This is a genomic window from Microcoleus sp. B5-D4, assembly GCF_036705145.1.
In the GTDB taxonomy this organism is placed as follows: domain Bacteria; phylum Cyanobacteriota; class Cyanobacteriia; order Cyanobacteriales; family Microcoleaceae; genus Microcoleus.
Genome location: NZ_JAUBTV010000016.1, coordinates 1 through 57,671 on the forward strand (window position 1 = coordinate 1; position 57,671 = coordinate 57,671).

General features: G+C 45.4%; 49 protein-coding genes and 1 pseudogene (1 of these 50 running past the window's edge). 30 read left to right on the forward strand and 20 right to left on the reverse strand.

Annotated elements, in window-relative coordinates:
- Window positions 1-203: 203 nt before the first annotated feature.
- On the reverse strand, window positions 204-3,155 hold the full coding sequence (locus tag QUB10_RS10270) for an AAA family ATPase (RefSeq protein ID WP_333201769.1): 2,952 nt from the start codon (window positions 3,153-3,155) through the stop codon (window positions 204-206).
- Window positions 3,156-3,430: 275 nt separating this feature from the next.
- On the opposite strand from QUB10_RS10270, the gene QUB10_RS10275 reads away from it, so the two are divergent.
- From QUB10_RS10275 to QUB10_RS10285, 3 genes are all read left to right on the forward strand, one after another.
- A complete protein-coding gene (locus QUB10_RS10275) occupies window positions 3,431-4,846 on the forward strand; it encodes an MBOAT family O-acyltransferase (RefSeq protein WP_333201771.1) in 1,416 nt (471 codons plus the stop codon).
- A gap of 5 nt (window positions 4,847-4,851) precedes the next feature.
- Window positions 4,852-5,841, forward strand: coding sequence for a DUF459 domain-containing protein (locus tag QUB10_RS10280; protein ID WP_333201772.1), 990 nt, complete (start codon window positions 4,852-4,854; stop codon window positions 5,839-5,841).
- 276 nt (window positions 5,842-6,117) lie between these two features.
- The gene (locus QUB10_RS10285; protein ID WP_333201774.1) at window positions 6,118-7,896 is read left to right on the forward strand and encodes a hypothetical protein; all 1,779 of its coding nucleotides are present in this window, start codon (window positions 6,118-6,120) and stop codon (window positions 7,894-7,896) included.
- Window positions 7,897-7,975: 79 nt separating this feature from the next.
- Here QUB10_RS10285 and gloA read toward each other — a convergent pair whose 3' ends face one another.
- The 4 genes from gloA to QUB10_RS10305 form a co-directional block, all read right to left on the reverse strand.
- On the reverse strand, window positions 7,976-8,404 hold the full coding sequence (gene gloA / locus QUB10_RS10290; protein ID WP_333155201.1) for a lactoylglutathione lyase: 429 nt from the start codon (window positions 8,402-8,404) through the stop codon (window positions 7,976-7,978).
- Window positions 8,405-8,479: 75 nt separating this feature from the next.
- Complete coding sequence (locus tag QUB10_RS10295) at window positions 8,480-8,716, reverse strand: hypothetical protein (RefSeq protein WP_333201776.1); 237 nt, start codon at window positions 8,714-8,716, stop codon at window positions 8,480-8,482.
- Between the two features lie 99 nt (window positions 8,717-8,815).
- The gene (locus tag QUB10_RS10300; protein ID WP_333201778.1) at window positions 8,816-11,071 is read right to left on the reverse strand and encodes a heavy metal translocating P-type ATPase; all 2,256 of its coding nucleotides are present in this window, start codon (window positions 11,069-11,071) and stop codon (window positions 8,816-8,818) included.
- Window positions 11,072-11,107: 36 nt separating this feature from the next.
- On the reverse strand, window positions 11,108-11,302 hold the full coding sequence (locus tag QUB10_RS10305) for a heavy-metal-associated domain-containing protein (protein WP_333201780.1): 195 nt from the start codon (window positions 11,300-11,302) through the stop codon (window positions 11,108-11,110).
- Between the two features lie 319 nt (window positions 11,303-11,621).
- On the opposite strand from QUB10_RS10305, the gene QUB10_RS10310 reads away from it, so the two are divergent.
- From QUB10_RS10310 to QUB10_RS10335, 6 genes are all read left to right on the forward strand, one after another.
- A complete protein-coding gene (locus tag QUB10_RS10310; protein WP_333201782.1) occupies window positions 11,622-12,341 on the forward strand; it encodes a DUF305 domain-containing protein in 720 nt (239 codons plus the stop codon).
- Window positions 12,342-12,384: 43 nt separating this feature from the next.
- Window positions 12,385-12,522, forward strand: coding sequence for a hypothetical protein (locus QUB10_RS10315; RefSeq protein ID WP_333201784.1), 138 nt, complete (start codon window positions 12,385-12,387; stop codon window positions 12,520-12,522).
- Window positions 12,523-12,701: 179 nt separating this feature from the next.
- On the forward strand, window positions 12,702-12,884 hold the full coding sequence (locus QUB10_RS10320) for a hypothetical protein (RefSeq protein ID WP_333201786.1): 183 nt from the start codon (window positions 12,702-12,704) through the stop codon (window positions 12,882-12,884).
- A 202-nt stretch (window positions 12,885-13,086) separates the two neighbouring features.
- Window positions 13,087-15,036 carry an efflux RND transporter periplasmic adaptor subunit gene (locus QUB10_RS10325; protein WP_333201788.1) on the forward strand — a complete coding sequence of 650 codons (1,950 nt, stop codon included), beginning with the start codon at window positions 13,087-13,089 and terminating at the stop codon, window positions 15,034-15,036.
- Between the two features lie 90 nt (window positions 15,037-15,126).
- A complete protein-coding gene (locus QUB10_RS10330) occupies window positions 15,127-18,240 on the forward strand; it encodes an efflux RND transporter permease subunit (RefSeq protein ID WP_333201790.1) in 3,114 nt (1,037 codons plus the stop codon).
- A 39-nt stretch (window positions 18,241-18,279) separates the two neighbouring features.
- Window positions 18,280-18,759 (forward strand): hypothetical protein, encoded by a 480-nt coding sequence (locus tag QUB10_RS10335; RefSeq protein WP_333201792.1) that lies wholly within the window; start codon window positions 18,280-18,282, stop codon window positions 18,757-18,759.
- 117 nt (window positions 18,760-18,876) lie between these two features.
- Here QUB10_RS10335 and QUB10_RS10340 read toward each other — a convergent pair whose 3' ends face one another.
- From QUB10_RS10340 to QUB10_RS10350, 3 genes are all read right to left on the reverse strand, one after another.
- On the reverse strand, window positions 18,877-19,821 hold the full coding sequence (locus QUB10_RS10340; RefSeq protein ID WP_333201794.1) for an FTR1 family protein: 945 nt from the start codon (window positions 19,819-19,821) through the stop codon (window positions 18,877-18,879).
- Between the two features lie 87 nt (window positions 19,822-19,908).
- On the reverse strand, window positions 19,909-21,129 hold the full coding sequence (locus QUB10_RS10345; RefSeq protein ID WP_333201796.1) for a helix-hairpin-helix domain-containing protein: 1,221 nt from the start codon (window positions 21,127-21,129) through the stop codon (window positions 19,909-19,911).
- Window positions 21,130-21,293: 164 nt separating this feature from the next.
- Complete coding sequence (locus QUB10_RS10350) at window positions 21,294-22,298, reverse strand: multicopper oxidase domain-containing protein (RefSeq protein ID WP_333201798.1); 1,005 nt, start codon at window positions 22,296-22,298, stop codon at window positions 21,294-21,296.
- 207 nt (window positions 22,299-22,505) lie between these two features.
- On the opposite strand from QUB10_RS10350, the gene rppA reads away from it, so the two are divergent.
- The 6 genes from rppA (at window position 22,506) to rpmB (ending at window position 28,419) form a co-directional block, all read left to right on the forward strand.
- Entirely contained in the window at window positions 22,506-23,195 is a 690-nt protein-coding gene (rppA, locus tag QUB10_RS10355) for a two-component system response regulator RppA (protein WP_333201800.1), read from the forward strand.
- An 86-nt stretch (window positions 23,196-23,281) separates the two neighbouring features.
- Window positions 23,282-23,512: a hypothetical protein gene (locus QUB10_RS10360; protein WP_223300653.1), complete on the forward strand. Its 231-nt coding sequence runs from the start codon at window positions 23,282-23,284 to the stop codon at window positions 23,510-23,512.
- Window positions 23,509-23,856: a type II toxin-antitoxin system PemK/MazF family toxin gene (locus QUB10_RS10365; protein ID WP_333201803.1), complete on the forward strand. Its 348-nt coding sequence runs from the start codon at window positions 23,509-23,511 to the stop codon at window positions 23,854-23,856. The genes QUB10_RS10360 and QUB10_RS10365 overlap by 4 nt, the downstream gene beginning before the upstream one ends.
- A 20-nt stretch (window positions 23,857-23,876) precedes the next feature.
- Window positions 23,877-25,208, forward strand: coding sequence for a two-component system sensor histidine kinase RppB (gene rppB, locus QUB10_RS10370; RefSeq protein ID WP_333201805.1), 1,332 nt, complete (start codon window positions 23,877-23,879; stop codon window positions 25,206-25,208).
- 638 nt (window positions 25,209-25,846) lie between these two features.
- Entirely contained in the window at window positions 25,847-27,835 is a 1,989-nt protein-coding gene (gene htpG, locus QUB10_RS10375; protein WP_333201807.1) for a molecular chaperone HtpG, read from the forward strand.
- Window positions 27,836-28,182: 347 nt separating this feature from the next.
- Complete coding sequence (gene rpmB, locus QUB10_RS10380; RefSeq protein WP_242724808.1) at window positions 28,183-28,419, forward strand: 50S ribosomal protein L28; 237 nt, start codon at window positions 28,183-28,185, stop codon at window positions 28,417-28,419.
- A 78-nt stretch (window positions 28,420-28,497) separates the two neighbouring features.
- Here rpmB and QUB10_RS10385 read toward each other — a convergent pair whose 3' ends face one another.
- From QUB10_RS10385 to proS, 3 genes are all read right to left on the reverse strand, one after another.
- Window positions 28,498-30,564, reverse strand: a complete 2,067-nt coding sequence (locus QUB10_RS10385) for an adenylate/guanylate cyclase domain-containing protein (protein WP_333201809.1) — start codon at window positions 30,562-30,564, stop codon at window positions 28,498-28,500.
- 113 nt (window positions 30,565-30,677) lie between these two features.
- Window positions 30,678-33,650 (reverse strand): adenylate/guanylate cyclase domain-containing protein, encoded by a 2,973-nt coding sequence (locus QUB10_RS10390; protein ID WP_333201811.1) that lies wholly within the window; start codon window positions 33,648-33,650, stop codon window positions 30,678-30,680.
- Window positions 33,651-34,096: 446 nt separating this feature from the next.
- Complete coding sequence (gene proS, locus QUB10_RS10395; RefSeq protein ID WP_333201813.1) at window positions 34,097-36,007, reverse strand: proline--tRNA ligase; 1,911 nt, start codon at window positions 36,005-36,007, stop codon at window positions 34,097-34,099.
- An 85-nt stretch (window positions 36,008-36,092) separates the two neighbouring features.
- On the opposite strand from proS, the gene QUB10_RS10400 reads away from it, so the two are divergent.
- From QUB10_RS10400 to QUB10_RS10415, 4 genes and pseudogenes are all read left to right on the forward strand, one after another.
- On the forward strand, window positions 36,093-36,398 hold the full coding sequence (locus tag QUB10_RS10400; RefSeq protein ID WP_333201814.1) for a hypothetical protein: 306 nt from the start codon (window positions 36,093-36,095) through the stop codon (window positions 36,396-36,398).
- Between the two features lie 287 nt (window positions 36,399-36,685).
- Complete coding sequence (locus QUB10_RS10405) at window positions 36,686-37,687, forward strand: hypothetical protein (RefSeq protein WP_333201816.1); 1,002 nt, start codon at window positions 36,686-36,688, stop codon at window positions 37,685-37,687.
- 69 nt (window positions 37,688-37,756) lie between these two features.
- Window positions 37,757-38,080: pseudogene (locus QUB10_RS10410) on the forward strand (hypothetical protein); the annotation flags it as partial.
- Window positions 38,081-38,448: 368 nt separating this feature from the next.
- Complete coding sequence (locus QUB10_RS10415; RefSeq protein WP_333201818.1) at window positions 38,449-41,610, forward strand: MFS transporter; 3,162 nt, start codon at window positions 38,449-38,451, stop codon at window positions 41,608-41,610.
- Between the two features lie 86 nt (window positions 41,611-41,696).
- Here the strand turns inward: QUB10_RS10415 and QUB10_RS10420 are convergent, their stop codons facing one another.
- Window positions 41,697-42,284, reverse strand: a complete 588-nt coding sequence (locus QUB10_RS10420; RefSeq protein WP_333201819.1) for a Uma2 family endonuclease — start codon at window positions 42,282-42,284, stop codon at window positions 41,697-41,699.
- Window positions 42,285-42,572: 288 nt separating this feature from the next.
- Between QUB10_RS10420 and QUB10_RS10425 the strand changes: the two genes are divergently transcribed.
- Complete coding sequence (locus tag QUB10_RS10425; RefSeq protein ID WP_333201821.1) at window positions 42,573-43,049, forward strand: orange carotenoid protein N-terminal domain-containing protein; 477 nt, start codon at window positions 42,573-42,575, stop codon at window positions 43,047-43,049.
- 329 nt (window positions 43,050-43,378) lie between these two features.
- Here the strand turns inward: QUB10_RS10425 and QUB10_RS10430 are convergent, their stop codons facing one another.
- The 4 genes from QUB10_RS10430 to QUB10_RS10445 form a co-directional block, all read right to left on the reverse strand.
- Entirely contained in the window at window positions 43,379-44,053 is a 675-nt protein-coding gene (locus tag QUB10_RS10430) for an acetoacetate decarboxylase family protein (protein ID WP_333201823.1), read from the reverse strand.
- A gap of 279 nt (window positions 44,054-44,332) precedes the next feature.
- Window positions 44,333-45,814, reverse strand: coding sequence for an S-layer homology domain-containing protein (locus QUB10_RS10435; RefSeq protein WP_333201825.1), 1,482 nt, complete (start codon window positions 45,812-45,814; stop codon window positions 44,333-44,335).
- Window positions 45,815-45,976: 162 nt separating this feature from the next.
- A complete protein-coding gene (locus tag QUB10_RS10440) occupies window positions 45,977-46,960 on the reverse strand; it encodes a DUF6263 family protein (RefSeq protein ID WP_333201827.1) in 984 nt (327 codons plus the stop codon).
- 4 nt (window positions 46,961-46,964) lie between these two features.
- Window positions 46,965-47,654 carry a polysaccharide deacetylase family protein gene (locus QUB10_RS10445; protein ID WP_333201829.1) on the reverse strand — a complete coding sequence of 230 codons (690 nt, stop codon included), beginning with the start codon at window positions 47,652-47,654 and terminating at the stop codon, window positions 46,965-46,967.
- A 79-nt stretch (window positions 47,655-47,733) separates the two neighbouring features.
- On the opposite strand from QUB10_RS10445, the gene QUB10_RS10450 reads away from it, so the two are divergent.
- The 8 genes from QUB10_RS10450 to QUB10_RS10485 all read left to right on the forward strand — a co-directional run bounded on the left by QUB10_RS10450 (window position 47,734) and on the right by QUB10_RS10485 (window position 52,761).
- Window positions 47,734-48,027 (forward strand): DUF433 domain-containing protein, encoded by a 294-nt coding sequence (locus tag QUB10_RS10450; protein WP_333133391.1) that lies wholly within the window; start codon window positions 47,734-47,736, stop codon window positions 48,025-48,027.
- Window positions 48,024-48,395, forward strand: a complete 372-nt coding sequence (locus QUB10_RS10455; RefSeq protein WP_333201831.1) for a DUF5615 family PIN-like protein — start codon at window positions 48,024-48,026, stop codon at window positions 48,393-48,395. The genes QUB10_RS10450 and QUB10_RS10455 overlap by 4 nt, the downstream gene beginning before the upstream one ends.
- Before the next feature lie 3 nt (window positions 48,396-48,398).
- Window positions 48,399-48,572: a hypothetical protein gene (locus tag QUB10_RS10460; protein ID WP_333201833.1), complete on the forward strand. Its 174-nt coding sequence runs from the start codon at window positions 48,399-48,401 to the stop codon at window positions 48,570-48,572.
- Window positions 48,569-49,336 (forward strand): ChaB family protein, encoded by a 768-nt coding sequence (locus QUB10_RS10465; protein WP_333135748.1) that lies wholly within the window; start codon window positions 48,569-48,571, stop codon window positions 49,334-49,336. The genes QUB10_RS10460 and QUB10_RS10465 overlap by 4 nt, the downstream gene beginning before the upstream one ends.
- A gap of 231 nt (window positions 49,337-49,567) precedes the next feature.
- Complete coding sequence (gene rd / locus QUB10_RS10470; protein ID WP_242724785.1) at window positions 49,568-49,726, forward strand: rubredoxin; 159 nt, start codon at window positions 49,568-49,570, stop codon at window positions 49,724-49,726.
- Window positions 49,727-49,750: 24 nt separating this feature from the next.
- On the forward strand, window positions 49,751-50,989 hold the full coding sequence (locus tag QUB10_RS10475) for an NAD(P)/FAD-dependent oxidoreductase (protein ID WP_333201835.1): 1,239 nt from the start codon (window positions 49,751-49,753) through the stop codon (window positions 50,987-50,989).
- Window positions 50,990-51,165: 176 nt separating this feature from the next.
- Complete coding sequence (locus QUB10_RS10480) at window positions 51,166-51,843, forward strand: hypothetical protein (RefSeq protein WP_333201837.1); 678 nt, start codon at window positions 51,166-51,168, stop codon at window positions 51,841-51,843.
- A 144-nt stretch (window positions 51,844-51,987) separates the two neighbouring features.
- Window positions 51,988-52,761 (forward strand): class II aldolase/adducin family protein, encoded by a 774-nt coding sequence (locus QUB10_RS10485; RefSeq protein WP_333201839.1) that lies wholly within the window; start codon window positions 51,988-51,990, stop codon window positions 52,759-52,761.
- Window positions 52,762-52,871: 110 nt separating this feature from the next.
- On the opposite strand, the gene QUB10_RS10490 is transcribed toward QUB10_RS10485, so the two are convergent.
- From QUB10_RS10490 to QUB10_RS10505, 4 genes are all read right to left on the reverse strand, one after another.
- Complete coding sequence (locus QUB10_RS10490) at window positions 52,872-53,795, reverse strand: Rpn family recombination-promoting nuclease/putative transposase (protein WP_333201841.1); 924 nt, start codon at window positions 53,793-53,795, stop codon at window positions 52,872-52,874.
- 41 nt (window positions 53,796-53,836) lie between these two features.
- The gene (locus tag QUB10_RS10495; RefSeq protein ID WP_333201843.1) at window positions 53,837-54,583 is read right to left on the reverse strand and encodes a HEAT repeat domain-containing protein; all 747 of its coding nucleotides are present in this window, start codon (window positions 54,581-54,583) and stop codon (window positions 53,837-53,839) included.
- Window positions 54,584-54,906: 323 nt separating this feature from the next.
- A complete protein-coding gene (locus QUB10_RS10500; RefSeq protein ID WP_333201845.1) occupies window positions 54,907-55,443 on the reverse strand; it encodes a GNAT family N-acetyltransferase in 537 nt (178 codons plus the stop codon).
- 4 nt (window positions 55,444-55,447) lie between these two features.
- Window positions 55,448-55,651, reverse strand: a complete 204-nt coding sequence (locus QUB10_RS10505) for a hypothetical protein (protein ID WP_333201847.1) — start codon at window positions 55,649-55,651, stop codon at window positions 55,448-55,450.
- 136 nt (window positions 55,652-55,787) lie between these two features.
- Between QUB10_RS10505 and QUB10_RS10510 the strand changes: the two genes are divergently transcribed.
- The gene (locus QUB10_RS10510; RefSeq protein WP_333201849.1) at window positions 55,788-57,149 is read left to right on the forward strand and encodes a calcium-binding protein; all 1,362 of its coding nucleotides are present in this window, start codon (window positions 55,788-55,790) and stop codon (window positions 57,147-57,149) included.
- Between the two features lie 214 nt (window positions 57,150-57,363).
- A protein-coding gene (locus tag QUB10_RS10515) for a lipase family protein (protein ID WP_333201851.1) crosses the window boundary here: on the forward strand, window positions 57,364-57,671 show its start. 1,051 nt of this gene lie beyond the right edge of the window; the window shows 308 of its 1,359 coding nt (coding positions 1-308); its start codon is at window positions 57,364-57,366; its stop codon lies beyond the right edge, outside the window.

Sequence of the window (57,671 nt, forward strand, 5' to 3'; positions counted from 1 at the left end):
AATTGATGGTTTGTGGAACAGGCATCTTGCCTGTTCCTAATTTTCAATAACAGGCAGGATGCCTGTTCCACAAGAGAATTGATGGTTTGTGGAACAGGCATCTTGCCTGTTCCTAATTTTCAATAACAGGCAGGATGCCTGTTCCACAAGAGAATTGATGGTTTGTGGAACAGGCATCTTGCCTGTTCCTAACTATTCGGTAACTACAAACTGTTACCTGTCAGCGCTGGGCGAGAATCTTTTTTGCGAAATTGCAAAGTGTTATTTTCGCAGTCGATCGCAATTGTATCACCCTCCACAAACGCATTTTCCAGAATCTTGTTAGCCAGCGGGTTTTCCAGCTCCCGCTGGATAGCGCGTTTCAAGGGACGAGCGCCGTAAACCGGGTCGTAACCAACATCTGTGATATGGTTTTTCGCCGCATCCGACAGTTCCAAAGTAATTTTTTGCTCGGCCAACAAACGCTCGATCCGCTTCACTTGAATGCTGACAATTTGCCGCAATTCGACCTTGCTCAAAGTGTGGAACAAAATTATCTCGTCCACCCGATTGAGAAATTCGGGCCGGAAGTGCGATCGCAGCGCTGTCATCACCCGTTTTAACATCTGTTCGTACTCTTGGTCTGTCTCCCGGTCTTGAGTCAATAAATTTTCATTTTCGCTCTTGTTTTCAGTCTTGTTTTCACTCTTACTTACACTATCAACCTCAACTCGCTGGGCCGACACCTCAACAGTACCATCGGCAGCCACTTTATAATCTGTCTTTTGACTTGACAAATCTTTCGTTTCCTGCTTCCGGCTAGCAGGTTTTTTGACGGTTTTTTCCTTCTTAGTAAACACGTCTAAAATGTGGTCGCTGCCGATATTGCTAGTCATCACAATTACGGTATTTCTAAAGTCAACCACTCGACCTTGAGAATCGGTAATTCTGCCGTCATCCAACACTTGCAGCAAAATGTTAAATACGTCCGGGTGCGCTTTTTCCACTTCGTCAAACAGCACTACCGAATAAGGATGTCTCCGCACTGCTTCCGAAAGTTGTCCCCCTTCATCGTAACCGACATATCCGGGAGGAGCTCCTACCAACCGAGAAACGCTGTGCTTCTCCATGTATTCCGACATATCGATGCGGACGATCGCATCATCGCTGTCAAACAAAAACTCCGCCAACGCCCGCGCTAACTCAGTTTTTCCCACGCCTGTGGGGCCCATAAACAAGAAAGAGCCGATCGGCCTCCCCGGATCTTTCATCCCCGCCCTAGCGCGCCGAATTGCCGCCGCCACGGCTGTTACAGCTTCCTCTTGACCGATAACTTTTTGGTGCAAGTGTTTTTCCAATTGCAGCAATTTTTGGCGTTCTGATTCTAACAACCGATTAACCGGAATGCCCGTCCATTTAGCGACAATTTCCGCAATATCGCCCTCAGTAACTTTTTCCCGCAGCAGGGAAGAACCTTGAGCTTGCTGTTTCAAAAGTTCCGCTTCTTTGGCTTCGCGATCGCGCACCGCAGTTTCCAACTTGCCATACTTTAACTGTGCGGCTTTATTCAAATCGTAAGCCCTTTCTGCTTGTTCGATTTGGACTCGCAGTTGGTCTTCTTCTGCTTTCAATTTATTGATTGCATCCAACAACTGCTTTTCGCCCAACCACTGAGAGGACAATTTTTCCTGCTTAACTTTTAAAATGTCAATCTCAGAGGTGATGCGTTCGACGCGGAAGCCGAGCCCAGGGGCTAGAGCACCTTTGCCTTCGCCCTCGATCGACAATTTTTCCATTTCCAACTGCATCACCCGGCGGTCAATGCCTTCCAATTCCACAGGTTTAGAAGTAATCTCCATTTTCAAGTGGGCGGCTGCTTCATCTACAAGGTCGATCGCCTTGTCCGGCAAAAAGCGATCGGAAATATAGCGAAAAGACAGAGTTGCAGCAGCTACCAGGGCCGAATCAGTAATTTTTACCCCGTGGTGGCGTTCGTAACGGTCTTTCAATCCGCGCAAAATCGAAACAGTATCTTCAACGCTGGGTTCGCCGACAAATACTTGTTGAAAGCGGCGTTCCAGTGCAGGATCTTTTTCAATATTCTTGCGGAATTCGTCAAGAGTTGTAGCGCCGATGCAGCGCAATTCGCCTCTCGCCAACATGGGTTTTAACAAATTTCCCGCATCCATTCCCGAACCGGAACTGCCACCGCCACCGGTGCCGACAACCGTGTGCAATTCGTCAATAAATAGGACAATTTGCCCGTCGGAATCGATAACTTCCCGCAGAACAGATCGCAATCGTTCTTCAAATTCGCCCCGGAATTTTGCCCCAGCAATTAAACTGCCCATGTCGAGGCTAAATAGCTGGCGATTTTTCAAAGATTCGGGTACGTCGCCGTTGACAATTCGTTGGGCTAAACCTTCGGCGATCGCAGTTTTTCCGACTCCGGGATCGCCAATTAACACCGGATTGTTTTTTTGGCGGCGGGAAAGAACTTGTACCACGCGGCGGATTTCCTCGTCGCGGCCGATTACTGGGTCGAGTTTGCCGGCTTTGGCGGCTTCTGTCAAATCGCGGCCGTACTTGCTGAGGGCGTCGGAGTTAGCTTCGCCATCTTGATCTTGGGCTTTAGCGTTGCTGCGGCTGCCTTTTCCCGTTTCGGAATTTTTTTCTTGGGCTTTAGCAGTGGCGCGGAAAGATTTGATGGCTTCTTCGAGTTTTGGTCGATCGAGTGTACCGGCTGGGGGTTTGCGATCGTAACCGGGGCGACCCGGCGGGCCGTCGCCTTTTGTCAGCAACCTGCGGCCGACTCGTTCGTCTTCTACTAAGCCAATTAATAAATGTTCAACGGCGATAAAATTATCTTGCCAAGTCGCCCTGGTGGCCTCGGCAACATCTAACATAACTTCTAAGCCGCGACCGAGGTATAGTTGGTCAGCGTTGGCAACTCTGGGCTGTCGTTTGGCAAAAGCATCTAACTGCTGGGCCAAGCGGGGGGCATCGACTCCAGCTTTGCTGAGAATGCTGTTTGCCTGCCCTTGCTGTTCGAGAAGGGCGATGGCTAAATGTTCAACCTCTAGCTGCTGATTGGCAAAGCGGCGGGCGACATCCTGGGATTTGACAATGGCTTCCCAGGCTTGATCTGTAAATTTGCTAGGGTCTGTTGGCTGCACGTTGGTTCCTCGCAATCAAGGGGATTCCTGTTGTTATCCGTTAATACATCGTCTCACAACCATCATAATCTTTAAACAGGATTATGAATTTATGAGTGCGGTTAACTAGGGCGGAAGTTGTGGCCTAATTGACCTGTTGCAAAAGCTTACAGTTCACAATCCTCCCGAAATTTGGTGCGGTCAGACCTACTGTGGCGATTCCCTTCGGGATAGCTTCCCTCGCCCGTACTTATAAAAATATTGCCAGAAACAAGATTTTTTATCTGCTGAGACTTATGCTATTTCCCACTTACCAATTTCTAGTTTTTTTCCTAATTATTTTTAGCCTGATCGTCTCTGTGAAACCCCAAGTCGATTTGTATAAAATTGTCTTGTTAGTTTCCAGTTTATTATTTTATTCCTTTTGGAGTTTTGACTTTCTCTTGCTCCTCGTTTTCTCTACATTTTCTAATTATATCATTCTCCGGGTTCTCTGCAACAGTAAGTATAAAAAACTTGCTTTAATCTCCGGCTTAGTTTTCAACATTGGCTATCTCGGCATCTTTAAATATTGCAACTTCTTTGTAACTTCCTTATTTGAGGTACTGAACCAGCTACAAATTCCAGCCAACTTTCCAGTTTTGCAAATAATCGCCCCCGTCGGCGTGTCGTTCTACACTTTTAGAATGATTTCTCATTTAATCGACTGCTACCAGCAAAAAATCCCTTGTCCGAATTTTGTAGACTATGCCGCCTACATTACCTATTTTCCGCAAATTGCCTCCGGGCCAATCTCGCGAGCTCGCGAATTTTACTGCCAGCTAAATTCACCGAAAAAATACGACTATCAAATTGAAGAAGTTATAGTTTTGATTTTGTCGGGACTCTTCAAAAAATATACTTTAGCCAGCTTTTTGTTTAACTTCACTGACTTGCCCTTCAAAGTTCCCCAGCAGTACAGCAGCATCGATTTAATCCTCGCGGCAATTTCCTATTCCTGTTTAATTTACGTAGATTTCAGCGGCTACTCGGATTTAGCCAACGGCATCTCCTGTTTGCTCGGTTTCCAACCCATTGCCAACTTTAATATGCCATACCGATCGCTCAGCCTGCAAGAATTTTGGAAAAGGTGGCACATCAGTCTTTCCGAGTGGCTGAGGGATTACGTTTACTTTCCCTTTGGCGGCAACAAATACGGCAAGTTGAGGAAGTACGTAAATTTACTGATGACAATGGCGATCGGTGGATTGTGGCACGGCGCAGGTTTAAACTTTATTTTCTGGGGAGCAATTCACGGTTTAGGATTAATTGTCAACCATTTATGTAAAGATATCCCCCAAGCTATCCACTTTAAATTAGACTATGCCTTTCCCCGATTTTCTAAATTTTGCAGTTGGCTGTTAACATTTAGTTTTGTTACTTGTAGTTGGGTATTTTTCGGCACTCCCAACTGGGAAACTGCGGTGAGTTTTTTTGAAGGAATTGTCAATCCTGCTGTAGCCACTTTTCAATTTAACTTTTGGCAATTGTATTTAGTAATTGCAGTCATTGGCGCGATCAACTTGTGGGGCGATCGCATCTCCCAACTATTGCAAACAGTATTGTCATTAAAAAACATTTTCTTTCGGGTTGTCTTAGTTTCGCTGCTCGTCTATACTATCTTGATGTTGGGGCCTAGTACCGTTCCGCCTTTTATTTACTTTAATTTCTAATAAATATGAAAGACCGGGAAATTTTGCTGATTGTTACTTCTGTCATTCTCACGTTAATATTTTCAAACTTATCATTATTTCTAAAAAGCTTTGCTTCAACTCCTTTCGCCAGTCCAGAAATCAAAGAAGCAGCGCGCCTGATCGAAATAGATGGTTTCAGAAAATCAGAACAAGATTTTTGGAGCAAAATTAAAGATATTAACTTCGATAGCCTCCCCCAAGAACCAGAAATTCCTCCAGTCAAAACCGAAACAAAAGCGGCCGTTGAACCCCCAAAGCCTGCTAATGCTAAAAAACCCACCCCTGCTAAAAAACCAACCCCAGCTAAACCCAAACTAACCCGACCTTATCGCAGATTTTTATTTATTGGAGATTCCGTAATGTTCGACTTAGGAATTCAACTCCAGTACACTCTTAAGAAAAAATACAATATCGCCGATACGAAAATTGACTACAAGGTATCGACCGGCTTAAATCGGATAGATTATTATGACTGGTATGCCAGAACTCGCCAAATTATTAATAATTACCAGCCGGATGTAGTGATAGTTTTGTTTGGAACCAATGACCGTCAAAATATCATTGATTCTCAAGGAAAAGGCCGGGCTGTTATGACGAAAGAATGGCAAAAAGCTTATCAAGAAAGAGTTGAAAGATATGCCAAGTTACTTGATTCGTCATCCGTGAGAAAAGTGTATTGGGTCGGTCAATCGCTACCTAACAAGTCTTCGTATCTCAAAGCTTTTCCCATTATGAACGATATTTATAAAAGTGCCAGCAAATCTTCATCCAAAATCGAATTTATTTCTACTTGGGACACTTTTGCACAAGCAGGAAGATTTGTGCCAGTAGTTGCTAATAAATCGGGGAAGCGAGGCTATGTAAAAAATAATGACGGGTTGCACTTTACCTCCCACGGAGCTCTGATTATCAGCGACTTAATCGTTGACGAAATGGTCAGGGACAAAATCTTAAAACTTCCGACAAAGAAATGACTATAGTAGGTTGGGTTTTCTGACCAAACCTAAAATTGTGACTTTTGATCGATTAGTGCAAAATTATATATTGAGTTCGGGACGCAAATTAGCATTGCTCAACCCGGTTTATCAGAAAAATCTGGGCTTTATTTAGGAAAAATTTACTCGTGAAACCGGGTTTATAACTCCCTAGGCCTCCCGGACTAATATTGACAAAAAGCAGCAGTAAATGTAATGCTGAATTCAGCATCAAACAACGCCGTCCATATCTAGTAATTGTCCGGGCGACAAATTATGACGAGCAATCTGTGGAAACTCGATCGCCCTAGCATCCCTGAGTCAAAGGGGTGCAGCGGCATAGCGGTAGTCTTCACTCTCACTAAATATACTCAACCTTGGCAAAGAATAAACCTAATTGAAAAAATCCTGCAACAGTGCGGCATCGAGCCTTTTGCTGAAGTTGTGGGCGTACCGAAAAGCAGAATATTTAGAGAAAATATACCGGAATCCGTCAGAAAACCCCATCCGAATTTACTGTTTCGCGCTTTGGCAATTCAGGCATTGGGGAAGGTGCGAGAGGGGCACAGATCAAGTGAGAGAACGCCTAGCTCAAGTGATTTTAGCAAAAATCTGCTGGCGGCGCTAGAACAGGAAGCGCTAGGGGGATCGACTCCTTTAATTCGGTGGTCTGCGGCTGTTAGTATTAAGTCAATTTGGTTGGATGAAGCAGGGCAACGACAAGGCAAGGAAGGTGCTGTCAATGTCACAATCAATGCGGGGGAAATTGAGCGGCGGGTTGTAGAAGAGCAAATTAAAGTGTTAACAAGCAACAAATTTGCTTTGGAGGACAGCAGCAGAAATGACAGCCACAAGGAATATGAGAATTGTCTCGATTTTTGGGTGTACGGGCCTAGCTGGCTGCTGCCGAGTCTGTCAATGGATTGCGACGAATATCTGTTTTGGATCGATCGAGTATTTGCGGCGATCGCACTTAGGGGCCCGTACAAATTGAGTGCCGAAAACGATGCAGCGGTAACAAACTTTTTGGAAGTTGCAGAAAATAATTTTAATGACTTGGAATTCTCCAAAATACTTGCCAAAATTTTTGAGTTCCTGCACCACCCGGAAGCGAGAGTTAAAAATCTAGCTACAATTATTTTAGAACCTTACAAAGACCAGCTAGACCGAAAATCGGCGCAGATTATGACAGCGCTTGTATATAAATTTAATGTAAAATATCAGCCCTTAGAATCTCTGACTCTTCCTGAAATTGAGGAGTACAAAGCGTCACTGTATTTCGGTAAAATGGAAATTGACGACTTGTATGGTGAGGCTTTGTCGCTGTGCGGCGATCGGGATGTCGAACTCGCAAGTTTATTGTCAGCTAAACAAAGGGAATCCCAAAATACTCTAGAGGAGCATATCAACAATCTCAGCAAGTTAGTTAAGTCAATCATAAATTGCCAGAGCTTGTTAGATGCTAATAGAGAACTTTTGTATTTGACTGTAGATCGGCTGGAAAAATGGGATTACACTCTAGACAATAAACTGGCGGCGCACCGTAAAAAAATCCAAAACCTGAGCTTGGATAAAAGGACACCCGAGCAGTGCATAAACCTCGACAATGAACTCAATTATATCAGAGATGCTTTGCAGTATACTGTGTATGAAATCACCTCAAATATTAATAGCCAAATTAGAGAGTTAGAACTTTCTGCGTCCAAAAATAGCAAGACTGCAACAGATATGTTTAAGTGGACGTGGCTATTATTCAGGGTGGGGTTTTCAGTAGGGCTGTTTTTGTATTTATCGGATTTAGTGATTAATTGGATATTCGGGGTCAGCTACACAAGCGAATTTCTAGTTTATTGGACTATTTTATTTAGTGTAATAGTAGTATTTTTGTTAGTATTATCTGTATTTTTTTCGGGGATCGCTGCTTTAGACAAGCGCCGAGAATCTAAATTAATTCCTAAATTTGATAGCTTAAGCCAAATAGGCAGCAGTTTTTCTATATTGTGGCAAAAAATTTATTTGCAACAGTTTGTCCCGTCGGTGCGATCGAATCAGTAGGGTGCGTCAGAACCAGAATTTCAACTTAACTCAAAAAGTTTGTTTCTGACGCACCCTATTAGGACTAGGAGGAGGAACTCTAAGATGCGGTTGTTGCTGCTACTTTCTGGGTGTTGCTACCTTGATTTGCCAGTTGAATTAATTCAACTTTATATCCATCTGGATCTTGCACAAAAGCGATGACTGTTGAACCGTGCTTCATCGGGCCGGGTTCGCGACTAACTTTACCACCGCGAGCTTTAATTTCTTCGCAAGTACCGTAAATGTCGTCAACGCCGATCGCAATATGACCGTAAGCATCCCCCAAATTGTACTCTGTGACGCCCCAGTTGTATGTTAACTCCAAAACTGTAGTGTCTGATTCGTCGCCGTAGCCAACAAAAGCCAGAGTAAATTTACCCTCTGGATACTCTTTTTGCCGCAGTAATTTCATCCCCAGAACCTCGGTGTAAAATTTGAGGGATTCTTCCAGGTTGCCGACTCGGAGCATCGTGTGTAGTAGTTGCATTTAGCTCACTCCAAATTTCTTAAGCTTTCATCTATTTTAGCCATATCTTGCTGGAAAAAACCGCCTCGGCAAAGTTTACCTGGTTTTAGCTGGCTTTTTCCTGAACAAAAACCACCATAATTCTAAACCAATTAAGGTCAATCCGCCTGCTGTTACGCCTATTTTTAAACTTAACGGCTGTTCGATATGCCGAAATTTAGCGGTTGAATTAGCAGGAGGGATTGATATTTGATTCGCTCGAACTCCCGATGCAATTCCGAGCATAATTACTAAACTTCCGAGGCTTCCTAAGATTTGACGTTGGTTCAACATTTTTAATTAAAATTTATCCTAGTTTATGCAAGAGATTTTGGTTAATAAATCGAGGGATTGTGCGCCTTTGCTACCAGGAATTTTAGGGAAACTCCTAATTTAGCCACTAGATTTGGCGTGAAAATTCCGCAACCGCAAAGCATTAGTAAGTACAGAGACTGAACTAAAAGCCATTGCTGCACCGGCAATAATTGGATTTAGCAGCCAGCCAAAAATGGGGTACAAAATACCAGCGGCAATCGGTATGCCAGCGATGTTATAAATAAACGCAAAAAACAGATTTTCGCGAATATTTCGCATGGTGGCGCGGGAAAGTTTAATTGCTGTAACTATGCCTTGCAAATCTCCTGAAATTAAGGTAATGTCGCTGGCTGCGATCGCCACATCGGTGCCGGTGCCGATCGCAATTCCCACGTCTGAAGCTGCCAAAGCCGGTGCATCGTTAATCCCATCTCCCACCATCGCGACAATTTTTCCGCCCCGTTGCAGGGCTTGGATTTGAGCTGCTTTTTGGTGGGGTCTAACTTCGGCAAAAATGCGCGTAATGCCCACGGATTGGGCGATCGACTCCGCAGTCGCGCGGTTGTCCCCCGTCAGCATCGCCACCTCCAAACCGAGTTTTTGAAGTGCTTTCACCGCCTGCGCTGACGATGGTTTGAGGGCATCAGCAATGCCCAGAATTGCCTCTATTTTGCCTTCGGAGGCCATCCAAACAACCGTTTTGCTCGCAGCTTCCAAAGCTCTGGCGCGCAGTTCCAGATATTCAGTATCGCAGCCTAGTTCCTGCATCCACCTCAGCGTTCCCAGGGCGATCGACTTTCCGCCTACAACCCCGCGCACGCCACTCCCGGCGATCGCCTCAAAATCCTTAACATCCGTCAACTTCACCTCTTGAGATTGAGCGTATCTAACAACAGCTTCCCCCAAAGGATGCTCCGAATTTCGCTCTACAGACGCCGCCAATTGCAGCAACTTTAACTCATTGCTATTCTCCGTTCCTTTAATTGTCACAAAATCAGTTACAGTCGGCTTACCTTCGGTGAGAGTTCCAGTTTTATCTAATACGATAATTTGGATTTTATGAGCCAATTCTAAACTCTCGGCTCCTTTAATTAAAATCCCATTTTCTGCACCTTTCCCAGTTCCCACCATCACAGCAGTCGGAGTAGCTAAACCCAAAGCGCAGGGACAGGCAATAATCAGGACTTCCACCATTGTCACTGTGGCTAGAGTGAAGTTTCCCGTTGCGTTAAACCAGATAAGAAAAGTAGCTAAAGCGACGGCAATTACTACAGGAACAAACCAACCAGTCACTTGGTCGGCTAACTTTTGAATCGGTGCTTTTGAACCCTGTGCGTCCTGCACCATCTTGACAATTTGAGCTAAAAATGTATCTTTGCCAACTCTGGTCGCCCGAAACTTGAAACTGCCAGTTTTGTTAATTGTGGCTCCGATAACTTCGTCGCCAAGCTGCTTTTTGACGGGCAAACTTTCTCCCGTAACCATTGCTTCGTCTACCGTCGAAGCACCCTCAATAACATCTCCGTCTACAGGGATTTGCTCTCCCGGCCGCACCTGCACGACATCGCCAATTTCCACTTGGGCGATCGGCACTTCCAACTCTTCCCCGTTGCGAATTATCCGAGCAGTTTTTGCTTGCAAACCCATGAGTTTGCGAATTGCCTCCGAAGTCTCTCCCTTGGCCCGATTTTCTAGGGTTTTCCCCAACAAAATTAAGGCGACAACGCTGGCAGAAACTTCGTAGTAAACGCCATGATTTAAACCTTTGGCTGTGAACAAACCTGGGAAAAATGTCACAAATACAGAATAAAAGTAAGCAGCACTTGTACCCAAAGCAATCAGGGTATCCATTGTCGCCACCCGCCGTTTTAGGGATTTCCAAGCTCCCACATAAAACGATTTGCCGCACCAAAATTGTACGGGTGATGTCAGGATTAATTGCAGCCAATAATTGTGCAGCCACGCGGGAATAAATGGCAGGTGCAAGCCGGTCATCGTCGGAATAGCGCCCACAACCAGCAGGATGCTGATGATACCTGCTGTCCAGAGTTTCCGCTGCAAGTTTTGAGATTCCGATTTGCGATCGGCTTGTTCGGAATCATCCTCTGGCGTCGCCATTTCTTGAAGCGGCAAAGCTTGGTATCCCGCATCATCAACCGCCGATTGAATTGTTTCTAAGTTTGTTTGCTGGGAGTCGTATTGGATGGTTGCTTGTTCCATCCCAAAATTGACATGACACTCAATTACGCCGGGAACAGATTGAATTGCTTGTTCGATAGATGAAGCACAAGAAGCACAACTCATGCCCCGCAATTTAAGTGTGAGATTGTCCATAGATGCCATCCTCAATGAGACATTTACCCTTTGTCTTTAAATAGTTGGATAGCCCGCCGATGCGATCGCTTCCCTAACTTCACTTTCCGACTTAGCGGTTTGAATCGTGACCAATTTTGTCTTGAGATCGGCCTCAACCTTTGAGGCTGAGTCAATGGCTTGGACTGCTTTTGTGATTGTAGTCGCACAAGCAGAACAAGCCATTTTAGGAACTTTTAGCTGTAAAGTCATAATTTGAACCTCAGCAGAAACTACTCTGCTCAATCAATGAATTAACTCTATTATAAAGTCTCCAGTCCACAGGAGAGTCAAGGGGAATTGCAAAATAAATCAGGAATTATGAAAAAAGTGGTTTGACACGCTACCCATAGGGGTAAGGCGCGCACTGTGCACCCTACATAATTAGGTTGTGAGTTCTGTAAATCTTAACTTTGAGTGCGATCGACGGCACAGAAATAATTCTTTACAAGTTTGCCACAAAAATTTCATCCTAATTTCATTTATATATGAAAAACTGAAAATAAATGGCAGTTTTAAGGATATAAGCTCTATGAAACCAATTTCGTTGAAAACAGGCTTTGCAGCGCTGATGTTGACCGCCACAGCCGCTTTTACCAGTGGAGTGCTTGCAGCTTGTTCAAAAGCCCCTTCCAGTGAAACTCCCGCCCCAAATGTTACGGCTGCAACCGAAGCAAACAACAAGCAAGACGTGGCACAAGGCGGTGGCATGGGTGGCATGAATCATGGCATGAATCACGATATGTCAATGGATTTAGGCCCTGCTGATGCCGATTACGATTTGCGGTTTATTGATGGCATGACAGTACACCATCAAGGTGCTGTAAAAATGGCTCAAGATGTGCTTAAACAATCCAAACGCCCGGAAATGAAAAAACTTGCCACTGATATAATTGCTGCTCAAAACCGCGAAATCAATCAAATGAAAGAGTGGCGAAAAACTTGGTATCCCAAAGCCAGCAGTACCCCGATGGCTTATCACGCCCCAATGGGTCACATGATGGCCATGACTCCCGAACAAATGCAAAGCATGATGATGAGCATGGATTTAGGGGCCGCTGACGACCAATTTGACTTGCGATTTATCAATGCGATGATTCCTCACCACGAAGGAGCTTTAGTGATGGCCCAAGATGCTTTGAAGAAGTCAAAACGCCCGGAAATGAAGAAATTGTCTCAAGAAATTCTGACTTCGCAAAAGCAAGAAATTGAGCAAATGAAACAGTGGCGGCAAGCTTGGTACAAAAAGTAATTTAGCTCACCTCAACAAAACGTGACCCTAATCCCAAAAATGAGTGACATTAATCACACTCGCTCAAGAGTTCCGAAAATACTTGCTTCACAAAAGCAAGAAATTGAGCAAAGGAAAAAGTGGCGACAGCCTTGGTAGACAAAGTAATGTAGCTCGACTGTGGCTGTCAGCATTTGTCTGACTCCACCTCAGTTCCCTGAGAGTGCCTACACATACTATAGATAACTGAGCCGCCCTACCTCTAAAGTAGTAGAAAGTTACGTAAAAATACTGAAGACAATTGCTTGGCCCTACGTCTAAAGTAGTAGGTAGCTCAGCAAAAAGCTATATAGAGGGGGTAGGGTCATGATCTTGAACAGCTTGGAATTAACCACAACTGATAAATCAAATGCAGCCGTAGATGAGGTAGTGAGCGCATTGACAAACGAAATTGCAGCGCGAGCAGAGATAAAAAAACCGGAAAAAAATCTACAGCAAAATCGCTTGTCATTAGGCGAAACTTATCTTCGTATTTTAGAAGCTGGTGGGCATCTGGGCTGCTGACGCGAAATTTCATCCTAATTTCATTTGCTCGTGAAATACTAGGTTTAGTAGAGCATTTCTAGCTCTCGGTCATTGCTTAGCGGTCGCTTCTTGGAAAATGCTAATAAGTAACTTTACTTAATGGGTATCACTTACTTACCTTGGCAAAATACCAACTGCTAAACCTGTGGCACTAAACCTGATTTCAAGGACAATGCCAACGATGATATTCCACAAATATGCTCAATATCGGGCAATTATTAGCAGATTTTCTGGAACGTTGTTCAGCCTAATTTTGCTAAGTTCTCCGGCCGCTGTTTTTGCCCACGCTGGCCACGGAAATGAATTTCACCAAAGCAGCGAAACACCTCAAACTCCTGCTGCTATTTCTGTGGATGCCGAAACAGCAAAACGGTTAGGAATTAAAATCTCCCCTGCCGCCCGCCAGAGACTAGATATCGGCATCAAAACCACAGGACAAATTGAAACTTTGCCCAACCAAAAAGTAGAAGTAACGGCTCCTGTTGCTGGCAAAGTAGTAGAGTTACTGGTTAAGCCTGGGGACAAAGTATCAAAAGGTCAACCCGTTGCGGTTTTATCGAGTTCAGAATTAGGACAGTTGCGGGTTGAATCTCTCTCGAAACGTGCCGAAGCTGAGGCAGATTTGCAGCAAGCGGAAGGCGATCTCAAATTAGCACGAGAAAATTACGATCGCCAAAGTCAAATATCCGCAGCAGAAATCGCCCAAGCCCAAACCCAGTTGACAGCGGTAACTAAGCAGTACCAGCAAGAACAAGAATTAGTAAATAATCGTTCCGTGGTGCAAGCAGCTCAAGAAAACTATCAACGTCAAGTTGAAATAGCGCAAGCCGAAATAGCGCGGGCAGAAACAGAATTAACTATTGCTAAAGAACAGTTCGATCGCGACAAAGAATTAGCGGCATCTGGGGCGATCGCGCGGCGCACAATGCTGGAATCGCAAGCCCACTTTGCCGAAGCAAAAGCCGCTGTTGCTAAGGCAAAAAGCCGTCCTGAAGTTATCAAAGCCGAAACCGAAATTAAACAAGCCGAAGTAGACCTCCCAATGCGGGAATTGCGGGAATCTCAAGGCAGAGTCGCAGAAGCAAAAGCTCAACTTACCAGAGCTCAGAGCCGCCGGGAAGTCCTAGAAGCCGAGAACCAAGTCAAACGCGGCAAAACTGCCGTCGAAGTTGCTCAATCGCGCATTCGCTTGGCTGACGCAGCCTATCAAGCGCGACTGCAACAATTAGGAACTGTTGCCAACGATCGAGGACTCGTTACCGTAGTTGCTCCGATTTCGGGCACGGTAGCCGATCGCTTCATCACCCCAGGAGAGTCAGTAAACGCTGAAAAACCGTTGATGAGTCTCTTAAATGACAGCCGCGTTTTTGCCACAGCCAATATTTACGAAAAAGACCTGAATCAAGTAAAAAAGGGTCAGGAAGTCAGGGTAAAAGTCGCTAATTTACCCGATCGCACTTTCAAGGGAAAAATCGCCTTAATTGGGTCATCCGTGGAAGGAGAAACGCGGGTGGTGCCGGTGAAAGCAGAACTAGATAATATTAACGGCGAATTAAAGCCCGGACTATTTGCGGAGTTGGAGATTTTAACCGACAAAACTGCAACAAATATTTTAGCAATTCCGAGTGCGGCGGTAGTGGATGTTAGCGGTAAAAAAACCGTTTACGTCCAAAATGGCGATGCTTATCAAGCTGTTGAAATTGAACTCGGTCAAACCGCCGGAGATTTAGTTGAAGTTAAGAGGGGTTTATTCGAGGGAGATTTGATAGTAACGCAGCGAGCACCTCAACTTTACGCTCAATCTTTGCGGGGCGGCGGCAATAAACACTCAGAATACGAGGAAAAGAAAGAGACATCTCCAAAGGTACCAGAGGTTAATTTTAATAATTTACCCGTGTCTTTATGGTGGGCGGGAATAGGGGGAGGAGTTGCGATCGCATCTCTGACTTTCACAGCCGGCGTGTTGTGGGGAAATCGGCGCAAATTGCCAGCAATAGCAGCGGATTCTGGAAACAATGCCGGAAACAATAGTTTTTCCGCCTCTGCATCGGCGTTGGACAATGAATTGCTGTTACACAATAACAACCATCACGTTAAAACTCAAGAGGCAGAAGTCAAGAGTTTGAAGTAACAGCACGACACGGAAGTCACGGATATACGGATAGTTGTTTTTATCAATGCCCAATTCCCAATTCCCAATTCCCAATTCCCAAATTATTAAATGTTCAGCACAATTCTTAGATGGGTAATTAACCGCCGCTGGCTAGTCGTTATCGCCACCATTATTGTTAGTTTTTGGACATTATATATCATCCCCCAAATGTCCCTTGATGTCTTCCCTTCTTTTGCACCCCCGCAAGTCGAAATTCAGACGGAAGCACCGGGGCTCGCGCCGGAAGAAATCGAGTCTTTAGTAACACTACCGATCGAAAGTGCAATTAATGGAACTCCTGGGGTGACAGCAGTGCGATCGTCTTCGGCTGTGGGCCTTTCTGCGGTTAAGGTAATCTTTGATTGGGGCACTGAAATTTATCAAGCGCGCCAGTTGATAACAGAACGGTTACAGCAAGCGCAAAGCAAACTGCCCGCCGGAGTAGAAACACCGCAAATTTCTCCTACAACTTCTCCTGTCGGCCTTGTTATTACCTATGCTTTTACCTCAGAAACTACTCCTTTGATGGAAGTGCGCCGTCTGGTTGATTGGCAAGTCACAAATCGGCTTTTAGCAGTGACTGGGGTTGCTCAAGTGGTGGCTTACGGAGGCGAAGAAAGGCAGTATCAAGTATTAGTAGAACCTGCAAAATTGAAAGCTTTTAATGTGTCGTTGCAGCAAGTGGCAGAAGCGGCGGCGGCTGCGAATGTTAACGCGCCGGGGGGGTATTTAATTACACCGGATAAAGAAACTTTAATCCGGGGGGTGGGGCGGATTGAGTCTGTGGAAGATTTGAAGCAATCTGCGATCGCCTCTCGTCAGGGAACAGCCGTCAGAATTGCTGATGTAGCTGATGTCAAGATTGGTGCTGCAATCAAGCGGGGCGATGGCAGTTTTAACGGCAAAAAAGCTGTGATTGTGATGGTAAACAGACAGCCAGTTGCTGATACTCCGACGGTAACGAAAGCGGTTGAGGCAGCAATGGCTGAGGTGCAGCAAGCTCTGCCCAAAGATATCAAAGTTACTGTGACTTTTCGACAGGAAGAATATATTAATTCCTCGGTGGAGAATGTGCGATCGGCTTTAGTTGAAGGCAGTATTATCGTCACCCTTATTCTCATCCCGTTTTTGATGAATTGGCGCACTCTGGCGGTTGTTTTGCTAGATTTCTTTCTGACTTGGCTGTTGGCGCTGCTGGCGATGTATTGGCTGGGGCTGGGGCTGAATACGATGACTTTGGGGGGTTTGTCGGTGGCGATCGGCACTGCGATCGACGATGCGATCGTCTATGCCGAAAATACCTACCGCAATTTGAGAGAAAATGCGTCTTCTCTTCATCCTCGCCCGGTGATGGATGTGATTTTTGATGGCAGTCAAGAGGTGCGCGATTCGTTAATTGGAGCGACAGTAATTGGGATTGTGGTGTTTTCTCCAATTTTTACTTTGCCCGGTGTAGAAGGTCGGATTTTTACGCCGATGGGGATTACTTATCTGGTAGTTGTTGTGATTTCTAGTCTGGAGTCGCTGTTAATATCTCCGGCCCTTTGTGCTATATTGTTGCCTACCAAACGCATGAGTTCCGAGGAACCTTGGCTGCCGAGGTTTTGCAAGCGCGTCTATCATTTTTTTATACAATTGTCAATGCGATTTTCGGGGATTATTTTAGTTTTAGCTGCTGCTAGCATGGTGGCTGCATTAATTATTTTGCCTTCCTTTGGACGGGTGTTTTTGCCGGAGTTTCAGGAGCAAACTTTGGTGAATACTATTATGCTTTATCCGGGGGTGTCTTTGGAGACAACAGATAGCGCGGCTTTTGCTATTGAAGATGCTCTTAAGGATGATAGCAGGTTTCAATATGTGCAAGTGCGATCGGGCAGAGCTCCGGGTGATGCTGATGCTGCGGGTGTCAATTTAGCTCACATTGATATCGGTTTGAGCGAGGAGGGCATGAAAAACAGGCCGAAAACTTTGGAAGCACTGCGGCAGGAGTTTGGTAAATTGCCGGGAGTTGCACCCAATATCGGCGGTTTTATTTCTCACCGGATGGACGAGGTTTTATCTGGTGTCAGAAGTCAGATTGCTGTCAAAATCTTTGGCCCGGATTTGGATCAACTTCGCAGCATCGGTGCCCAAGTTGAAGAGCAAATGAAAACCGTGGAAGGCATTGTGGATTTGCAACTCGAACCCCAGGTGCCAGTGCAACAAATTCAAATTAAGTTTAACCGTCAAGCTGCGGGTAGATACGGTTTGAAAATCGGAGAGCTTTCTGAAATAATTGAAACAGCTTTGAATGGCAAGGTTGTTTCTCAAGTTTTGGAGGTGCAGCAAACTTTTGATTTAGTTGTTTGGTTGCAGCCGGAAGCCCGAAATAACTTAGAAAATATTCAGAATTTGTTGGTTGATACTCCAAGCGGTAACAAGATTCCCCTCGCCCAAGTTGCGACTGTTAAATACGGTACGGGCCCCAATACGATTAACCGCGAGAATGTTTCCCGCTTGATTGTGGCGGCGGCTAATGCTAAAGGTCGAGATTTGCGATCGGTTGTGAATGAAATTCAAGCTAAAGTTAAACGAGAGGTGCAGTTGCCTTTTGGCTATTTTATCCAGTACGGCGGTCAATTTGAAGCCGAACAAAGAGCTTCGCAAAATATTATGGTATTTAGTGCGATCGCCTTTTTGGTAATTACAGTATTGATGTACTTGTCCGTCAAGTCGATCGCTTCAACTGCTATGATTATGATTAATTTGCCGATCGGATTAGTAGGAGGAGTAATTGCGGTAGCTTTTACTGGCGGCATCATCTCTGTAGCTTCCCTGGTTGGCTTTGTCACATTATTCGGCGTTGCTACCCGTAACGGCTTGCTTTTAGTAGACAACTACAACACTAAATTTGCTGAAGGACTGCCTTTTAAGGAAGCAATTATTAAAGGTTCGATGGAACGGCTCAACGCCATCTTAATGACCGCTTTAACTTCAGCTTTGGGTTTAGCACCTTTAGTATTTGAAGGCGGGGCTGGCAAGGAAATTTTGCAACCGCTGTCAGTCGTAGTTTTAGGAGGGTTATTTACTTCTACAGCCTTGACTCTGTTAGTTTTACCAGCTTTGTATGCTCAATTTGGGCATTTTTTACGACCTCAACAACCTCAGCCAGTTATTGAAGACGGCAAGGTAGTTAATGTGTGATATTTTCTAATTATTGTCAGTCAGCAAGGAGTTAAACCAATGAAATCGCTCAAGTCAAATTTAATTGTTCTAGGTAGTGTCGGATTGATGTTTTTGGGAGCTTGTAGTCAAGGCGACCAAGCAAGCGATGCAAATACCACTCCCGCATCTCCTCCTGTCGCCTCTCAACCTGCGTCTTCGCCTCCCGCCACTGCTCCTGCAACAGCAACTCAAGGGGGGCAAGTTGTAAAGTCGGGAGCTTACTATTTAGAGTTTGTACCGGAAAAAGAAGCTACCGGAACTCATTTAGATTTATTTTTGCAAAAAGGGGAGAAAAAGGAACCAGTTCCTAACGCCAAAGTGACGGCTCAAGTGCAGTTGCCGAATGGAAAGCAGCAAACCCTAGCTCTCAAGTATGATGCTGAGGGCAAACATTACGCTGTGTTGTTTCCCGGCAATGAACCCGGTCAGTATCCAGTGAAAGTGACTGCGGATATTAACGGCGAAAAAGTTGACGGTCGTTTTACCTTCAGTCAATAGATAGCTGATTTCCTAATGCGCTCTAAGAAGTTAGGGGCGCATTAGTTATTAGCAAGAAACAACTGCCTCTTGCATTTCGACTACAAAGCCGATCGCTTTTCGATCGCACTTTATTTACTATTTCGTTACCTGTGTTTTTTTGAATGGGAAAAACACTCGACCAGCTAAACTTTGAAAGTAGAGGCCACCGATGGTAATTAAAAAGCCGAAATAAGCCATGCCCTGCACTAAATAAAGCTTATCCGTGTAGCCAAACAGCGCACTCAACAACAAACCGGGAAACTTTTCTTCGGGAAGCAGTTTCGAGGTATTCCAGACCATTGGCCCGAGAATGCAAGAGTGGATTTTAGTAAATCTTTCGTAATAGAAACACAGTGCTGCTGATTCGCGATTTGCTTGCGATAAAATATTCACCGCACTGTCAAATAATCCCAAAGTAGATACCACTAAACCCGCTACAATGAAGAGCAATAAAATGCCCATATATTTAAAAAACAGGCGGATATTAATTTTGACTCCCCATTTAAACAGCAGCACACCAAGTGCGGTGGCTGAGAGAATGCCCGCCAAAGCGCCGAGGGCTGGAATAATCCCTTGTTGAAACTTCGCGACGACAAACAAAACAGTTTCAAACCCTTCGCGCAAAACGGCAATAAAAACTAAACTAAATACGCCCCAACCGGCATGAGAGTTTTGCGTTAAGGCGGCACTCACAGCGCCTTCGACTTCGGCTTTCATAAATCGCGCTTGCTTGGTCATCCAAATCAGCATCCAACTCAGCATTGCTATTGCTATAACCCCAAAGGTTGCTTCTAGCAGCGACTCCATAATCGGTGCAAAAGGCTGATTGGATGCGGACAAAATTTGCATAGTCCAGCCGAAAAGTACACCTATCAAAGCGCTGGCAATAAGTCCAACCCCAACACCGCCGAAAACCCAAGGACTTAAATAACTTTGTCCTGATTTTTTGAGGCAAGCGAGAACGATGCCGACAACTAAGGCGGCTTCGACTCCTTCGCGGAGGGTAATTACAAATGTGGGCAATGCTTCGCCAAAATTCATTTTTTTATGGTGGGAATGGGACTGGTTAAGGAGCGAGGTAATTGGCAGATTATTTACCAATTACCGCTCTTGATGAGAGTGATATTTTTAAGATGCGGGTTTGAGAACTTTTTGGCTGTCGCTTTCGATCGCTTTAACTAGCTGGTTGACTTGTTCGGTCGTTTTTACGGGGGCGGAGGGCGCGATCGCAGTTGGCCAATTTGCCTTAAGTTCAGTCATGTTGGCAACAATTGCTTTGTCAATTTCCGGGCTAGTTTTAGCCACTTGCTCGGCAATATCTTTGTACAGGCTTTCCGCGTACATGACAAAACCCCGCGAATCTTGATATTCAATAATTGCGGAAATTTTGCCGTTAGCAACTGCGGCTCCGTATTCGGAATTAGCTGTATCTAGCAAGCCGTTAATCACTTGCAGCACGAATTTCGGATCTTTGCGCTGCGCTTCGGGAAGGGCGGCAATTGCTCCGTCAACTGCTTGCATTGATGTGTCAAATTCTGCTTTCACTTGAGCCGGATCTTTTGCACCCGCTTTAACTAAATCCTGCAATTTAATTAAAGTAGTTTTAAATTCGGGAATTTTACGCTCGTTTAGCTGATCTTCCACATCGGCATAAATTTCTTCGACTGGATGGCCGATGTGAGGTTCGGCCTGGTCGGGTTTGCCTTGATCCAATAGTTCTTGGGCTACGAAAAGATGCCCTTTCATCAAGCCAAGTTTAGTCATGTAGTCTACATCTTTGGGCTCGCCTGTCAGCACCACATTTTCAATAGTTACCAAGTCTTTGATTTGGTCGAATTGGGCTTGAGTAATGACATTTTTAGAGACCAATTCTTCGACTTTCCCGTAAGGGCGGCTGGCTTGAATTTTGTTAGAAAGTGCCGGTACTCCTAACTTGGCTTCGAGTTTATCTAACTCTGAAAGAATGGCAGTATTGATGTTGATGCCGCCTTTGCCGCTGTGAGTCCCGCTGTGACCGCTTGTGGATGCGGGACTGGCTGTAGCAGCAGGTGAGGGTGTGCTGTCGGTGTTGCTGGCTGTGGGCGTGGAAACGCAACCGGTCAGAGCAACGAGGATGGCTGTAGCGGTTGCTGTAGGTAATAAACGATATCTTGCAACATTTGCAGCAACCCTGCTACGGGCGGGCGAGACGCCCACCCCACAAGAAAAGTCATTGTTTGTGGAACAGGCATCTTGCCTGTTCTTGGGGATGCCCACCCCACAAGAAAAGTCATTGTTTGTGGAACAGGCACCTTGCCTGTTCTTAAGAATGGTGCAAGATGTGAGTAATAAACGAAAAGTTGATAACATGGCAGTTGCTAATTTTTACGTTATGTGCATTTGGACTCACAGGTTATTAAGAAATATTCTCAATTATTTGCGAGCTATTCATTCTACCTATTTGCGATCGAGCTTGTCAAATAATTTCATACTTTCTTTATTTGAATCGGCGCAGCGTGGTAGCAGGATGTGGGTTAAGCGATGACTTCAAATACCCCCATGCAGCCTGCTTCGGCGATCGCATCTTGATGGGGATGAAACATAAATTTTCCAGCGTAGCCGTAGGTAAATTCTAAAATATGCCGTTCAGCTACTCCCATTGTGATTACATCAGTTCTTTCACTGGGAGTCAAAGTCATTCCTGTGCGATATACGTCAAAAAAGTTGGCGTGCAGGTGAAAAGTCACTGCCGCTTCATACTCAATCATGTTGAGAACGTACAGCCGGATTAGCTGATTTCGGTAAATAGGGAGCGGGTTGTTCATGTAATAATTGGGCAACCCGTTAAAAGCGTAAAGTTCGTTTTTTTCGTCGTCGTTTACGTCGTATCCTCCCATGATTAACAAGATTTCATCGGCGGGAGGGCGGGGTTTTGGCGGATCGATGATGAACATTCCATAGAGTCCTTTACCTATATGGCGAGTTACGGGCTCAATATGGCAGTGATATAGATGCACTCCGTAGGGATTGGCATCGAATTCATAAATAAATACCGAACCGTGTTTAACTGGTTTAACGCCATCCATTTCGCTGGTATGAACGCCGTGAAAGTGCAGCGAATGAGAATCTCCGGCTTTGTTATAAAAAATGACGCGGATTCGATCGCCCTCTGTTGCCCTTAATGTCGGCCCCGGCACGCGATTGTTGACGTTCCAGGTGTTGAAAGCGACGGCGCTGTTAAGTTGGACGATCGAAGTATTAGCTTCCAGGCGAAATTCGCGTACCGTGCGCCCGTTTTCGCGCGTCACGGTGCCGTAATCAAAATCCCGCGCAATTTGCATCGGGTTGATATTGCTGATGGTGAGTGCATCTGCGGGGATTGGCGGTATTCTCGCAACTGATGTGGGTTTGCGAGTCAAGTTTTGAAGTGCGATCGCGCCGCCCGCTACCCCAGCCCCAGCTATTCCTAGCTGTAGCAGTTGGCGGCGGCTCCAGCGTCCCGGCTTTTTCATGGCAGGACGATCGGATAAATCTGTCATAACTTATTGAAAAACTTTCTCAAAAATTTACTCGTCGTTGATTATAAGACATTACCAGCTTGTTGTCAATTATTCTCAACTGTTCTCTTTTTCTGCGAAGTCAGAAAATTTCATGCTGATTTCATCTCAGTATGTGAGCTTAAAGATTGGGGTAGATGCTGCCGATCGCTAACAATGTATAAGGATTTACCGCTATAAATTAGAGTTATGAGAGTTTTGCTAGTTGAAGACGAGCCAGATTTAGGGAAAGCGATCGAGCGAACCTTAAAGCAGGAAAAATATATAGTTGATTGGGCCCTAGATGGCAGTGAAGCTTGGGAATATTTAGAAAGCCAGTGGATGCAATATAACCTGGCGATTTTTGACTGGTTGCTACCAGGATTGTCGGGATTGGAACTGCTGCGGAGATTGCGTGCTAAACATAGCGCACTGCCCGTATTGATGCTGACAGCAAAAGACCGAATGGAAGATAAAGTTGCGGGACTAGATGCCGGAGCTGACGATTATTTAGTCAAGCCGTTCGGGATGGCGGAACTGTTAGCAAGATTGCGGGCTTTGCAAAGGCGATCGCCCCAAATTCAACCGCAACAGCTACAGGTAGGAAATCTGGTTTTGGACTGCGGAAATCGAACTGTGTGCCATCTCGATCGAAGTGGTAACAGCCAGATAATTTCTCTAACAAACAAAGAGTTTCAACTGCTAGAATACTTTATGAAACATCCCAACCAAATTATCACCACTGACCAAATTCGGAATCAGCTATGGGAGGCGAGTGCAGATAGCTTTAGCAATGTGGTAGCAGCTCAAGTGCGCTTGCTGCGGCGCAAACTTGAGTCTGTTGGCGGCGCTAATTTAATAGAAACCGTTCACGGCGTCGGATACCGCATGAGAAATTAAAGCTGTAGGGGCAACAGCGGGCGGATTATATCTCGTTTCCAGTATCTGGCTATAATATAGAAAACTCGATCGGAAAAATGACTGCCATGAAAGATTTAATCCAACAAGAGTTAGAAAAGCTCGATATAGAACAACTCAAACAAGTATTTGAATTTATTGCTTTCCTGAAATTTCGTGCCAAATTAGTTACTATTCCAGCAATCGATGAAACTAACTTAGCTGCACTCTACAGCGAATTTGCCGAAGAAGACCGACAACTTGCGGAACTCGGAATGAGCGAATATGCAGAACTCCTAAAACATGAGGATTTGCAATGACAGTCAGACGGGGTGAAATCTGGATTGCAGCCCTCGATCCTACGCAAGGTTCCGAACAGGCAGGTGTACGTCCCATAATTATTTTCCAGAACGATACTATTGCGAGATACACGACTACTGTTATCAGTATTCCTCTAACAACTAATCTGCGCCGTGCCTCTCTCCCTTCATCTGTTTTCATTCCCAGCGGTGAGGGAGGATTGACTCAAGATTCCGTTGCATTGTGCCATCAAATGCGAGTTTTGGATAAAACACGCTTGCGAAATAAAATTGGTGAAGTTAATTCAGAGATATTGGTAAAATTAGAAAATAATGTATTATTTACCTTGGGATATTTACCTTAAAAAAGAGCGCTCGACTCAATGTGAATCAAAATAAACTATTTAACCAAACTCGCTGGCAATTAGCCATTTCCTATGCAGCAGTAATGGGTTTGATTTTAAGCTTGTTGGGATTTGGCGTATATAAGGCGATCGCCCACGCTCACTGGGTAGCTATAGACCGGGAATTAGAATCGGTAGCGGGGACGCTACACGACAGCCTAGAACTCAAATTGCAGCAGCCCGGACGCTTGGAGCCTATAGTCAACGAACTTTTGCCCAACCTCCGCCTAATGGGAGTTAAAGGCATTACAGAACAGTTGCCAAGCCGCCATATTTTAAGCGCTATCAACCAAGGCTATTACTATATTCGTTTATTTGATTATTCCGGTAAATTAATTGCTACGGCTGGCGATTATCCAGAAGAATTACCAGCCGGATTTAACTCCCAATACTGGCAAACAATAACTGATACCAAAGGCAATGTTTATCACCAAATTTCTGTAGCGCTACATACCCAAACACAGCAAGATTGGGGATATTTTCAAGTTGGGCGGAGCCTGCAAGACTTTAATGATTATCTCAGTACAGTGAAATGGGTTTTGAAATTAGGATTGCCTACAGCATTGATTTTGATAGGCTTTGCTAGTTGGTTATTGGCAGGATTAGCCATGAAACCGATTTATTCTTCCTACCGACAAATCCAACAGTTTACAGCGGATGCTGCTCACGAATTGCGGACGCCTTTAGCGGCTTCGCAGGCGACTGTAGAATCGGCGCTGTTGACGCCTCAATTAGATGAAAAAGAAGCGCGGGAAATTTTGCGGACGATCGATCGCCAAAACCGACGGTTAACTCAGTTAGTGGCTGATTTGCTGCTACTGGCTCGCATGGATAATCAAGCGATACGCGATCGCCCTCAATTGTGTTGTTTGAATGACCTTGTTAGCGATTTAGTAGAGGAATTGGCAGCTTTGGCGATCGCTTCTAAGGTAGCGTTAACATCCGAAGTGCGAGTGCAGCAGCAATTAAATGTTGTCGGCAATTCCGACCAACTTTATCGCCTAGTGGCTAATTTAATTGTTAATGCCATTCAATACACTCCCGCGGGCGGGAAAGTAACAGTTATTTTAGATTGCAGCCACATTGAGGCGATCGTTCAGGTTCAAGATACCGGTATTGGGATCGCGGCGGCAGATTTAGAGCGAATATTCGATCGATTCTACCGAGTCAACAGCGATCGATCGCGCCATACCGGCGGTTCGGGACTGGGATTGGCGATCGCCCAAACCATCGCCCGGGCACACCGTGGCACCCTCAGCGCCCGCAGCGAATTGGGGCAAGGCGCTACTTTCCTGCTGCGGTTGCCTTTGTGAGCTACTATTTGACATCTCCCCAGCCCTTTCATAGACGGGGATTCATAAGACTATAATGGAGGTCTTACAGGTGCTGACAAATCACCTCTACACGCTCAAAACAACTACCATTACCAGAGGTATTGCAATTGCGCTTACTTTTGTTTTACTTTCGGAGTCCATCACAACGCCAGATAGGTACGCTCCATGTTCACCATTACTTGTTTACCCAGGCTACGGTCATGCCGAGACGAGATAACGAGCGGGGTTTCTCCTTAATAAAACACTTCTTCACGTAGATGGTTATTCTTACTTGCAATTTAATTATAGCATATTGAGGGCGGTTGAAACCGCCGCCGCGTTCCTCCCCATGATGTAAGCCATTGGCTTCTCGCTCAATTATGGTGAGGGAAACCGAATCATCTTTTTAGGGTAATCCCTTTTGCAGAAGAGAGCACGATCGCCGAAAATCATTAAATAGTCATTAGTCCTCAGTCAGTAGTCAGTAGTCAGTAGTCAGTAGTTAGTAGTTAGTAGTTAGCAGCTAACAACGTATAACAGGAAAATTCAGCTCGACTAACAATTAATAACTAATGACCAATGACCAATGACCAATGACTAATCACGGTTCATTACCGACAAATACCTAGCGAAAAATTATGACAGTTTTAGAACAGGGAACAATCTCAATCCATACCGAAAATATTTTCCCGATTATCAAGAAGTCGCTATACACTGACCACGAAGTCTTCTTGCGGGAACTAATTTCTAACGCCGTCGATGCCATTGCCAAACTCAAAATGGTTTCTCGTTCCGGCGAATACAGCGGCGAGGTGGGCGAACCGCAAATCAACATAGCGATCGACAAAGAAAACAAAACCCTCTCAATTTCCGATAACGGCATCGGCATGACCGCCGACGAGGTAAAAAAATACATCAACCAAGTCGCTTTCTCCAGCGCAGAAGAATTTATTGAAAAATACCAAGGCAGCGGCGAGGACGCAATTATCGGTCACTTCGGTCTGGGTTTCTACTCTTCTTTCATGGTGGCGAAGAAAGTAGACATTGATACTCTTTCTTACCAGGAAGGCGCGCAAGCCGTACACTGGTCTTGCGACGGTTCTCCCGCTTTTGAACTATCAGAATCTTCCCGCACCGAACGCGGCACTACTATTACTCTTACCCTCCAAGATGAAGAACAAGAATATCTAGAACCCAGCCGCATCGAGCACTTAATCAAAACTTACTGCGATTTCATGCCAGTTCCCATCAAATTTGAGGGTGAGGAACTCAACAAGCACAAAGCAATTTGGCGGGAATCAGCCAGCAATTTGCAAAAAGAAGATTACTTAGAACTGTACCGCCACCTTTACCCGTCCCAAGACGAGCCTCTGCTGTGGGTACACCTGAATACAGATTATCCTTTTATTGTCAACGGGATTCTTTACTTTCCCAAACTGCGCCCGGAGGTCGATGTTACCCAAGGGAATATCAAGCTATTCTGCAACCAGGTTTTTGTCAGCGACCACTGCGAAGAAATTATCCCGAAATTCTTGATGCCGCTGCGGGGAGTGATTGACAGTACCGACATTCCCCTGAACGTTTCTCGCAGTTCTCTGCAAAGCAATCGCACTGTGCGGAGAATCGCTGATTATATTGCGAAAAAAGTGGGCGATCGCCTGAAAGAACTTTACCGCGACGACCGTGACGAATACATCCGCTGCTGGCAAGATATCGGCACTTTTGTCAAGTTTGGAACTCTCAACGATGACAAGTTTAAAAAGCAAGTCGAAGATATTTTAATCTACCGCAGCACCTACGAACCAACAGCCGAGAAGCCAGAAACTGTAACGCCAGAAGTTCAGGTGCAAACTGAGGAAGGAGATTTGTGGCAAGATGTAACTCCGAAGTCGGAAACTTCTACTTCAACGCAGCCTTACACGACGCTGAAAGAGTATTTGGAACGCAATCAAAAACGCCACGAAAATCGGGTGTTTTATTGTACAGATCCGGCGTCTCAAGCAACTTACGTTGCTATGCACAAAAGCCAAGGTTTAGAAGTGCTGTTTATGGATTCTTTCATCGACACGCACTTTATTAGTTTCTTGGAACGAGAACACTCAGATGTCAAATTCTCGCGGGTTGATTCCGACATCGACGAAACGCTAATTGACAAAGAGAAAGAAGCGGAAATTGTCGATCCGGCGACCAATAAAACTCGCAGCGAACAAGTTAAGGAAATGTTCCAAAAAGCTCTCAATAAGCCGAAAGTGAACATTCGCACAGAAGCTTTGAAGTCTGACTCTGCGGAGGCGACGCCACCTGCGATCGTACTTTTGCCGGAAGCTTTGCGCCGGATGCGGGACATGACGGCGCTGTTGCTGCAGCAAGCGGCCGAATTCCCAGAAGACCACGTTTTGCTGGTGAATACCTCTCACCCGCTGATTCAAAATCTGGCGAGTTTGAGTCAGGGTGCGATTATTCAAGGTGGCGGCGAGTCTCCGTCGGCCCAGTTGGCGAGTATGATTTGTCACCACGTTTACGACTTGGCTTTGATGGCCCAGAAGGGTTTCGATGCTGAAGGGATGAAGGATTTTGTCGAGCGATCGAATCAAGTCTTGACAAAATTGACTGAACGTGCCATGTAATTAACCCCCCCCCAACCCCCCCTTGCTAAGGGGGGGAGTAAGAGTTTATTTCCCTTGCTGAGCCGGCGATCGGGTGTTTTTTGTCCCCCCCTTAACAAGGGGGGCTAGGGGGGTTCTGCGCTGTTGCTATATAATGAAGCGATCGAATCAAGTCTTGACAAAATTGACTGAACGTGCAATGTAATTAACCCCCCCCAACCCCCCCTTGCTAAGGGGGGGAGTAAGAGTTTATTTCTATTGGTAAAGGGATAAGTCAAGCCTTCTTGCTTCTTGCTTCTTCCTTCTTCCTTCTTCCTTCGGGTATAATGAAATGCTGCACGCAAAAAAACGGTAATCTGGAGCGCAATATGTCACGGAAATGTCAGCTAACGGGGAAGAAGGCGAATAACGGTTTTGCGGTTTCTCACTCGCACCACCGCACTCACAAGTTGCAAGAGGCAAATTTGCAGTGGAAGCGGGTTTGGTGGCCCCAGGAGAAGCGCTGGGTAAAATTGCACCTTTCTACCAAGGCAATTAAAACCTTGGAACACAAGGGTTTGGAAATCATGGCGAAGGAAGCTGGAATTAACCTGTACAAGCTTTAAAAAACTTGGCTAAATTAAAATGAGGGCGATCGCACGCTTGAGAGTGCGATCGCCCTTACTTTTAGAGAAAAACCTTTACTAGAGCAATTTTCTGCCTTGCAGTAAATAAGTAGTCATCTCGCCTTTGCCTTTAACTTCGATCGCACCGCGGTTTTCAAAGAAATACTTTTCTCGCAATTGCTGATAAGTTGTTTCTGTTACCTGAATACTCCCTGGCTTGCCGTGAGATTCCATGCGGGAAGCAGTGTTAACGGTGTCTCCCCACAAATCGTAAATAAATTTTTTAATTCCAATAACTCCGGCAACAACCGGGCCAGTGTTGATGCCGATTCTGATGCTGAAATCTTGATTGTGGATATTGCTGAAGTCAGTAATTGCCTGCAGCATATCGACCGCCATTTCTGCGATCGCTTCTGCATGATCCGGGCGAGGAATTGGCAGCCCTCCTACTACCATGTAAGCGTCGCCAATGGTCTTAATTTTTTCCAAACCGTGCCTTTCTGCTAGGTTGTCGAAGGTCGAAAAGATGTCATTCAGCAAGGCTACTAATTGCGTTGGAGAAACTCGCGAGCTCAATTGAGTAAAGCCTACTATGTCCGCAAATAAGACAGTAACGTCCGCAAAGGTGTCTGCGATCGTACTGTCTCCTCGCTTCAACCGATTGGCTATTTCTTCAGGCAAAATATTCAACAACAAGCGTTCTGATTGTTCCTGTTGAACTTGCAGTGCACTTAAAGTATCATTCAGAGCATTGGTTCGTTCTTTCACTCTAAATTCTAACTCTTCATTAAGCTTGTAAAGAGCCATTTCAGCCCGCCTGCGGTCTGTGATATCCGTACCTATTGCCAGCATTCCCACGAAGTTTCCTGCTGCGTCAAACAGCGGTTTATTTGCCCAGGATACCCAAACGCGATCGCCGCTGCGCCGGATGCTTTCATTTTCATTTCGCGTGTATTGTTCTGGGTTTTGCAAAATATCTCTCACCTTTGCGGCCAAGTCATTTCCTGTTGTATCTGTCTGGGGAATAATTGTTCCCACGGCGTTTTTGCCAATTATTTCTTTTTCATCGTAACCAAAAAAGTTTTGTGCAAATTCGTTAAAAAAAGTAATATTTCCTTCCGTATCTACTTTTAAAATAATGCTGTTAGCATTTTCAACTAATTCCCGATACTTAGTTTCGCTTTGGCGCAGCGAATCCTCTGCTGATGCGCGTTCGGCTACAGTGGCGGCCAACAGCAGCGATGTAACTACAATTACGCTCATAAAAGCCTGCAAAAATAAGATTGCCTGATTTATATTTTCCGCTTTGGCAAGAAAAGGGCCGCCTCCCTGAGAACCGCCCCAAATGGCGATACTGGATACAATGAAAGATGCTAAAATACCCCCGCCCTGACCGAATTGAATGGTTGCCCAAATTACTAAGGGAAATGGCAAGTATTCGAGGGGATAACCGGAGAGATTACTTTCACTTTTTGAGTTGTAGACTAGCCAACTGACTGTTACTAATAACAGCAGGCATATTCCGGCACCGATGCGATTTACAATTGTTTTATAACCTGTATTTTGTGAAGGGCTGGGCGCTTGTTTGTGGTTGTATATAATCAACAGCAGGGGAGTAAAAATTAAAACTCCTAATGTATCTCCGAGATACCAATTCCATCTAACGTTCCAATATTCGCTCCAGTCAACTAAACCAGTTACACAGAAGCGTAGCGTGCCGAGAGTGCAGTTGATTTGAGTGGCAACTACAGCACCGCTGAAAACTAAATTGACTACATCTATCAGCCGATTTAGTGACGGGCGAAACTTGAGTTTATGCAACAAAGTAAATGCAGACAAAGCTTGTAAACAAGCACAAAAAGCACTAATTATTGCACTTATTATGGAGATATTTAGATTAATAGTCTCGTAAAAAAATACGCCTAAAGCTATTCCCGGCCACACCTGCCGCCCGAACAATAAAAGTGCAGCTTGTGCAATTCCTGCGGGTGGCCAGACGCACGTACCTAATTTATTTACGCCGGGGATTGAAACTGCTATTTTTGCTCCCAAAGCGTAAGCAAAAGCAATGGCAGCTATTTTTGCTAAGTATTGCCAAGTTCTAGATTGAGGAAATCGCAGAAAGTGAGTTTTTTTGGAAATCATACACAGTGTTATATTTTTAACTAACTATAGCAACCGCGCCCGAAGATTAGGAGATGCTTAATTCTGAAACATGACTTCTTATATTACTTCTTCCTTCTTCATTCTTCCTGATGCTATAACTTGATGCCGGTAAGAAAATAAGTGTTCATCTCGCCTTTGCCTTTAACTTCGATCGCGCCTCGACTTTCAAATACATACTTGTCCTGCAATATATCATAAATTGCAGACGTGACTTGAATACACCCAGGCTTGCCGTGGGATTCCATGCGGGAAGCGGTGTTAACGGTGTCTCCCCATAAATCGTAAATAAATTTTTTAATACCGATTACTCCGGCGACAACCGGGCCGGTGTTAATGCCAATTCTGATGCTAAAATCTTGATTGTGGAGATTGCTGAAGTTAGTAATTGCCTGCTGCATATCGAGGGCCATTTGGGCGATCGCCTCTGCATGATCGCTGCGGGGCATGGGCAGCCCTCCTACTACCATGTAAGCGTCGCCAATGGTCTTAATTTTTTCCAATCCGTGCTTTTCTGCTAGGCGATCGAATGTCGAAAAAATGTCGTTAAGCAAGGAAACTAATTCGGGGGGAGAAATTTGGGAACTAATTTGGGTAAAACCGACTATATCTGCAAATAATACTGTTACTTCGGAAAATGTATCGGCGATGATGCTTTGGTCTTGTTTTAATCTATCGGCGATTGGTTGCGGTAAAATGTTGAGTAGGAGACGGTCAGATTTTTCTTGTTCTAAGCGCAAAGCTGCTTCAGCTTGTTTGCGAGTTGTGATATCTTGAACAGTACCTTCGTAATAAAGCAAATTTCCGTAGGAATCGCGCACGGTATAAGTATTTTCCGAAATCCAAATTATACTGCCATCTCGGCGGTAAATTTGAGATTCAAAATCCGATACTTTGCCTTGTTCTTCTATTAAGCGGACAATTTCTGCCCGGCGTTCGGGGTCAACATAAAGTTGTTGGCTAATATCAGTTAGTGTACCCACCAATTCCTCGCGTGAACTGTAACCGTAAATGCGAAGCAAAGCAGGATTGGCGCTGAGATATTGCCCATCTGGGGTAGTTTGAAAAATGCCGACGATCGCATTTTCAAAAATGCTGCGGTATTTTTCTTCAGCTTGCCGCAGCGCTTCTTCAGCCCGCTGGCGTTCTCGCGCTTCCATTGCGAAAGTTACAGAGTCTGCTAGAGAAACAGCGAAACTTTGTTCTTCAATCGTCCAAAAGCGGGGCATTCCTACGTGTTCTAAACAGAGAACTCCTGCTGTTTTTCCGCCTATTTGAATCGGCGTATCTAGCATGGAAGTGATGCCGAACGGAATTAGGTAAGATTCCGCAAATTCTCTAGTTCTAAAATCTTTTTGTGCGTCAAAGGCAGCAATTGCGCGTTCTTCTCGCAGTGCTTGAAAATAGACAGGATAGTCTGCTGCTGCTAATTCCAAGCCGTGTGAGTGCTGGTTGAGAGTGCGATCGAACAAATCTAGGCACTCGATCTTGGATTTAGTGCGATCGTACAGCCAGACGCTCGATCGGGCAACTTCCAGAGTACGGCTAGCAGTTTCAGTTATTTCTTGAAGCGCTTTTGTTAAGTCGCCTTGATTCAGCGCTTTATTTTTGGCTAAATCAATTAATGCCGATTTCTGTTTTTGTAGCTGAAGTTCGCTTTGTTTCAGGGCATTTGTCCGTTCTTCAACTCGGATTTCCAGCTTTTCATTAAGCTTTTGCAACGCTATTTCAGCTTTTCGGCGATCGGTGATATCTGTCCCGATGCAGAGGATGCCCAAAAGTTTGCCCGCTGCATCAACCAGCGGTTTATTTGCCCAAGATACCCAAACCCGATCGCCACTGCGCCGGATATTTTCATTTTCATAGCTGGTAAAGCGATCGGGATTTTGTAAAATTTGACTATAAACCAACTCTAAGTTATTCCCTTCCATGTCCGTCTGTGGAATAATGGTTCCCAAGGCATTTTTCCCCAGAATTTCTTCCTCCTTGTAACCAAAGAATTTTTCGGCAAATTCGTTAAAAAAAGTAATATTGCCATCAGCATCCATTTTCAAAATAATACTGTTAGCATTTTCTACCAATTCTCGATACTTAATTTCGCTCTCCCGCAGAGAATACTCTGCTGATGTGCGTTCAGCTACTGTCGCTGCCAATAACAGCGAGGTAATCGTAATTACACCCATAAAAGCTTGCAAAAATAAGATAGCCTGATTAATATTGTCAGCTTTAGCTGTGAAGGGCCCCCCTCCATGAGAACTGCCCAAAATTGCGATAATTGAGACAATAAACGATGCTAGGACAGCGGCTCGCTGACCGAATTGAAGCGCCGCCCACATTATCAAAGGAAACGGCAAATATTCCAGGGGATAACGAGAAATAGAAGCTTCTTGTTTCGACTCAAAGACCAGCCAGCTCACCAAAATTAATAATATTAACCATACTCCTCGCTCAATTAAATAATTTTTCTTTGTTTCTGTTTGTATTTTTAAACGATCGGCGGTTACTTGAGGACGAGTTAATATTAAAATTAAGGGAGTTATAATTAAAACTCCCATTGTGTCTCCCAACCACCAATTCCATCGAGTAGACCAATATTCGCTCCACTCTATTTTGCCAGCTAAATATAGAGAAAATGCGCCAATAGTGCAACTGATTTGAGTAGCAATTAGACCGCCAAACAAAATTAAATTAATTACATCTTTCAATCGCTCGATAGAGGGACGAAACCGGAACCAGCTCAGGGCGGTTACTGCAAAAACAGCTTGCAGAATCGCCCCGGCGTTTCCTCCCAGCCAAACCACGAATATTTGTTCATTTGGGTTAACCAAATTGAGCAAAAATGTACCCAAAACTATGGCAGGCCAGACTTTACTCCCAAACAATAAAAGTCCAGCTTGTGCAATTCCTGCGGGTGGCCACACCGAGGCGGCAAAGGGACTAACACCTTGAATTGAAATTGCTAGCCTCGCTCCCACGGCGTAAGCGACAGCAACGACAGTTACTTGGGCTAAGTACCGCCCAATTCGGGACTGAGGGAATCGCAGAAACTGATTTAGGTTCAGATTCATACCGAGTTTTAAGTTTTAGGGAATTTCACATCTCAAGGAAGAGGGAAGAAGGAAGAAGGAAGAAGGAAGAAGGAAGAAGGAAGAGGGCAGGGCTGTTTCATTCTCACCAAAAACATCATTTTGTAGGGGTAGTGCCCCCGTGCCTACCCCCTCTACCAACGATCGAATGGGTGTTTCAGCAATCGGGGCAACCACGGGGGGATTGCCCCTACAAAGAATGGAAAAGCCCTGGGGAAGAGGGGGGAGAATCTCATATTTATAAAAACACTTCTTCTGGCTCCTTCTTTCTGACTCTTTCCTCCTGTCTCCTGCCTCCCAACTCCAATTTCTAGCTGGGCTGAAAAAGTGAGATGCTCCCAAGAGGCTCGCAATGTAGGGTGTACACCGGGCACATTGCGAGCCTAAATGTAGGTGCGCGGTGCGCGCACCTTACCAATTATAAAGGCTTAGTTGATGGCGGCTTCAATCCACTGTTTTAAAGTAGAATTTACTTCATCAATGAGAATTTCATGGGATTTGTGAGTTGCTCTTTCCACGACTTCAACTTTTCCTGCTTTCAGCGAACGACCCGGAACAATGCGATAGGGAATGCCGATTAAATCAGCATCTTTGAATTTAACTCCGGCTCGTTCGTCGCGGTCATCTAGTAGGGTTTCAATGCCAGATTGGTTGAGTTCTGCGTAGAGTTTTTCGGCGACTTCTACTTGTTGGGCGTCGGAAATATTGGGGATGCTAATTATGGCGTGATACGGGGCGATCGCCACTGGCCAAATTATCCCGTCTTTGTCGTAGGATTGTTCTACGGCCGATTGAGCTAGCCGCGACACGCCGACGCCGTAGCAGCCCATCATAAAGGGCATTTCTTCGCCTTGTTCGCTGGTGTAGGTAGCGCCCATTGCTTGGGAGTATTTGGTTCCTAATTGGAAGATGTGGCCGACTTCGATGCCTCTGGCGCTTTGCAAGGTTTGTTCGGGATTGTGCACTGCCCGATCGCCCTTTTTGGCTGTTCTGACACCCACAACCGTTGCTGGTAGCGGAAATTCTTTATCCCAATTAGCCCCGACCACGTGGTATCCTGATTCGTTTGAACCAGTGACAAAGTTGGTCAGGTCAACTGCAGTGCGATCGACCAAACGCAAAAACTTGGGAGAAACCCCCCCTTGCCCCCCCTTGGTAAGGGGGGGATTTGAGTCTTCTTGCCCCCCCTTGGTAAGGGGGGGATTTGAGTCTTCTTGCCCCCCCTTGGTAAGGGGGGGTTGGGGGGGGTTGGAGGCGATATAATCATCAGCAAGATCCGGAGCCATATAACCGAGAGGTAAAGATTTAGCCGCCCATTTCCGCTGAGCTTCCGCATCGGGAACAGTCAGAAATAAAACAGTTTTAGCTTGATAATTTCCCGCTAACTTCGTCAATTCATTCAGCAACTTTACCTGATTAACATCTTGGTCGCCACGAATGCTTACCAATACCAAGACTGTGATGCCATTGTCGTAAACAGCTTGGTAAAGCACATTTTTGACAACTTGCGTCGGAGAACATTTCAAAAATTTGCAAAGTTTATCAATTGTTTCAGTTCCCGGCGTTTCCCGCTTTTCAAACGTTGCAAAGGGCGACGGTTCCACATCAGCAGGCATCGATACAGCCTTTTCCACATTAGCTGCATACTGACCATCTTCAGTATAAAGAACTTCATCTTCTCCCGCTTCAGCCAACACCATAAACTCTTGAGAACCAGAGCCGCCAATTGCTCCAGAATCAGCATCTACTGCTCGGAATTGCAAGCCCGATCGTCGCAGCATATTGCTGTAAGCTTGAGCCATATCCTGATAAGTTTTTTTCAAACTTTCTTCGTTAGTGTGGAAAGAATAGCCATCTTTCATAATGAATTCGCGACCGCGCATCAACCCAAAACGCGGGCGAATTTCATCGCGAAACTTAGTTTGAATTTGATAAAGATGTAAAGGCAATTGCCGATAGGAACGAATCATATCTTTAGCAATTGTAGTAATTACTTCTTCGTGAGTTGGGCCCAGTCCCAATTCTCGCTGCTGCCTATCTGTCATGGCAAACATAATACCTTCAGCTTGAGTGTAGGTGTCCCAGCGGCCGGATTCCCGCCACAAATCGGCCGGTTGCAATTGCGGGAGGAGACATTCTTGAGCGCCGGTAGCGTCCATTTCTTCGCGCACAATTTGAGATACTTTTTTGAGAACTCGCCACATTAAAGGTAGATAAGCGTAAATTCCGCTACCGATGCGCCGGATGTATCCGGCACGGAGTAATAGTTTGTGGCTAGGAATTTCTGCTTCTGCCGGGTCTTCGCGCAGGGTAACAAAAAGCATTTGAGATAGTCGCATGGCTGATTTCCTTAAAATACCGGATGAGTGTAATTTTAGATCAACTTCTGATATTATCAGAACTAAGCCCGATTTGATTAAATATATGAATAAAATTTGGCAAAACTATGAAAAAGGTATGGTAGTCTTTGATAATTGTCACTCTCCTACTGTGCAATCTCAGTGGCTTGCCTTAAAAGATGAAATAGGAGAATTTGTTCGAGAACCTAATTTAAGCGAAATTTGGGATATTGTTCATGCTGCTGGTCGATTGCTTTACAAACTAATCGGAATTCCCTTATATTTACTGGCCTATCCTACTGTTCGCAAACACAGTCAACGTTTCGAGGAGTACGGCTGTATTCGCAGCATTCGCAACTGTGAGGGTAAATGCTGCGGCAAAAATTCGTAGGGTACGCTGCGGCGCACCTGATATCATGTTTGTTGAATGACGCGCAATTACATTCTAATGACCGACAGCATCCAGGATACCCGCCACGTGATTCATCCGTCCAGAAATAAAAAACCTGTATCCGATGAAACTTGCCGAACGTATTTATCCGTGGGATCAATGCTTCAATCTAAAATCTAAAATCTAAAATCTAAAATGGATTGACCGGATTCAAAAAACAATGCAACTTGAGGCAAGCGCCAAACCCATATCCAGTAACTAATTCCCACTCTAAAATCTAAAATCGCATGACCAGATTTATTCATGATCAATTTGCCAAACAGTATCTGAAAGAACTATTAACCCCTCTCGGTAATGTAGAAACCAGCCGGGATGTTGCTGGAGAAGTAAGGCAGGTTGACGTTTTATTTGCCCCGAAAGCAGAACCGGAAGTCGAAGCAACCGCCCTCGGCATTTTGGGTCAAATTGCAGTAAAACCCGCTGTATTTGAACCCTTCCGCAGCCCCGTCCAAATCGGAGAAATTCGCAGTTGTCTGGGCAAACTCTTCGATATCCACGGCGAATTTGAACGCGCCGCAGCTAGAGAAAATACCCGGATTGCAGAGGCAGACTTGCCCCAACTTTGGATACTGTCGCCGACTGTTTCCGACACGATATTAGCTGGATTTCGAGCGATTCCCGAACCGGAAAATTGGGTAAGTGGAGTTTATTTTATGGGTCCATCTCTGAAAGCAGCGATTATTGCCATTCACCAACTCCCCCGGACTCCAGAAACCCTGTGGCTGAGAGTTTTAGGGAAGGGAAACGTGCAGAAGCAAGCTATTGCCGAATTGAGAGAGTTACCCTCAGATAATGTCTTTCGGTTGAATGCGTTAGAATTGTTGTACAACTTGCGAACGATATTAGAAGTACGTCAAGACATAGATCGAGAAGATCGGGAGTTAATTATGGAACTGTCACCCCTCTACTTGCAACGGTTGGAAGATGCAACTCAGCGCGGTATCCAGCAAGGTATCCAGCAAGGTATCCAGCAAGGTATTCAGCAAGGTATCCAGCAAGGTATGCAGCAAGGTATTCAGCAAGGTATGCAGCAAGCTATGCAGCGCGCTCAACGCCTTATGGTTGAGAGTCTCCTACAACTAAAATTTGGCGAGATTGATGAAGAATTAGCCCAAATAATCGAGCCTTTGATTCAGCTAGAACCCCTCGATCGCACGCGACTAATTAGGCAGCTCGATCGCTCTCAATTACTAGCTCATTTTGAAGATACAAACCAACCGGAATCCTAACTCAGCAGCGCGCTCTACGATAGGTAGGGGGCGCTAAATATCACTTTACTATTTATTATTATATATCTAGAAAATCGGGAGTTAATGATGGAACTGTCACCACTCTATTTACAACGACTTGAAGAAGCAACTCAACGAGGTATCGAGCAAGGTATTCAGCAAGGTATTCAGCAAGGTATTCAGCAAGGTATTCAGCAAGGTATTCAGCAAAGTAAACGCCCGATAGTTGAGAGTATGTTAGAAGTGTATTTTGGCGAGATTGATGAAGAATTATCCCAACTAATCGACCCTTTGATTCAACTAGAACCCATCGAGATCGCGCGACTGATTATGCAGCTCGATCGCCGGGAATTACTCGCTCGTTTTGAGCCTGAAAATCCAACGGAATCCTAAATCGGTAGCGCACTCTACGATATGTAGAGTGCATCACATCGCACTTTACTACTATTGATAATTGGTGGGGATTGCTCCCGCCTCAAACTTGCCAGTTTTATGCGAACTCTGCTGCTACCAATCCCTTAAAAAGTAATTTCTGACTTTAGACGGATTTATTTTTTAGCTTCCAGAGCCATAATAAGCAGTAAGGATGAGATCACTATAGAACTGATTTACCACTCATCCCAATGTCACTAATAAGGCCTTCCGTAAGATAAAGCCGAACCCAAACAAAACCTCATCTAAAGATTACAAACACCCCTAGAAAAAAGTTGGGGGCAATTTTCGCTATGCCGAGTTAGGCATAAAAATTAAGGAGGTAAATTATGTTTCAAAGCGAGTTATTAATGTCGCTGTACACTCCAAAACTCGATAGGGGCCAAATGCCAGTAGAAATGCCAGTACAAATGCCAGTAGAAATAGATGTGCCATTTGACCACCCCGATATCGGAGGGCTGATGTTTTTAAGCCCTCAGTTTTTCGTGGCCTTAATCGCCGGAGTCATTATGGCTTTCGGCTTCCAATTCCTGTTAACAAATTTCTCGATCGCCGCCAAGATATCAAATTGGGACGAGGCTTTACCCGACGATGACGATGATGATGATGAGTCCGAAAGTATAGGCAAGAAAGTTCGGAAAATCGAAGGTTTAGTCGGGGGTTGGATTTTAGTCACCGTTAACCTGGCTTTATTTTTGGCTTGTTTTTTGGCAGTCAAACTAACTTCAATTGCCAGCGTAGACGGAGCGGCAATTATTGGTGTGGTCATCTGGGCTGCGTACTTTTTAACCCTGGTGTGGCTCGGTTCTAGCGCCGTCGGTTCCATGATCGGTTCCTTGATAAAAACTGCTTTTTCAGGCGTTCAAGGGCTCATGGGTACTGCTGGTGCTGCGATCGGCGGCAAGATGGCCAGCGACCAAATGGTCAATACTGTAGAGGCATCTGTGGCTGCTGTCCGCCGCGAATTGAGTTCGGCGGTAGACCCGGATAGCATTCGCGAAACACTGCAAGACTATGTGGGTTCTTTGCAGTTACCGAAACTAGATGTTAAGGAAATTCGCGGTCAATTTGAAAAGTTGCTGGGCGATGCAGATATCAAATCTCTTGCGGGAAGCGACGTTCTGAAGAATGTTAACCGCCAGACTTTTGTGGATTTAGTTAAGAGTCGCACAGACTTTTCTCAAGAGGAAATAACTCAAGTTGCTGACCAACTCGAAGGCGTTTGGAAGCAAACTTTCGGCAAGCAGCAAGAGCAGAAAGACCCGAATTTAGAGTTGGTTGATTTTCTCAAGTTTGCGGCTCCCGATTTGCTGAAGTCTGACGAACTCAACGCCAAGCTGTCTCAAATTCTGGAAAGTAGGGAAAACAAATCGGGCTCGGGCTCAGGCGGAATGAAGCGAGCGATGCAGTTGGGTGTCGAAGCTCTTGTCGGCACTGTTTTGTCGCGGACGGATTTGTCTGATTTGGATGTTGAAAAAATCTCTGGTCAGTTGCAACAACTGACAGCACAAGGGACTCAAAAAGCTAAATCTTTTGCTTCTCAGGTGGGCGATAAAGTGCCTGCGCTGCCTTTCAATACAGCTAAGGCTGATGTGGAAAACTACTTGATGAATGCCCAACCTTGGCATCTCAACCGGGAGACAATCAAGCAGGAATTTAGGGATGTGATTTACGACCCGGAAGCTTCTCCGGGGGCTGTCTTGCGTCAGTTAGAAATGTTTAATCCCGATTATTTTGTAGGGATTCTGGGCCGCCGTGAGGGGTTTGCTCCTGAACAGGTGACGGAAATTGCCGAACAGCTTGAAGGTGTCCGACAAGAAGTGTTGGAAATTGTGCAAGCTGCTGCTGGTGAAGAACAGTCTCAAGATTTGCGGAGTCGGATTGAGAATTATTTGCGATCGACCGGCAAGGAGGAATTGAATCCTGAAGGTATCGAGCGGGATTTCCAAGCGCTTTTGGAAGATCGGGATGCTGGTTTTGAGGCTTTGCGCGATCGCCTGTCGCAGTTTAACCGCGATACTTTGGTGCAGTTGCTGGGTCAGCGGGAAGATTTCAGTCCAGAGGAAGCCGATCAGTTAATCGGGCGGCTCGAAGGTTCGCGCGATCGCGTGATTTCTAAAGCTCAAGAATTGCAAGAGCAAGCGCAATCGAAAGCGCAAGAATTGCGACAAAAGGTAGAAGACTATCTCCGCAATACTAATAAGGAAGAACTCAATCCCGAAGCGATCGAGCGCGAGTTTCAAACGCTGTTAAACGACCCGGAAGCCGGATTCAAAGCGCTGAGAGAACGCTTATCTCAATTCGACCGCGATACGCTGGTGCAGTTGCTGTCACAGCGCCAAGACCTCAGCGAAGAACAGATCAATCAGACGATCGACCGAATCGAATCTGTGCGCGACAACATTATCCACGCGCCGCAAATAGTTGCAGATAGAGCTAAGCAGCAGTACGAGGAAGTTACTGCAAAAATTGGCGATTACCTGCGGAATACAAACCTGGAAGAACTCGATCCAGAAGCCATCAATCGGGATTTGACTAAATTGTTTGAAAATCCGAAAGAGGGTGCTTTGGCACTTCGGGACAGACTTTCTCAGGTCGATCGCGAAACTTTAGTCAAGTTGCTGTCGCAGCGGGAAGATTTGAGCGAAGAACAGATCAATCGGACGATCGATCGCGTGCAAGATTCGATTCGCAGCATCGTGAAATCGCCCCGCCGCTTGGCCTCTCGCGCTCAAAAAACAGTCCGCGATTTCCAAGGAAGTTTGGAAAATTACTTGCGGAATACGGACAAGGAAGAACTCAATCCTGAAAGCATCAAACGCGATTTGCAGTTGCTGTTTAGTGAGCCGGGAATGGGGATGCAAAGTTTGGGCGATCGCCTGAAGCACTTCGATCGATCGACTCTGGTAGCATTGCTGTCGCAGCGGGAAGATATCTCGTTCGATGAAGCAAACAAAATTGCCGACCAAATTGAATCTGTCCGCAACCAAATTGTCGAACAAGTTCAAATGGTTCAGGACAAGTTTCAGTCAGCAATGGATGGTATTTTCGGCAAAATCCGGGATTACCTCAATTCCCTCGATCGACCAGAGCTCAACTACGAAGGCATCAAGCGGGACTTACGCAAAGTGTTTGACGACCCGCAGGCCGGATTTGATGCGATTAAAGAGCGTTTAGGTGAGTTCGATCGCGGTACTTTAGTTGCCCTGCTGAGTTCTCGTTCCGATATTTCCGAGACTGACGCTCACCGAATTGTTGACCAAATGGAAGGAGCCAGGGACAGCGTTTTATTGCGATCGGAACGCCTGCAACATGAAGCCAAAAAACGCATCAAACAGCTCAAGAAAAAGACCAAGCAGCAAGCAGAAGATGCGCGCGAAGCGGCAGCAGCAGCAGCTTGGTGGCTGTTCGGTACGGCTCTGACTTCTGTGGTTGTTTCGGCTTTGGCTGGAGCAATAGCAGTTAACGGGATTTCGGGTTTGTTTAGCTAGATTTTCAACGAGTTTGAAATAAAGTTCTCCTGATTCTAGGCTGGCGTTTTGCCAGCCTATTTTCTTTGGAATAATATCAGAGTCCTTCAGGATTCTATAGTTGGCGGAAATACTCTCGATAAATCGAGCGCCAAGTCGTGAAAATAAGGCAGATTAACAGACTCGTTGGGCAGAAAAATCAGCGTCCTGCGATAACCAAATTGGCCAGGGGCATTCTGATACGGATCGCTGTAACATTCCAAGCAAGTTTGTAATAAATTAAATATCCAATAGTTCGAGATTCCGGCTTCAGCATAAAGGGGGAGCTTAACCTGTTTGTCGTAACTCAAAGAAGAATCTGCAATCTCAATCAGCAACAGTATATCCCCTGGACAGGGGTGAGAGGATAGATAGTCGTCAGGGCGATTTTGGACGATCGCACGATCGGGTTCTGGTTCGCTGTCATCAGGCAGAATAATAGGTTGTTGTCCCCGCAGTGTCGCCCTTTCTCCCAGCAGCTTAAATAACTCGCGTTCCAAGCGTGTCTCGCAAACCGAGTGAGCGGTACCTTTAGCTGCCATTTTCACAAGTTCTCCCTTGATTAACTCAACTCGATCGTCCTCACCAAAGAACCCCAGTTCTGTGAGGCGATGATATTCCGCTATGGTGAAGCGTTTTGCAGTTGCGATCGACATAACAGCCACCTCAATACAGGTATGTTGCGATTATAGGCGATCGGCGATCGGCTAAACAATGCTAATCATGAGAGCCGCTAACAACAATCTTGTCAAATTTTCCTCATCCTTTGGTTGCACTTTTTCCCAACTTTGGTGAATTTACTCCCCGAACTTATGTCCGGGATCATCTCTGTCTTAAGCAAGATTCTAGCATCACTATTTATTAGGTACTTTAACTTAAGTAGCAAACAAAAGTTTTCTCAAAAATAAGAAAACTGAGCAATACATATTATTTTGGAGGCTTGAATGACCTTTACTACCAGTGCTTACGACCAAGGAAAAGCAGATATTAAGCAGTTGAGTGTAGACGACCAATTAGGTTTGCTGTGGTTTGTTTACACCGAAATGGGCAAGTCAATAACGCCAGCGGCTCCCGGTGCTTCCGGTTCCGAAATCGCTCAGGGTTTGTTCGAGCAAGTCAAGCCGCTGCCCCACGAAGAACAACTACAAGTAATGCGCGACATTGCCTCAAAAGCCAATACCGAAATCAGCCGGATGTACGGCTCGATGAGCCCTGAAACGAAACTGGCTTTTTGGTATTTTCTAGCAGTAGGAATGGACGAAGGAACTATTATTCCTGTCCCTCCAGACTATCAACTTCCCGACGCAGGAAAATCTTTATTAGGAAAGATTGAGGGCATGGACTTCCAGCAGCAAATTGATTTCCTTCGCGGTACAATTTTAGAAATGGGTGCTGAAGCCGCTCCGGGGGCTGGCATTTAAAAATAGGACTTACGAAAAACAACCCGGTTTCTCGGAGAATATTGGGTGTGGTAACGACGCATCTAGGAAGAAACCGGGTTTTTTGCGCCGTTTGATGCGTAAGCTGGTGTGCATTTATATTGTATGTTGAGGGCGGGCTTTCCGGCCCACCCCACAAGAGTGAAAATTTATTTTACCATGCAATTTAAATGCGGATTAGCTTAAGTTCTCAAAAAGATTAGTAAGTAGCTCAAACTAATACGCCGCGCCAGAAACCAGGCTTCTTCAAGAAACCGGGTTTCTGGCTGTTGTGTTTTTTTAGGTTTACGGCGAAGATCCGCACTTTACAGCTAATAACTGAATTCAACGGCTCTGTTTCCCACAACTTCCGGCGCAGCGACTGTTAAACGCATATCTTCGCAGGCAAATGTTAGCAAGGGCTGACCTAAGTTTAAACTGGCAAAAGGACTTTCTTCTGCCACTTCTAATTCGCCTTTAATCAAACCGATGCGAGACTCTAATCCTCCTTTAAACAACAGCAAATTGCTGCTGTCAGCGCTGAAAACATTTCCGCTAAAAGGCAGCGGTAAGGCTAAGCTTTGCTGGCTGTAATTGAGGCTGCACAGTTGACGGTTTCCTTGGCTAACTGTGACGCGGTAGCCTAGCGGTGCTGCCTTTACCGAATCGCTACCTTCCCAACTAAATTGAGCTAATTCTTTAGGAAGTCCCCAAATTTCGCGCCCGCCGGCTACCGAGTTAGGATTGTCTACGTAAATATGGGAAATCCAAGCGCCCCATTTTCCTGCATAATTGGCGATCGCGCTCACTACAATTAACTCATTGTACTCCATCACCGAACCCAACCCGTAGGACGATATATAAATGCCACCTAGGGTTTTTCCTGGCAATAAAGAGACAATTTCTAACTCAGAGGGAACCAAGGGGCGCACTCGTGCCACATCTACCAATTGTAAAGTCTCAACAGCATAACCTTGCAGATTCCAAGGTGCAGATGGATATACCATTTTCAGTGATTAAATTTATGAGCTTTTATATTTATTTTAGCTTGGCGCTTCAAAAAGCAACTATTTTTGGTATTTCTTCACAAGTTGTTAGTAATTTACTTTATTTAAACAAATTAATATGTGACGATTAATTTGATGAATAGTTGACGTGGGTTATCTGTTGTATGGGGGCGGGTTTAGTAATATTGTTAGTAGGAATTAGATATTATTCGTAAAACCCGCCCCTACAGATATTATCAGCGTTAATCCGCTTTAATCTGCGGTTAAAAACCTGCCAATCTACTTACTAGCATAACCCGTACTTACCAAAAACTCCCGCAACTTCCCGAAGAATTGAGAGCGATCGCGTCCTTGATAAACCCTCTCCAACAACTGCCAACCTTCCGCCTCCTGGCCCATGACATACTTGTTCGCCATGAAGGCAGCCAAAACCCCTTTCACCTCCCCATTTTCACTCAAACGCTTGTTAGATTCCAGCCAAAGCTCAGCAGAATTCGTGTATACTTCCACCGGATACTCTTTGCTAACATTTTGCATTTTACCTTGGCGGTACTGCCAAATTTGCAACGGAAAGCGAGAATCAGCGTAATTTGTAAATGCCTCGGAAAATCTGCCGTCCTGACTCTTAAACTCTGGGATATCATTTTTGCCAAAATCGACTATTTCGTAACTCACATTGCCCCAGAAATGCTTGATATGAGTGTATTTGTTAGTTGCCGAGTCGTAGCGGTAAATAAACGAATAATTGCAGCAGCGGACGCCGCTTTTGGTTGACACTAAATCTGCCAGCACTTCCGGTTCCTTGTCGCCGTCTAAATCACGGATTCGTAGCGATAAAAAACGTCCTTCTGATATTCCTTCGCTGGCTCTTTGGTCGGGGTTATCTACTAGAGAACGAGTCGGAATCAGCACTGGTTCTTCTAATAAACTTTTACCGTCGCGGATAATTCTGATGCGGAGATTTTTAGCATTTTCTGCTTCTTTTACGAAAGAAACTTCCGCCCGAACTTTCCCCGCTTCTGAGATTTCTGTTGTTCTCGGCGGGCCGATATTCGCCGGAATTTGGGCGATATATTCGGCAGGAACTAAGGCAGTTCGGCCGGGTTTGGCGATCGCCTGACAGAAAAAAGTTGCGACTTCGGCGCGAGTAACATTCCGAGTAGGTTCTAGCTGTTTAACAGCAGGATAATTGACCACAAGTTGTTTTTCTGTGGCGGCGGCGATCGCACTTCTGGCCAGTTCGGGAATATCCCGCGCATCCTCAAAAGTCGCATCCAAAATCTCAGCCGCAGGCCCCGTAGGTGTATATTTCAAGCCGCTGCTTAAAGCTACCAAAGCCTGCCAGCGGGTAATATTCAAAGTGGGGTTAAAGATACTGCCACTGTATCCAGACATAAAACCCGTCTGATAAGCTTCTCGAATTGCTTTAAAACCCCAGTAATTTGTAGGAATATCTGCAAAGTCGATCGGAGCGCGGACGGTTTTGGCATCGGGAAAAGCCATGCGAACCATCGCCGCAAACTCAGCGCGGCTGACGGGGCGATTCGGGCGAAAAGTGCCGTCTTCGTAGTAGCCACTAATAATTTTTTTCTGTGCTAACTCCTCTATGCAAGCTTGCGCCCAATGGTCGTTAACATCCTTAAATTTGGGTTGAGCAAATGCCGGCGCTACATTCAGACCCGGAAACATTAAATTCCCGATGATTATCCCCAGGGCTACCAGTAAACCGATGATAGCTTGCCATCTGTGCGATCGAATCATAGAACAGACTCCTCTACTTACAAATTGGCGATCGAAACTTTCGGAAAATTTATATAATATCAGGTATATTAACCGGATTTAATACCATTTATTAAAATTTTACCGGCGACTAAGGACACGGCAGTGCCGTGTCCCTAATTTTTCGAGTTCCTATAATAAAGCTTACTTCGACTCTAAAGTCATCTCCATCGCCATTTTTGTTGTGATTGTTAATTCTTGAGAACTGCCAGCATTTTTAGCACTCATTTCGCTATTTGAACTAACAGACTCAGTAGACCGAAAAGGCATTAATCTATCCAAGCGCCTTGTGGCTGCTCCCCGACCCTGAGAAGCAAAATATTTTAGGGTTAAGGTAGTTCCCGGAGGCAGTTGGGGAGAGGTAATATTTTGAGGGTTTGCTTGCTGCTCTATACTTACATTCAGAGAGGCAACTCCATCTTGCCAACTAGCCAATTCATAGGTAGCAATGTTATTCACATTCATGCCGAAATCAGAGGAAGAATAAACGCGCCATTTGGCTCCTTTTCCTACTGCTTCGGCAGGCAGCGGCGAGGCAAGTTGCTCTAGAGACTTAGACATTTGTCCAACCATTTGTTTGAGGTTGTTGTCCGCTTTTTCGGGCAAAATAATGTCACCTCCTTTATTAAAACCGCGATTGTCCATGATGAAAGAGCCTTTCATTCCGACCATGCTTTTGAGTGCGGAACGCATGGCATCTCTGGCGGCTGGCGGGGTATTTCCAGTATCGCCTGTGATATCTGCGTTAGTATAAGCAAACTCGTAGTGAATATCGCCGTTGGGCTCAATTTTAGTGACTTTTGTCTCGAAAGTCATCACCGATACTGGACTTTTAGCCACAGGCGAAGACCGACCCAATGCGGATATTTCCATATCCATTTTTACGGTCATAACAGTTGTTTCTTTGACATCGATAGCTGGTTTTAAACGCAGTTGCTGTCGGGGTTCTACTCCCGGATTTAGCAGTACCACTTGCGGGGTTTTCGGGTTGGGGGCAGGCGCGGATACACCCCTGGATGGCTGCTGCACTAGAAGTGGAGTTTCAGCACTTAGGGAAGCAGGAGAAAGCTCGATCGCCCATCCGGCACTTACCAAACAAAGAGATGCAATAAACTGTATTTTTTTCATGGATTTAATTTCCTGTTATTTGAATGTTAGCCTGTTCCCACAGTCGATCGACTGTCACGAATTTGTAACCTTTATACAAAAGCAATGGAATTATTTTATCCGCCGAATCTGCAACATCTTCGCCGCCGCAATAGCCGTCGTGCAGTACAATAATAGATCCGTTTTCAGTTTGCTGCACGATGCGACTAATAACTTTCTTAACCCCCGGTCGCACCCAATCTTCCGGGACGACACTCCACATTACAGGGCGATATTCCCACTGTTGCAATAACTCTAATGTTCGCGGCGTAAAAATGCCGTTGGGTGGCCGCACGTCCAGGATTAATTTTGGGTCTAAATCGCAAGCTTTGGCAATTGCTTTCTGCGTGTCTTCTAAACTTTGTTTTAGTTCGTGGGTTTTGAGTTTGGGAAACGATATATGCTGATAGCCGTGGAGGCCGATCCAGTGTCCGCGATCGTACACTTCTTTAGCCGTTTCGGGATGCCTGTCCACGCAAAAGCCTAGCCAGAAAAAACTAGCTTTTATGTCGTATTTGTCTAAAACTTTTAACAGTTGAGGTGTGTGCTGACGGTGCGGCCCGTCGTCAAATGTGAGAGCAATTTCTCGGCTGTTGATATCTCCCGTCCACAGACATCTGGGAAAAGCAGATTTGAGGATGGGATGAACGACAGGAAACAGGGGTGCTAGTGGCATTGATTAACCTTGATAAATGCGATCGGGTAGAAATGAAGCTGCGTTACAATAGAATAAAGTTAACTCAATCGAGGTAAATATGACAACTGCCGTTGATATTGGAACGCTAATTGTCCGCACGCCGGGAACTTGCGGCGGCCTCCCCCGCATCGCAGGTACAAGAATGTCCGTTCGGAGCATAGCAATTGACTACAAAGCAGGAATGACTCCTGAAAAAATTGCTGAAGAATTTCCGCATTTGACCTTAGCACAAATTTATGCAGGCTTGGCTTATTATCACGCTAATAAAGATGAAGTTGAGGCGGAGATAGCAGCGTACTACGAAGAGTGCAAGTATTGGGAAGCTGAATACATGGCAGGTAAGTTATCGTGAGTCAAATTCGTCTCTATATTGATGAAGATTCTGGCAACCTTTCGTTGGTAGAATCTTTGCGTAATTCTGCTGTAGAGGTGATGACTACCTCAGACGCGAATAAACTTAGCTCTTCAGATGAGGAGCAGCTAATCTGGGCAACTGAGCAAGGGCGCGTCATTTACAGTTCTAACATGGGAGATTTCTGCCGTTTGCACAGAACTTTTGCTGAACAAAAAAGAACTCATTCAGGAATTATTGTTGTACCTAGACAAAATTACTCAGTAGGCGCTCAGTGGCGGGGAATATTGAATCTAATGGCGGCTAAGTCAGCCGAGGAAATGATAAATCAACTGGAATATTTGGGGAATTATATTAGAGATGAATAACTATTGGTAATAGATGAGCGATCGCCCTTAAAAACTTGCTTAACTCTTTTGATAGAGCCTCAAACTATGTCCGATCGCATCGACCTCTATCTCGCGGTTGATGCGATCGCCCTGCGGTGTCCTCCTATACTGAAAACCAGCATAACTAATCGAAAAACCATCAAGGAGGAACAATGACAGAGGAATATTTAGCCGAACGCACAGTTTCAGCCGTATTTAAGGAAGAAGAACAATTAGACGGCGTAATTCGGCGCTTGCTCGATCGCGGAGTTTCCCGCGACCACATCTCAGTAATGGGAAAAAACTTTCAGTCTAAAACTAAAATTGCCGGCTTTATTACTAAAAAAGATGTAATTTTAGGCGGTCTGCGAAGCGGGGCGATTTTTGGTTCCTTATTCGGTTCTTTTTTGGGTTTGCTAACAGGCGTCGGCGTGCTGTTTATTCCCTTTGTCGGTGCAGTAGTCTCGGCGGGCCCGCTGGGTGCGGTACTGTTGGGTGCTGCTAGCGGCGCGATCGCAGGTTCGGCCGGTGCGGGTCTAGTTTCCGCTTTAGTCGCTTTGGGAATGCCCGAAGACAAAGCAACTATCTATCAAACCCGCGTTGAAGCAGGCGAATTTCTCGTGATGGCAGAAGTTCCCGCAGATAAATCGGGCGAATTTCAACTCTTGCTAGAAAGTGCAGGTGGCGAAGAAGTTTCAGTTAGCGAGATGACGCTGCCGCGCGCCGTCAAAGGTCGCTGCAATAGTCCGGCAGATTTGTCTCCAGAAGTGCGATCGCACCTGTCGGAAGCAGCTCAAAAAACCTTTATGGAATCCTACAACGCCGCATTTGATGAAAGCAACGACTCGATACAAGCCGAACACACCGCTTGGAACGCCATTCACCAGCAGTACGAAGAAGATGAAAACGGCGTTTGGACGAAGCCTTTAGCCAAAGTCTAGTCTTGCAATCGCAGCAAACTAATAAAAAATACAATCAAGCCTCTAGAACTGCGGTTCTGGAGGCTTTTACGATTTGAGATTTGAGATTTGAGATTTTATAATTGTGAAAAACTTAATTTTTAATCATTGGGGAATGGCTGAAAGTCTCATGAGTTTTTGAAAGTGGTATTGCACTAGGTTGCGTTGTCAAGTACAATCTATAGGCTTACGATATAAAATTGAGTTAAGCAAATGCAAAAATACGTTTGTACAGTTTGCAATTACGTCTACGATCCAGCAGAAGGCGACCCCGACGGAGGCATAGATCCCGGTACTGCCTTTGAAGATATCCCCGACGATTGGGTTTGTCCCACTTGCGGGGCGGCAAAATCCGATTTTGAACCAGAATAAGCGAGAAAAAATTTGTCCGATCGAATGCTCAAAATTACAGTCATTGGCGGTGGTGCTGCAGGTTTTTTTAGTGCAATTACCTGTGCCAAAACCTACCCACAGGCCCGCGTCACTTTACTAGAAGCTGGCCGGCAACTCCTGGCCAAAGTTCGCATCTCTGGCGGCGGGCGCTGCAACGTTACTCACGCTTGTTTTGATCCGGGCGTTTTAGTGCAGAATTACCCCAGAGGTGGAAAAGCTCTGCGCGGTGCTTTTACTCGATTTCAACCGCGCGATACTGTTGAATGGTTTGCCAGTCACGGTGTGAAGTTGAAAACCGAAGAAGACGGGCGAATGTTTCCGACCACAGACGATTCGGGGACAATTGTTAACTGTTTGATCCGCGCTGCTGAGGATGCAGGCGTGAAAATTCGCACCGGTGATGCAGTAGTTTCTGTAAAGAAATTAACATTGGAGGGCGGGCACGGGGGCACCGCCCCTACATTTGAAATTGAGTTGAAATCTGGGGAGAGTTTTAAGTGCGATCGCATTCTTCTCGCTACAGGCAGCAATCCTTCGGGTTATAAGTGGGCAAAAGAGTTAGGTAATACTGTAGAACTGCCTGTTCCTTCTCTATTTACTTTTAATATTTCCGACAGCAGAATCAAAGATTTAGCCGGAATTTCTGTTCCTAATGCTAAGGTGAAATTGCCGGGGGCTAAATTAGAACAAAGCGGGCCTTTGCTAATTACTCACTGGGGTTTAAGTGGGCCTGCTGTACTCAAACTTTCGGCTTGGGGTGCGAGATTTTTGCACGATCGCCATTATAAAACATCTGTGCTGATTAATTGGCTTCCCCAGTACAATGCGGAAGTTTTGCGGCAGCAACTGCTAGCGGTGAAGTCGCAGTTGTCGCACCGATTGATTGTCTCTAGCTGTCCGTTTCCGGTGCCGCGCCGCCTCTGGGAACGTTTGACCAGTTCGATCGGCATTGACGAGCAAAAACGCTGGGCCGACTTATCTAACAAAATCCTCGATCGCCTCCTGCTAGAACTCGTTCAAGGCGAATATCAGATTGCCGGAAAAGGCGCATTTAAGGAAGAGTTCGTCACCTGCGGCGGTGTCAACCTCAAAGAAGTCGATTTCAAGACAATGGAAAGCCGCCGCTGTCCCGGACTTTTCTTTGCTGGCGAAATCTTGGATATCGACGGCGTGACGGGCGGTTTTAATTTCCAAAGTGCCTGGACTACGGCGTGGTTGGCGGGGAACGCGATCGGCAAATGATACGATTTTAGATTGGGGAATACTTGCTCTATAAAGGTTTGGGAGTTGCGAGCGCGCGATCGGCTTGCCTGTATTAAATTTTGTGTTATTTTTGAATGAAGGCGCACCAAATGTGTGTCAACTTCAGCTTGTAGACAAAATTCGCAGTTTTGCGAAGTTAACATCGGGTGAGATACATGAAAAACTTGAATCTACAAACCCTAAAGTTCGATCGCAACCTTGAGGGCCATCTTGACTCACCTTTCATCGAAAAAAATGGCTTGCTGGAATTCAACCCCAAATTTATCACTCCCGAATTTTTAACAACCTGGACGTTTGAAACACACCTGTACGACGAACAAGTTGCGATCGACCACTTTGTCATCACATTTCCCAGCCGAACCGAACTCGAAAACTACGCCGCATCTTTCCGCCCCTTCGACGCCAAAACAGTTGAAGGCCCAGACTTGTTCCCAATTAACTTTTGTTCGGGAAACATTAACGTTCCCTCCGATTTGTGGCTGCATTTAATGACCTTATTAATGCCAGCGGGCGGCTTAGTAGTATTAGATGCGCCCCACGCAGCGGGCGACCAAAAAAACCGCTTCCAGCAAGAAAGAGGATTAGAAGCAGTTCACCACGTCGCGCTTCGAGTCGAAAACGTGCAGAATGCTGCTAAAATATGGCAAAATAAAAACTTTAAACCGCTATCAGAGCGTCCTCTAGACTACGGCTCATTAACCCAGTGGTTTCTGCAAAACCCCGCCGGACAAATCATCGAATTAATCGAGCGTCGCCCCGGCAACAACGCCACCTTTGACTGCAAAAACATCGCAGGCTTGCGTCTCAGCGAAGATAAAGTCAGTAGTCAGTAGTCAGTAGTCAGTTGGCAGTAGTCAGTTGGCAGTAGTCAGTAGTCATTAGTCAGTAGTCATTAGTTAACGGTTAACAGTTAACAGTCAACAGTCAACAGTCAACAATGCCCAATTCCCAATTCCCAATTCCCAATTCCCAAATCTATGGTTGCAATAAAAATCCCCAAAGTCACCATTCAACCCCCAACATTCAACTCAGTTGAAGAAGAACGCCGCCACCGCAAACAGCGTTTAGCCGCCGCATTCCGATTATTTGCCCGCTTCGGATTCAGCGAAGGAATTGCCGGACACATCACCGTCCGCGACCCCGAACACCTAGACCATTTCTGGGTTAATTCTTTTGGAATGCACTTTAGTTTAATTCGAGTCAGCGACCTAATTTTAGTCAACCACAAAGGCGAAGTTGTTGAAGGAAATAAACCCGTAAACGAAGCAGCATTTGCCATTCATTCCCAAGTGCACAGCGCCCGCCCCGACGTAATTGCAGCAGCCCACGCTCATTCTCCCTACGGCAAAAGTTGGTCGAGTTTGGGCCGCCTGCTTGACCCGCTGACGCAAGATGCTTGTTCTTTTTATGAAGACCAAAGTTTATTTGACGATTACACCGGAGTTGTTTTGGAAATCGAAGAAGCTAAACGCATCGCCAAAACTTTAGGTGAGAAAAAAGCGATTATTTTACAAAATCACGGACTGTTAACAGTAGGTCAAACAGTAGATGAAGCGGCTTGGTGGTTTATTGCAATGGAACGTTCTTGTCAAGCGCAGTTAATGGCCGAAGCAGCGGGAAAACCAATTCTCATCAAGCCAGAATGTGCGCGTTTAACACAGCAGCAAGTAGGGTCTCACCGCATGGGATGGTTTAGCTTTCAACCGCTTTATGACATGATAGTGCGTCGGGAACCTGACTTATTAGATTAGAAACTCGGCGGTTGAAACCGCTAGTACACAAACACCGTCCGCCTGCGGCGAATAAAGAATGAAGGGGTATTAAAGCCGGATTTAGTATCAGAAGTGCAAAATTTATAAATTCATGCTGACACGGATTCCAGCCAAGCTATCAAATCCTCTTGACTGGTAAAATCTAACAAGATTTCTCCTAAATCATCTAATTGTTCGAGAGATAACTGCTGGATGCGAGTTTGAACTTCTGGTGGGATTTCGCCAGTGCGCCGCGCGATTTGACGCAGAATTAATGCTGTTTGCCCCTCAATTAGACCTTCTTGGCGACCTTCTTGGCGACCTTCTTGCATCCCCTTAATAACAGCACCGCGTTGGTCTTCAAAGAACATTTCCCGCTTTTCTAATGATGCTAACTCGTCAAGGTTTAAGGTAGACCTGTTAGCAATGTTAAAAGCTGTTTGAATTTCGGGTACTGACGCCAATTTATCCGGTATTTCCTCCAGTTCAGGAGCATTTTTTATAAAATAAATCCAGCTTTGAATCAGATTTTCAACTTGTTCTAATTTTTTGTTAAACTTTGGTAGTTCAACAAAAACTAACTCTATTTCTCTATAATACTCGAAGTTTTCTTCGACTTCTTTAAATACAAAATGTGAGAGAAACTTTTCGGTATTTTCAAACAGGATAAAATCCGTAATTGTGAGAGCAATGAGAGGATTTAATTTTGAGTAGCCTTCTCTGCGTTTGAGTTGAGTGGCGTAGGTTTTGGCTGCATTATATATGACGCGCTTAGTAAAAGCTTCTACATTGATGACCTGCATTTCGATAATTACAGTTTTGTTGCCCGTAATTTTTGCTTTGACATCCAGGTAAGTGTCTTTTAATCCAGTAACGCTAGGCGCGGCGTAGGGATCGATGATTTCTAAGTCTTTAATTGTCGGCTCTGCGTTGTAGAGCATAGCATTGAGGAAGCTAATCAAAACTTCTTTGCTCTGGGGCGAAGCAAAGATTTTTTTGAAACCAAAATCTGTCTTAGGGTTGATGAAATTCATAATTGATAATTAGTAAATGGTGTTTCAATGTGATAATTATATCACAAAATTCCTTCCATTTCTAAATCTTCAATTATCTGCAATCCGCGCGGGTCGCCAACTCGCAAAAGTGAAGATTTAGCATCTTCCCGCACGCCCATGTCTTCATCTTCTTCTAAAGCTTCAATTAGACCATCGATCGCCCCAGCGTACACTATATTATTCGGCAATTCTCGCGCCAGTTGCCCGATCGCCCAAGCGGAATTACTTCGCACAGCAGACACAGCATCTCCCCGCAGCGCTTCAATCAACGGCGGAATCGCCGCAATCACCACATAGTAACCAACTTTTGCCATTTGACCCAGAGAACTCGCCGCCCACAAACGCACCGCCGAAATATCAGTTTTCAGAGAATCAATTAAAGATGGCAAAGCGCGGTGGTCCCTGCAATTTCCCAAGGCCCAAACTACCCCTTTGCGAACGTAACCGTTCCAGTCGCGGTTAAGCTGAAGAATCAGCGGTTCCACAGCATCGGGACTCGGATTTCGCCCCAAAGCATAAGCCGCGCTTACCCGCACCAAGGGGCAACCGTCTCTCAATAAATTAATTAAATGCGAAATTGCTCGATCGTCCTGCAGTTCGCAAAAAGCCCGCGCCGCAATCATCCGGTGCTGAGGTTCCGGGGATGCAAGCATTGGCAGCATTTCCTCTGGATCTGGCAGCGGGGGTTCGGATTCGTCAAATTGATCCAAAGGGCTTTCCAGTTCCGTGTCAGTATCAAGGGCGTTGGAGTAGTCGTTATTGTTCATAAAAAAACTTTACCGCACAGAGGATGCTCCTAAGCAACTCAGTCAGCAGTCACCAGTCAGCAGTCAATAATTGTAGGGTGCGCGCGATATTGCACCATTGTCAGCAACAGGCTTTCCGGCCTGTTCCACAAGAAGAAAATTTATCTTTTGTGGAACAGCCCGAAAAGCCTGTTCATAAAAGGCTAATTGAGAATGGTGCAACATATGAGTTACTACAAACGAATATCTCTGCTTTTACTTAAGTTGGTAGTGAGGAATTCAGTCCTCATAATTTGGATGAATCAGGACTTTAGCCCTGATTCCAAACCAGTAGAATTTATTTTTCAAAGAGACTTGAGCATCGAGACGGAATGACTTTGATAGCCTAATTTTTGATAGAGATTCACCGCCGGCTGATTGCTCAGAAATACTTGCAAACCAATTTGCAGATCGCCCCTTTCCCGCGCCCAATTTTCAGCATGAATAACTAAAGCTGCACCGACTCCTAGACGGCGATGTTCCGGTGCTACGTACAGCAAAAAAATGTGAGCGTAGCGTTCTCCGGTGGTTTGGTCGATCGCATTTCCCAACCACAAACATCCGACAACCGATGTCAGATTTTGGGCTTGAGATTGGGGATTGAGATACTGCGAGGGAAGCGCCGGCAAAATTTCTGCCTCTTCCTGGGTGTTTTTCTGGCACTCTACCCACCAAACCGGCGTCTGGTTAGAAAAATACTGCTCGACAGTTTGAGCCAAATGTCCCAATTCCCGCTCCGGGTAAAGCTCTTGGTATGTCCGGTGCATAAACTTTACCAGTTTTGCTCGATCGAGTCCCGATCCCGATCGCAGCCAGTAGCCCGGTATTAGTTGAGCAGACATCAACTCAGCGGACACGGAAAGCGGAATAATTTAGCCCCAAGAAAATTGGGTTCACTACTGCCGCTTGCTTTTGGGGGATCGCTTCCTCAATCGGTGCCGGGGCAGCCATGTCACCAGGCAAAAAGATGCGAGCACTGACTGCTACCAGAGCCGCGAAAAATACTAATACCGCTATAAATGGAGCAATGTATTGACGAATGATTGCCATAACTGCAAAAACTTGATTATTGAGTTGATATTATCAAGTGTACCATACAAATCTTGTCAGCTATAATGGTTGATTGGACACTTAGCTCAAGCCGGAGCGATCGCCGCCAATACCAACAAACAGAAAATATAATATTATGAGTGCCTCGCCTGCTGTTTATGAAGCTCTAGCTAAATCAATTGTTTTTTTGAATCAAAAGCCGAGCGCGCAAAATGAAGTTTCGACTTTCCTAGATACTAATGGCTACTATATCGATCGCATATTCGACGACCCCGAAACCAACTTTTATGCGATCGGGTTCGGTTCATCCAATCCCGAAAACCCGCCCGCCCTCGTATTTAAAGGTACAGACTTCATCGACGGCGACGCTATCTTTTCCGACTCGCGGGACATTGGTGTACCTGAATTTGAAAAGAACAAAGATAATATCCAAAATTGGCTCACAGAAATCGGTCAAAATACTGGTAAAAACCCCAGCAAATTATTGCCCGATGTCATCGGGCACAGTTGGGGCGGAGCCGTCGCTCAAATTGTAGCAACCGAATACACATCTCTGATCGGCGATATCTTTACTTTCAACTCTCCGGGAGTATCAGCGAGTACATTCAACACTTTTCGGAGAAATCTCGGCAGAGTCGGCAACAAAAATGTCACTCACTACCTTGCCAGCGGAGATGTAGTCAGCTTGTTTGGCGAAGCATTTATCCCGGGTAAAGTATTTATCCAAAGTTTTACAGATCCGAGTATTAATCCCTTAACTGTTTTGGCAAAACATCGAACTGAAAATTTGTTAACTACTCCGCCCGTGGGTTTTTTGCAGAGGCAAATTTCCGTAGAACAATTAAACAGCCCTGAATTTACTTATAACAACGATTCAGATTTTAACGAGTTTATCGCTGCGATGAATTTGGCCCTGCCCAATGTGTCAGTAGCCATCAGAACCAGAGGCGGTGCAGAGAGTGTGAGAACAGCACCAGAATTTTCTTTTGTGCAGTTAATCAGACAAATGCAATACGGTTTAGCTCCCTTACAACCGAATTATTTATCAGGCGACGCTCGCAACAATACTGCTACGGGGGGCCCAGGAGAGGATACAGTTACCGGCAACGGCGGTAACGATACTCTCAGAGGCAATCGAGGTAATGACAGCATCATCGGTGGTGATGGCGACGATTTCTTGTACGGCGGCAGAGATAACGATTATTTGGACGGTGGCGACGGAAACGATTTGGTTTCCGGCGAGTTTGGCAACGATTTTTTAATTGGTGGCGCCGGGCGCGATCGCTTTGTATTGGAATCCGGCGGCGGAGCAGATGTGATTTTAGATTTTCAAGATAGTCAAGATTTAATTACACTGTCGCGGGGTCTAACTTTTCCTCAAATTAGAGTAACCCAAGCGGGTGACGGAGCTTTAATTACTATCCCCGTTACTGGGGAAATTCTTGCTACTCTCAGAGGCGTAGTTGCCAGCGATCTTACGCGGGTAGATTTTGTATAGCTTTAGGGCTAGAAAAATTTGTAGTTTTGGTGGTGCGAAACCGGGGATGGTTTTGTAAAAAATTTTTTTGTATACAACAAAAAACCTGCTAAATCTGCCCCTAAAAAGCAACGAAATATGACCCATTAATATGGTTAATAACCGGAGTTTACAGTAAACTTAATTAAGTAGCTTAAACACTAATTCCCAATCTAACGACAGGAAATAAAAAAATATGTCCTCTTCTCCCGCCGCTTACGAAACTATAGCCAAGCAACTTGCTTACATAGATAACAACCCCCAGTCTCAAACTTTAGTTCAAACAGGTTTGAGCGCTGCTGGCTACCAAATCGATCGCACCTTTGACGATCCCGGTACTGGATTTCACGCGATCGGCTTAATTTCCACCACCCCAGACAAACCGCCAGTTTTGGTATTTCGCGGCACCGACTCGCCCACAGACGATCTTGCCAACGCAGACAAGCGCGGCGTCGGTTTCAACCAATTTGAAGCCAACAAACAGGCATTAGGAAATTGGCTGAC

Excerpts from the sequence above, each read along its gene's own strand:
- QUB10_RS10425 (WP_333201821.1), top strand. The coding sequence starts at position 42,573 with ATGACCTTTACTACCAGTGCTTACGACCAAGGAAAAGCAGATATTAAG.
- QUB10_RS10480 (WP_333201837.1), top strand. The coding sequence starts at position 51,166 with ATGAAAAACTTGAATCTACAAACCCTAAAGTTCGATCGCAACCTTGAG.
- QUB10_RS10485 (WP_333201839.1), top strand. The coding sequence starts at position 51,988 with ATGGTTGCAATAAAAATCCCCAAAGTCACCATTCAACCCCCAACATTC.
- QUB10_RS10440 (WP_333201827.1), bottom strand. The coding sequence starts at position 46,960 with ATGAAAAAAATACAGTTTATTGCATCTCTTTGTTTGGTAAGTGCCGGA.
- rpmB (WP_242724808.1), top strand. The coding sequence starts at position 28,183 with ATGTCACGGAAATGTCAGCTAACGGGGAAGAAGGCGAATAACGGTTTT.
- QUB10_RS10285 (WP_333201774.1), top strand. The coding sequence starts at position 6,118 with ATGACGAGCAATCTGTGGAAACTCGATCGCCCTAGCATCCCTGAGTCA.
- QUB10_RS10435 (WP_333201825.1), bottom strand. The coding sequence starts at position 45,814 with ATGATTCGATCGCACAGATGGCAAGCTATCATCGGTTTACTGGTAGCC.
- QUB10_RS10420 (WP_333201819.1), bottom strand. The coding sequence starts at position 42,284 with ATGTCGATCGCAACTGCAAAACGCTTCACCATAGCGGAATATCATCGC.
- QUB10_RS10450 (WP_333133391.1), top strand. The coding sequence starts at position 47,734 with ATGACAACTGCCGTTGATATTGGAACGCTAATTGTCCGCACGCCGGGA.
- gloA (WP_333155201.1), bottom strand. The coding sequence starts at position 8,404 with ATGCAACTACTACACACGATGCTCCGAGTCGGCAACCTGGAAGAATCC.
- QUB10_RS10390 (WP_333201811.1), bottom strand. The coding sequence starts at position 33,650 with ATGAATCTGAACCTAAATCAGTTTCTGCGATTCCCTCAGTCCCGAATT.
- QUB10_RS10495 (WP_333201843.1), bottom strand. The coding sequence starts at position 54,583 with ATGAACAATAACGACTACTCCAACGCCCTTGATACTGACACGGAACTG.
- QUB10_RS10350 (WP_333201798.1), bottom strand. The coding sequence starts at position 22,298 with ATGACAGATTTATCCGATCGTCCTGCCATGAAAAAGCCGGGACGCTGG.
- QUB10_RS10430 (WP_333201823.1), bottom strand. The coding sequence starts at position 44,053 with ATGGTATATCCATCTGCACCTTGGAATCTGCAAGGTTATGCTGTTGAG.
- QUB10_RS10365 (WP_333201803.1), top strand. The coding sequence starts at position 23,509 with ATGACAGTCAGACGGGGTGAAATCTGGATTGCAGCCCTCGATCCTACG.
- QUB10_RS10340 (WP_333201794.1), bottom strand. The coding sequence starts at position 19,821 with ATGAATTTTGGCGAAGCATTGCCCACATTTGTAATTACCCTCCGCGAA.
- QUB10_RS10300 (WP_333201778.1), bottom strand. The coding sequence starts at position 11,071 with ATGGACAATCTCACACTTAAATTGCGGGGCATGAGTTGTGCTTCTTGT.
- QUB10_RS10500 (WP_333201845.1), bottom strand. The coding sequence starts at position 55,443 with ATGTCTGCTCAACTAATACCGGGCTACTGGCTGCGATCGGGATCGGGA.
- QUB10_RS10330 (WP_333201790.1), top strand. The coding sequence starts at position 15,127 with ATGTTCAGCACAATTCTTAGATGGGTAATTAACCGCCGCTGGCTAGTC.
- htpG (WP_333201807.1), top strand. The coding sequence starts at position 25,847 with ATGACAGTTTTAGAACAGGGAACAATCTCAATCCATACCGAAAATATT.
- proS (WP_333201813.1), bottom strand. The coding sequence starts at position 36,007 with ATGCGACTATCTCAAATGCTTTTTGTTACCCTGCGCGAAGACCCGGCA.
- QUB10_RS10275 (WP_333201771.1), top strand. The coding sequence starts at position 3,431 with ATGCTATTTCCCACTTACCAATTTCTAGTTTTTTTCCTAATTATTTTT.
- QUB10_RS10490 (WP_333201841.1), bottom strand. The coding sequence starts at position 53,795 with ATGAATTTCATCAACCCTAAGACAGATTTTGGTTTCAAAAAAATCTTT.
- QUB10_RS10505 (WP_333201847.1), bottom strand. The coding sequence starts at position 55,651 with ATGGCAATCATTCGTCAATACATTGCTCCATTTATAGCGGTATTAGTA.
- QUB10_RS10400 (WP_333201814.1), top strand. The coding sequence starts at position 36,093 with ATGAATAAAATTTGGCAAAACTATGAAAAAGGTATGGTAGTCTTTGAT.
- QUB10_RS10335 (WP_333201792.1), top strand. The coding sequence starts at position 18,280 with ATGAAATCGCTCAAGTCAAATTTAATTGTTCTAGGTAGTGTCGGATTG.
- rppA (WP_333201800.1), top strand. The coding sequence starts at position 22,506 with ATGAGAGTTTTGCTAGTTGAAGACGAGCCAGATTTAGGGAAAGCGATC.
- QUB10_RS10360 (WP_223300653.1), top strand. The coding sequence starts at position 23,282 with ATGAAAGATTTAATCCAACAAGAGTTAGAAAAGCTCGATATAGAACAA.
- rd (WP_242724785.1), top strand. The coding sequence starts at position 49,568 with ATGCAAAAATACGTTTGTACAGTTTGCAATTACGTCTACGATCCAGCA.
- QUB10_RS10510 (WP_333201849.1), top strand. The coding sequence starts at position 55,788 with ATGAGTGCCTCGCCTGCTGTTTATGAAGCTCTAGCTAAATCAATTGTT.
- QUB10_RS10445 (WP_333201829.1), bottom strand. The coding sequence starts at position 47,654 with ATGCCACTAGCACCCCTGTTTCCTGTCGTTCATCCCATCCTCAAATCT.
- QUB10_RS10415 (WP_333201818.1), top strand. The coding sequence starts at position 38,449 with ATGTTTCAAAGCGAGTTATTAATGTCGCTGTACACTCCAAAACTCGAT.
- QUB10_RS10345 (WP_333201796.1), bottom strand. The coding sequence starts at position 21,129 with ATGTTATCAACTTTTCGTTTATTACTCACATCTTGCACCATTCTTAAG.
- QUB10_RS10465 (WP_333135748.1), top strand. The coding sequence starts at position 48,569 with ATGACAGAGGAATATTTAGCCGAACGCACAGTTTCAGCCGTATTTAAG.
- QUB10_RS10405 (WP_333201816.1), top strand. The coding sequence starts at position 36,686 with ATGACCAGATTTATTCATGATCAATTTGCCAAACAGTATCTGAAAGAA.
- QUB10_RS10305 (WP_333201780.1), bottom strand. The coding sequence starts at position 11,302 with ATGACTTTACAGCTAAAAGTTCCTAAAATGGCTTGTTCTGCTTGTGCG.
- QUB10_RS10295 (WP_333201776.1), bottom strand. The coding sequence starts at position 8,716 with ATGTTGAACCAACGTCAAATCTTAGGAAGCCTCGGAAGTTTAGTAATT.
- QUB10_RS10475 (WP_333201835.1), top strand. The coding sequence starts at position 49,751 with ATGCTCAAAATTACAGTCATTGGCGGTGGTGCTGCAGGTTTTTTTAGT.
- QUB10_RS10280 (WP_333201772.1), top strand. The coding sequence starts at position 4,852 with ATGAAAGACCGGGAAATTTTGCTGATTGTTACTTCTGTCATTCTCACG.
- QUB10_RS10310 (WP_333201782.1), top strand. The coding sequence starts at position 11,622 with ATGAAACCAATTTCGTTGAAAACAGGCTTTGCAGCGCTGATGTTGACC.
- QUB10_RS10385 (WP_333201809.1), bottom strand. The coding sequence starts at position 30,564 with ATGATTTCCAAAAAAACTCACTTTCTGCGATTTCCTCAATCTAGAACT.
- QUB10_RS10325 (WP_333201788.1), top strand. The coding sequence starts at position 13,087 with ATGATATTCCACAAATATGCTCAATATCGGGCAATTATTAGCAGATTT.